Annotated in this window: 45 protein-coding genes and 3 tRNA genes (1 of these 48 only partly in view); 17 read left to right on the forward strand and 31 right to left on the reverse strand. The window is 44.1% G+C overall.

Going from position 1 to position 57,671, the window contains the following annotated elements:
- From ACXAFM_RS19105 to ACXAFM_RS19125, 5 genes are all read right to left on the reverse strand, one after another.
- On the reverse strand, positions 1 to 154 hold the 5' portion of the coding sequence (locus tag ACXAFM_RS19105; protein ID WP_474831988.1) for an ABC transporter permease. The gene continues 1,592 nt to the left of window position 1, outside the view; 154 of the gene's 1,746 nt are visible here — the first part of the coding sequence; the start codon lies at positions 152 to 154; its stop codon lies off the left edge, out of view.
- Positions 154 to 1,347: an ABC transporter substrate-binding protein gene (locus tag ACXAFM_RS19110; RefSeq protein WP_474832106.1), complete on the reverse strand. Its 1,194-nt coding sequence runs from the start codon at positions 1,345 to 1,347 to the stop codon at positions 154 to 156. The genes ACXAFM_RS19105 and ACXAFM_RS19110 overlap by 1 nt, the downstream gene beginning before the upstream one ends.
- A gap of 139 nt (positions 1,348 to 1,486) precedes the next feature.
- Positions 1,487 to 2,350: a DUF547 domain-containing protein gene (locus tag ACXAFM_RS19115; RefSeq protein WP_474835865.1), complete on the reverse strand. Its 864-nt coding sequence runs from the start codon at positions 2,348 to 2,350 to the stop codon at positions 1,487 to 1,489.
- Between the two features lie 29 nt (positions 2,351 to 2,379).
- Entirely contained in the window at positions 2,380 to 4,533 is a 2,154-nt protein-coding gene (locus tag ACXAFM_RS19120; RefSeq protein WP_474835804.1) for an FAD-dependent oxidoreductase, read from the reverse strand.
- A gap of 15 nt (positions 4,534 to 4,548) precedes the next feature.
- Positions 4,549 to 6,888 (reverse strand): TonB-dependent receptor, encoded by a 2,340-nt coding sequence (locus ACXAFM_RS19125; protein WP_474835805.1) that lies wholly within the window; start codon positions 6,886 to 6,888, stop codon positions 4,549 to 4,551.
- Positions 6,889 to 7,054: 166 nt separating this feature from the next.
- Here ACXAFM_RS19125 and ACXAFM_RS19130 point away from each other — a divergent pair, with 166 nt between their 5' ends.
- Positions 7,055 to 7,465: a hypothetical protein gene (locus tag ACXAFM_RS19130; protein ID WP_474807164.1), complete on the forward strand. Its 411-nt coding sequence runs from the start codon at positions 7,055 to 7,057 to the stop codon at positions 7,463 to 7,465.
- Between the two features lie 154 nt (positions 7,466 to 7,619).
- On the opposite strand, the gene ACXAFM_RS19135 is transcribed toward ACXAFM_RS19130, so the two are convergent.
- The gene (locus ACXAFM_RS19135; protein ID WP_474835806.1) at positions 7,620 to 8,084 is read right to left on the reverse strand and encodes an EVE domain-containing protein; all 465 of its coding nucleotides are present in this window, start codon (positions 8,082 to 8,084) and stop codon (positions 7,620 to 7,622) included.
- 228 nt (positions 8,085 to 8,312) lie between these two features.
- Between ACXAFM_RS19135 and ACXAFM_RS19140 the strand changes: the two genes are divergently transcribed.
- Positions 8,313 to 10,667: a YgiQ family radical SAM protein gene (locus tag ACXAFM_RS19140; protein ID WP_474835807.1), complete on the forward strand. Its 2,355-nt coding sequence runs from the start codon at positions 8,313 to 8,315 to the stop codon at positions 10,665 to 10,667.
- A 138-nt stretch (positions 10,668 to 10,805) separates the two neighbouring features.
- Here the strand turns inward: ACXAFM_RS19140 and ACXAFM_RS19145 are convergent, their stop codons facing one another.
- The 3 genes from ACXAFM_RS19145 to ACXAFM_RS19155 form a co-directional block, all read right to left on the reverse strand.
- Positions 10,806 to 11,222, reverse strand: a complete 417-nt coding sequence (locus ACXAFM_RS19145) for a hypothetical protein (RefSeq protein ID WP_474835808.1) — start codon at positions 11,220 to 11,222, stop codon at positions 10,806 to 10,808.
- A complete protein-coding gene (locus tag ACXAFM_RS19150; RefSeq protein ID WP_474835809.1) occupies positions 11,219 to 12,883 on the reverse strand; it encodes a S41 family peptidase in 1,665 nt (554 codons plus the stop codon). Before ACXAFM_RS19150 ends, ACXAFM_RS19145 begins: the two co-directional genes overlap by 4 nt.
- 301 nt (positions 12,884 to 13,184) lie before the next feature.
- Positions 13,185 to 14,252 (reverse strand): strictosidine synthase family protein, encoded by a 1,068-nt coding sequence (locus tag ACXAFM_RS19155; RefSeq protein ID WP_474835810.1) that lies wholly within the window; start codon positions 14,250 to 14,252, stop codon positions 13,185 to 13,187.
- 211 nt (positions 14,253 to 14,463) lie between these two features.
- Here ACXAFM_RS19155 and ACXAFM_RS19160 point away from each other — a divergent pair, with 211 nt between their 5' ends.
- Both ACXAFM_RS19160 and ACXAFM_RS19165 read left to right on the forward strand, forming a co-directional pair.
- Positions 14,464 to 15,042, forward strand: coding sequence for a demethoxyubiquinone hydroxylase family protein (locus ACXAFM_RS19160; protein WP_474835811.1), 579 nt, complete (start codon positions 14,464 to 14,466; stop codon positions 15,040 to 15,042).
- A gap of 82 nt (positions 15,043 to 15,124) precedes the next feature.
- A complete protein-coding gene (locus tag ACXAFM_RS19165; protein WP_474835812.1) occupies positions 15,125 to 15,316 on the forward strand; it encodes a hypothetical protein in 192 nt (63 codons plus the stop codon).
- Positions 15,317 to 15,436: 120 nt separating this feature from the next.
- On the opposite strand, the gene ACXAFM_RS19170 is transcribed toward ACXAFM_RS19165, so the two are convergent.
- The 4 genes from ACXAFM_RS19170 to ahpC form a co-directional block, all read right to left on the reverse strand.
- On the reverse strand, positions 15,437 to 16,891 hold the full coding sequence (locus ACXAFM_RS19170; protein ID WP_474835813.1) for a PepSY-associated TM helix domain-containing protein: 1,455 nt from the start codon (positions 16,889 to 16,891) through the stop codon (positions 15,437 to 15,439).
- Between the two features lie 10 nt (positions 16,892 to 16,901).
- Entirely contained in the window at positions 16,902 to 17,438 is a 537-nt protein-coding gene (locus tag ACXAFM_RS19175; protein WP_474835815.1) for a hypothetical protein, read from the reverse strand.
- Between the two features lie 313 nt (positions 17,439 to 17,751).
- The gene (ahpF, locus tag ACXAFM_RS19180; RefSeq protein ID WP_474835817.1) at positions 17,752 to 19,341 is read right to left on the reverse strand and encodes an alkyl hydroperoxide reductase subunit F; all 1,590 of its coding nucleotides are present in this window, start codon (positions 19,339 to 19,341) and stop codon (positions 17,752 to 17,754) included.
- Positions 19,342 to 19,514: 173 nt separating this feature from the next.
- Positions 19,515 to 20,072: an alkyl hydroperoxide reductase subunit C gene (ahpC, locus tag ACXAFM_RS19185; protein ID WP_425291745.1), complete on the reverse strand. Its 558-nt coding sequence runs from the start codon at positions 20,070 to 20,072 to the stop codon at positions 19,515 to 19,517.
- A 300-nt stretch (positions 20,073 to 20,372) separates the two neighbouring features.
- Here ahpC and ACXAFM_RS19190 point away from each other — a divergent pair, with 300 nt between their 5' ends.
- On the forward strand, positions 20,373 to 21,701 hold the full coding sequence (locus tag ACXAFM_RS19190) for a DUF2252 family protein (protein WP_474835818.1): 1,329 nt from the start codon (positions 20,373 to 20,375) through the stop codon (positions 21,699 to 21,701).
- 319 nt (positions 21,702 to 22,020) lie between these two features.
- On the forward strand, positions 22,021 to 24,603 hold the full coding sequence (locus ACXAFM_RS19195) for an ExeM/NucH family extracellular endonuclease (protein ID WP_474835819.1): 2,583 nt from the start codon (positions 22,021 to 22,023) through the stop codon (positions 24,601 to 24,603).
- A 169-nt stretch (positions 24,604 to 24,772) separates the two neighbouring features.
- Here the strand turns inward: ACXAFM_RS19195 and ACXAFM_RS19200 are convergent, their stop codons facing one another.
- Both ACXAFM_RS19200 and ACXAFM_RS19205 read right to left on the reverse strand, forming a co-directional pair.
- The gene (locus tag ACXAFM_RS19200) at positions 24,773 to 26,458 is read right to left on the reverse strand and encodes a response regulator (RefSeq protein ID WP_474835821.1); all 1,686 of its coding nucleotides are present in this window, start codon (positions 26,456 to 26,458) and stop codon (positions 24,773 to 24,775) included.
- A gap of 216 nt (positions 26,459 to 26,674) precedes the next feature.
- Positions 26,675 to 27,346 (reverse strand): 2OG-Fe(II) oxygenase, encoded by a 672-nt coding sequence (locus ACXAFM_RS19205; protein ID WP_474835823.1) that lies wholly within the window; start codon positions 27,344 to 27,346, stop codon positions 26,675 to 26,677.
- A 495-nt stretch (positions 27,347 to 27,841) separates the two neighbouring features.
- On the opposite strand from ACXAFM_RS19205, the gene ACXAFM_RS19210 reads away from it, so the two are divergent.
- The 3 genes from ACXAFM_RS19210 (at position 27,842) to rluF (ending at position 31,322) form a co-directional block, all read left to right on the forward strand.
- Complete coding sequence (locus tag ACXAFM_RS19210) at positions 27,842 to 29,398, forward strand: GNAT family N-acetyltransferase (protein WP_474807194.1); 1,557 nt, start codon at positions 27,842 to 27,844, stop codon at positions 29,396 to 29,398.
- Positions 29,399 to 29,609: 211 nt separating this feature from the next.
- Positions 29,610 to 30,416 carry a hypothetical protein gene (locus ACXAFM_RS19215; protein ID WP_474835825.1) on the forward strand — a complete coding sequence of 269 codons (807 nt, stop codon included), beginning with the start codon at positions 29,610 to 29,612 and terminating at the stop codon, positions 30,414 to 30,416.
- A 156-nt stretch (positions 30,417 to 30,572) separates the two neighbouring features.
- Positions 30,573 to 31,322, forward strand: a complete 750-nt coding sequence (gene rluF / locus ACXAFM_RS19220) for a 23S rRNA pseudouridine(2604) synthase RluF (protein ID WP_474832040.1) — start codon at positions 30,573 to 30,575, stop codon at positions 31,320 to 31,322.
- A gap of 89 nt (positions 31,323 to 31,411) precedes the next feature.
- Here rluF and rpsO read toward each other — a convergent pair whose 3' ends face one another.
- From rpsO to ACXAFM_RS19285, 13 genes are all read right to left on the reverse strand, one after another.
- On the reverse strand, positions 31,412 to 31,681 hold the full coding sequence (rpsO, locus tag ACXAFM_RS19225) for a 30S ribosomal protein S15 (protein WP_012518257.1): 270 nt from the start codon (positions 31,679 to 31,681) through the stop codon (positions 31,412 to 31,414).
- A 123-nt stretch (positions 31,682 to 31,804) separates the two neighbouring features.
- Positions 31,805 to 32,776, reverse strand: coding sequence for a tRNA pseudouridine(55) synthase TruB (gene truB, locus ACXAFM_RS19230; RefSeq protein ID WP_474835826.1), 972 nt, complete (start codon positions 32,774 to 32,776; stop codon positions 31,805 to 31,807).
- Positions 32,777 to 33,178: a 30S ribosome-binding factor RbfA gene (gene rbfA, locus ACXAFM_RS19235; protein WP_118495169.1), complete on the reverse strand. Its 402-nt coding sequence runs from the start codon at positions 33,176 to 33,178 to the stop codon at positions 32,777 to 32,779. It lies immediately after the preceding gene.
- Positions 33,179 to 33,291: 113 nt separating this feature from the next.
- Positions 33,292 to 35,898, reverse strand: coding sequence for a translation initiation factor IF-2 (gene infB / locus ACXAFM_RS19240; protein ID WP_474835828.1), 2,607 nt, complete (start codon positions 35,896 to 35,898; stop codon positions 33,292 to 33,294).
- Positions 35,899 to 35,922: 24 nt separating this feature from the next.
- A complete protein-coding gene (nusA, locus tag ACXAFM_RS19245) occupies positions 35,923 to 37,419 on the reverse strand; it encodes a transcription termination factor NusA (RefSeq protein WP_474807202.1) in 1,497 nt (498 codons plus the stop codon).
- A gap of 45 nt (positions 37,420 to 37,464) precedes the next feature.
- The gene (rimP, locus tag ACXAFM_RS19250; RefSeq protein WP_118495172.1) at positions 37,465 to 37,923 is read right to left on the reverse strand and encodes a ribosome maturation factor RimP; all 459 of its coding nucleotides are present in this window, start codon (positions 37,921 to 37,923) and stop codon (positions 37,465 to 37,467) included.
- Between the two features lie 301 nt (positions 37,924 to 38,224).
- Positions 38,225 to 39,226 carry a response regulator gene (locus ACXAFM_RS19255; protein ID WP_474832052.1) on the reverse strand — a complete coding sequence of 334 codons (1,002 nt, stop codon included), beginning with the start codon at positions 39,224 to 39,226 and terminating at the stop codon, positions 38,225 to 38,227.
- 14 nt (positions 39,227 to 39,240) lie between these two features.
- Positions 39,241 to 42,567 carry an MHYT domain-containing protein gene (locus tag ACXAFM_RS19260; RefSeq protein WP_474835829.1) on the reverse strand — a complete coding sequence of 1,109 codons (3,327 nt, stop codon included), beginning with the start codon at positions 42,565 to 42,567 and terminating at the stop codon, positions 39,241 to 39,243.
- A gap of 189 nt (positions 42,568 to 42,756) precedes the next feature.
- Positions 42,757 to 42,833 (reverse strand) — tRNA-Met (locus ACXAFM_RS19265).
- Positions 42,834 to 42,886: 53 nt separating this feature from the next.
- Positions 42,887 to 42,963 (reverse strand) — tRNA-Met (locus ACXAFM_RS19270).
- Between the two features lie 54 nt (positions 42,964 to 43,017).
- A tRNA-Met gene (locus ACXAFM_RS19275) sits at positions 43,018 to 43,094 on the reverse strand.
- Positions 43,095 to 43,297: 203 nt separating this feature from the next.
- Complete coding sequence (locus ACXAFM_RS19280) at positions 43,298 to 43,600, reverse strand: 4a-hydroxytetrahydrobiopterin dehydratase (RefSeq protein ID WP_474835831.1); 303 nt, start codon at positions 43,598 to 43,600, stop codon at positions 43,298 to 43,300.
- Positions 43,601 to 43,767: 167 nt separating this feature from the next.
- Positions 43,768 to 46,461 carry a TonB-dependent receptor plug domain-containing protein gene (locus ACXAFM_RS19285; RefSeq protein WP_474832063.1) on the reverse strand — a complete coding sequence of 898 codons (2,694 nt, stop codon included), beginning with the start codon at positions 46,459 to 46,461 and terminating at the stop codon, positions 43,768 to 43,770.
- A gap of 419 nt (positions 46,462 to 46,880) precedes the next feature.
- Here ACXAFM_RS19285 and ACXAFM_RS19290 point away from each other — a divergent pair, with 419 nt between their 5' ends.
- Both ACXAFM_RS19290 and ACXAFM_RS19295 read left to right on the forward strand, forming a co-directional pair.
- On the forward strand, positions 46,881 to 47,864 hold the full coding sequence (locus ACXAFM_RS19290) for a mechanosensitive ion channel family protein (protein ID WP_474835832.1): 984 nt from the start codon (positions 46,881 to 46,883) through the stop codon (positions 47,862 to 47,864).
- Positions 47,865 to 47,882: 18 nt separating this feature from the next.
- Positions 47,883 to 48,047 (forward strand): entericidin A/B family lipoprotein, encoded by a 165-nt coding sequence (locus ACXAFM_RS19295; protein WP_081765829.1) that lies wholly within the window; start codon positions 47,883 to 47,885, stop codon positions 48,045 to 48,047.
- Positions 48,048 to 48,205: 158 nt separating this feature from the next.
- Here ACXAFM_RS19295 and ACXAFM_RS19300 read toward each other — a convergent pair whose 3' ends face one another.
- On the reverse strand, positions 48,206 to 48,658 hold the full coding sequence (locus ACXAFM_RS19300; protein ID WP_474835833.1) for a MaoC/PaaZ C-terminal domain-containing protein: 453 nt from the start codon (positions 48,656 to 48,658) through the stop codon (positions 48,206 to 48,208).
- Positions 48,659 to 48,891: 233 nt separating this feature from the next.
- Between ACXAFM_RS19300 and ACXAFM_RS19305 the strand changes: the two genes are divergently transcribed.
- Positions 48,892 to 49,794, forward strand: coding sequence for a LysR family transcriptional regulator (locus ACXAFM_RS19305; RefSeq protein ID WP_474832071.1), 903 nt, complete (start codon positions 48,892 to 48,894; stop codon positions 49,792 to 49,794).
- Positions 49,795 to 50,017: 223 nt separating this feature from the next.
- Positions 50,018 to 50,410 (forward strand): DUF3718 domain-containing protein, encoded by a 393-nt coding sequence (locus tag ACXAFM_RS19310; protein ID WP_474832073.1) that lies wholly within the window; start codon positions 50,018 to 50,020, stop codon positions 50,408 to 50,410.
- Positions 50,411 to 50,559: 149 nt separating this feature from the next.
- Here ACXAFM_RS19310 and ACXAFM_RS19315 read toward each other — a convergent pair whose 3' ends face one another.
- Both ACXAFM_RS19315 and ACXAFM_RS19320 read right to left on the reverse strand, forming a co-directional pair.
- Complete coding sequence (locus tag ACXAFM_RS19315; protein ID WP_474835834.1) at positions 50,560 to 52,077, reverse strand: mannitol dehydrogenase family protein; 1,518 nt, start codon at positions 52,075 to 52,077, stop codon at positions 50,560 to 50,562.
- Between the two features lie 10 nt (positions 52,078 to 52,087).
- Positions 52,088 to 53,803 carry a purine-cytosine permease family protein gene (locus ACXAFM_RS19320; RefSeq protein ID WP_474835835.1) on the reverse strand — a complete coding sequence of 572 codons (1,716 nt, stop codon included), beginning with the start codon at positions 53,801 to 53,803 and terminating at the stop codon, positions 52,088 to 52,090.
- A gap of 458 nt (positions 53,804 to 54,261) precedes the next feature.
- On the opposite strand from ACXAFM_RS19320, the gene ACXAFM_RS19325 reads away from it, so the two are divergent.
- The 4 genes from ACXAFM_RS19325 (at position 54,262) to ACXAFM_RS19340 (ending at position 57,402) form a co-directional block, all read left to right on the forward strand.
- The gene (locus ACXAFM_RS19325) at positions 54,262 to 54,957 is read left to right on the forward strand and encodes an HAD family hydrolase (RefSeq protein WP_474835837.1); all 696 of its coding nucleotides are present in this window, start codon (positions 54,262 to 54,264) and stop codon (positions 54,955 to 54,957) included.
- Complete coding sequence (locus ACXAFM_RS19330) at positions 54,950 to 55,906, forward strand: sugar-binding transcriptional regulator (RefSeq protein ID WP_474835839.1); 957 nt, start codon at positions 54,950 to 54,952, stop codon at positions 55,904 to 55,906. Before ACXAFM_RS19325 ends, ACXAFM_RS19330 begins: the two co-directional genes overlap by 8 nt.
- 357 nt (positions 55,907 to 56,263) lie before the next feature.
- Positions 56,264 to 56,662 (forward strand): DUF3718 domain-containing protein, encoded by a 399-nt coding sequence (locus tag ACXAFM_RS19335; protein ID WP_039224045.1) that lies wholly within the window; start codon positions 56,264 to 56,266, stop codon positions 56,660 to 56,662.
- Between the two features lie 341 nt (positions 56,663 to 57,003).
- Entirely contained in the window at positions 57,004 to 57,402 is a 399-nt protein-coding gene (locus ACXAFM_RS19340; protein WP_118495189.1) for a DUF3718 domain-containing protein, read from the forward strand.
- The last annotated feature ends 269 nt before the right edge of the window (positions 57,403 to 57,671 follow it).

The following is a 57,671-nucleotide window of genomic DNA, read 5'->3' on the forward strand; positions in this document are numbered from 1 at the left end:
GCGTTCTAAAAACATCTAGTGAAAAGCTGTTGGCGCCTATGGCAGGAAAATAGCCTAACGCCGGAAATGCCACGCCAACTAGACCGGCTAAAACAGGAATGCACAGCAAAAGTATTAAGCACCAGCGGGCAATGCGCGTAAATTGAGCGAACATCAGTAGCGCGCTCCATAGCGTTCGTACCATGCCTCTCGCAACGCATCGGTCCAGCTTGAATGAGGCTCGGCCAACAGTATCATAGCTTGCGATTTATCTAGCGCTGACGGGTGAATATTATCTTCAGCAAAGAGCGCTTGGTCTGACGTAGAGAGGCTTTCAATATCAAGCACTGTGTCGTCTCCCCACACCTCTACCGCCTGTTTTTTAGCTTGCGCCTGCGGTGAAAGTAGAAAGTTAACCACCGTTTTGGCCGCCGCTTTGTTTTTTGAGTTATAAGTAAGGCCTACAAAGTGAACGTTTGCCAGGCTACCGTCTTGCATAACATAAGTACGAACATCGTCAGGTAAATCGAAACGCGTTACCGCCGAAGGAATTTCTGAAGCGGTAAAAGAAAAGGCCAATGAAAGCTCTCCTGTACCCACCAAACGTTGTAATTGGGAGGCTTGACGTAACATGTGCTCACCCTGTTGCCACATAGTAGGATGCAGCGCATCAAGGTACGCCCACAAACTCGGTAAAACCGTATCAAGCGATTTATCATTTGCTGGCTGATAGAAAAGGCTTAACTTATCCTTATTAAGTGCTAGCGCTGCATACTTAATAAAACTAATACCTAAATAATCGCTCGGTACTGGGTAGGTAAATCTACCTGGTGATTTTTGGCTAAATCGTAGAAGCTCTTCAATGGTTTTCGGCGCCATAAGCCCTAGCGTATTTAAGTGTGCGCTACGATAGTAAAAAACCATAGACGCTTTGCCCCAAGGCGCCTCCATTCCTAAAGTAGGCTCACCAAAGTCTGTCGTTACAGCGGGGTTTTGATCTGGATTGGTTAGACTAAAATTGTCAAGTTCACCTACCCACGAAGTACTTAGCAAATCGTGTTTTTTCATTGCCGCGAAGTTTTCGCCGTTTATCCATATGAGATCGACACTGCCGTTTTTGTGATTCCCTGCCGCCTTTTCGGCAAGCACTCGTGACACCGCATCACTAGTGTCGGCCAGCTTCACGTGTTGAAGTTCTATGTTAAAGCGAGTTTTAACTTGCTCGGCTACCCACTGAAGGTAGCCATTGACCTGGGCGCTCCCCCCCCAGGCATGAAATCGAACAAGAGGCGGTTTTTCGCTGGCTGCTTCATCGCTGGTTTTGCCCACCGCCGGCTGGGCCTCAACAAATACCGAAAAAATAACCATGCAGGTAAAAAAGAATACCTGCATGGGGGTAAACAAGGGTCTATTTGTACTTAACTGTGCCGCAGCTTGCCACCCTGAATTCATTTGGGAAGCATTCAGAGCTCTAGCATTAGCGTTAGCGTTAGCGTTAGCGTTAGCGCTACTGTGCCGCATTAAGCGCCCAGTCATAGTTTAGGTATTCAATATCTGCAGTGTCATTTTTTAACGCTGAAACTTGCGCTTCAGTTAATTGCATTGCGTCTTTATACAGCAAGATAAACTCGTCGAGCGTTGACGTGTCGCGCCACTCGCCGTTTTCACCTTCAAAATCCTTACTGTACCAATCAAATATTTTTGATAGATAGAGTGTGTTATCGCTCATTTTGTTGCGAGAGGTGTCAGCCAAAAACCGCTTAGTTTGTGCCTCTAACTGCGAATCCAGTTTGTCTGCTGTGTATGCTTCTTCACGAAGCGCTGGGCAACCTACACTGGCACAATTCACCGCAAAATGAATGCGAGGCTCGTTATAGTTTTTTGTGGTTTGGTTTGTACCGCGAATAAGTTCGTGTTCAATTTCATCCAATGTGCGAGTTTCACCAAGCAGCGGGGCTATCTCTTTTTTCCAAGGCGAAGAAAAGAAACTTCCTAAATCTCGGATAGAGTCAATAGCTGGGTACTCAGTTAAAATAAGTTCGATGGTGTAGGCGTTATAGGCGTTAATAAGAAAAGCGAGCTGTTTGTCCTTATTCCATGAATCAAATGTACTTTGCTCAACCTTAGATAAGCGCGCCAAATACTCGTTAAGCGTATTCCGCTCTTTTTTAAAGCCATCGTAATTAACCTGTGTACTTGCGCCGTTAGAAATCGGCGTGACGTACTTACCTAACAAATTATCAAACGTGCTATGTAGACCCGCTTCAGCACTAGCATAGAAACTTACGCTTGCAGCAAACAGCGCTACGCTGCCTGCTGCAATACCACGTAGCACTTTACTACTACGTGATAAACGGGCGACTTTACACATGAAAGACGATTGAGTAGTTTTCACTTCTATTACCCTCTGCGCCATGTGTGGAATTTCTCAACGTAGCTTAAAAGTTTTTCAGGAGCATTAGCGCGCTTCCAGTTCCCCGCTGCGTATTTCGCACCTTCTGCCCATGTTGGGTAGGCGTGAATAGTGCCTAGTATTTTGTTTAATCCTAGGTCGTGTTTCATGGCAATAACAAACTCAGCGAGCAAATCACCAGCGTGCTCAGAAACAATAGTAACGCCCAATATTTTGTCTTTACCCGGCGGCGTAAGCACCTTTATAAAACCCTTACGCGCACTTTCGGCAACCGCGCGATCGAGTTCGGCAAATTCGTATCGCGTTACTTCTACATCAATATCTTGTTCTGCAGCATCACGCTCACTAAGACCTACTCTCGCCACTTCAGGGTCAATAAAGGTTGTCCAAGGAATAACGCGATAATCCACTTTAAACTTTTTGAACGTGCCGAAAAGCGCATTTACCGCCGTATACCATGCCTGGTGAGCGGCTACGTGGGTAAACTGATAGGGCCCTACCACATCACCAGCAGCAAAGATGTTTGGCATAAGCGTTTTCAAGTATTCATCGGTTTCTATGGTTCTATCGAACTGAATACCCAATTCTTCAAGACCAAACCCATTTAGACGCGCCTTTCGACCAACCGCCACGATCACTTCGTCATAGGCGACAGTTGATTCAACACCTTCTTTAGCAACCACTAATACTTTTTCACCGTCTTTCGTTTCAAAGCGCAATGCGTCATGAGATGTCAAAACATTCACTCCGCTTTCACGAAGTACAGATTCAGAATATTCAGCTACATCAGCATCCTCGCGGCCCATTAAACGGGGTGCACGTTCTACTTGCGTAACCTCACTACCTAGGCGAGAAAAGGCTTGTGCCAGCTCACAACCGATTGGACCACCACCAAACACAATTAAACGCTTTGGCGCGTTTTCAAGGTCAGCAAACTTAGTCCATAAAGTATCAGATGTGACATAACCGCTTTGTTCAATACCAGGCAGGTCAGGAACAAAAGGCGCTGCCCCCGTGGCAACAACAATGTTCTTTGTTGTTAGCGTTTGGGTGCCGCCATCATTCTTTTTAATTTCCACCGTCCAGGGGTCGATGATCTTTGCATAGCCTTTCACTACATCCACACCTAAACTGGTGTAACGCTCTACGCTGTCATTAGGTGCAATTGCCGCAATGACTTCGTGAACACGGCCCATCACTTTTTTAAACGACATGGCTGGTGTTACCGGCTCTAAACCATAGTTATCGGCATGGCGCATTTGGTTTGCTACTTTAGCCGTTTTTATAATGGCTTTACTCGGTACGCAGCCATAGTTAAGGCAGTCGCCCCCCATTTCCCCTGCTTCTACCAGCGTTACTTTTGCTTTCACCGCTGCAGCGATATAACTGGTAACCAACCCACCAGCACCGGCGCCGATCACCACTAGATTTCGGTCAAATTTCTTTGGTTTGTTGTAGCCTTTGTAGACGCGGCGGCGATTCACTAGTGCCACAATGCCTTTAGCTATCCATGGAAATATACCTAGCAGAACAAATGAAAAGATAAGTCCAGGCGATACGATGCCTGACAGGCTGTCAATTTGCGCAAGCTGCGTACCAGCGTTTACATACACAGCAGTACCGGCAAGCATGCCTATTTGGCTTACCCAGTAAAATGTCCAGGTTTTGAGTGATGTCAGCCCCATTAACAGGTTGATTAAAAAGAACGGAAATACTGGCACTAAGCGCAAAGTAAATAAGTAGAACGCACCTTGTTTTTCAATGCCTTCATCAATTTTCTTAAGCTTTTCTTTAAACTTGTTTCGTACGGTATCACGCAAGATGAAGCGCGCGACTAAAAAAGCTAACGTTGCGCCCACGCTTGAAGCGAAAGACACAATAACTAAGCCCTGCGCCAGCCCAAAAAGTGCACCTGCAGCTAAGGTCAAAATTGCTGCACCTGGAAGCGACAGAGCGGTAACGGCCACATAAATAGCAAAGAACACCCCAATGCTTAATACAGGGTTTTCTTCTATTTGCGCTTGAAACGTATCGAGTGAGTCCTTCATCCCCTGAAGGGTTAAATAGCTATTCAAATCAAAGTAGAAAAAGCTAAATATAGCGGCGGCGATAACTCCTAAAAGCGCTATTTTCTTAAACATAAAAATCCTTAGCGCTTAAAACGCGTATTGCATGGTAACTTGAGCGTGACGGGGCACGTTTGGCATAACAAGCGTCGCGCCGAAATATCCACCTTCAAACAGTGGCTGCCAATTTTCTTCATCAGTCACGTTAATTACATCTAAGCGTACACGCAGATCGTCGCTAACTTGGTAATCAGCATTTAAGTCTATGGTGTACTGGTCGCGAATATGCACGGTTTGTAAAAAGTCTAATGGGAATGACTTGGTGTATAAAGCACTCGCACCAAGTTGAACATCATCAGTTACCTGCCAGCCAGCGTTAATAGATGCTATTTGCGGTGGAATACCTTGTACTCGGCTGTTCGATGCTGGGAACGCCGCAAATGACGGCGATCCCACTCCAGTCCCCTCAATAATATCCGGGCGACTGTTATCAAAGGCGTCGATAACCTGAGCCGTGCCTTGAAACGCTGCAGAGTCACCGAAGCGAGCGTCTAAATAACTGTAGGCAGCATTGACCCATACATCGTCGCCTTGGTAAAACATTTGCAACTCAAAACCTTTAGTTTTCACGCCACTGTTGCTGCCGTCGCGATTGCGTAAGCTACGGGTTTGTTCGAACACTGCCGCTTCAGCATACCATTTGCTGTTTGGCGCGTATTTTACCCCTGCTTCGTACAGGGTATTTTCGGTAGCAAAATTAAGCGGGTTAATTTCATTATTACCGCCCAATACTGTGCCACCCGCCATACTGTTTGACGTAGCATCGTTTTCGGAAAACGCAGCATATAAGTTGATGTCGCCAGTGAGCTTGTATACCGCGCTTAACTGGTAGCTAGTTAACGTATCGCTATAGCTATCAGACGCTGCCGTTACTCCCTCAGGCGCTAATGGGTCGCGGGCTTCAACATCGTAATAATCTACTCTAACGCCGGCAATGGTTGAGAACTTATCTGTCCATGTAGAGCGTTGCTGTAGTGCCACCCCTGTTTGCCACGATGTGGAATCAGTGGTGTCTGACAAGTTAAAATCGCCGTTGCCATCACCATCCAGGTCATATTGCGCGCCCGGAGATACGAATACACCCGGACGCAGCTCGACTAAACGTGCTTTTTGCGCGTCGGTAAGAGGTATCACACGGTTAGAGATAGGCCCGGTTAAATCAATCGGATTGTCGGCCTCAGTAGTAAACTGGCTATAGCCCAACACATCGTTATAGCGAAGCGCTAACCCTACGGTAGTAAGTTGGTTATCGTTCCACTGGTAATCCACTTCAGTGCGATTTTCAAACGTATCAGCGCCGTCAATAATTTCGACAAAGCTATTTTGGGCTATCTCTTCACGCTCTAAATACTGGTAATAGGTCATATTGCGAAGCGCCACGTTATCAACCACTTTGTATTCAACGTTGCTTCGAATAACCGTGGTTTCAGCACCGTTAATGTCGTCAGGATTAGTAAATACGCGGCTACGAGGAATAACCACTTCACCGGTAGGTGAAATAATGGCACCAGCCCCCGGTACTATACTGCCATTTGGTTGAGTGCCCTGCCCAGTAATATAAACACCGTTATCGATAAGGTCTTGGGTTGGGCGGTTGATACCTGCGTTGTCAGGATAGTCTGTATCATAATACTCTGCACTGATATCCCACGTCAGCACGGCGCTCGGTGTATAGCGATATGCAACAAATAGGTTTGTACTATCGCGCTCAGCAAAGTCATAGAAACTGCCATTGTCTAGGTACTCAGCACTAAAGCGAATACCGCTTTTCCCTTCGTCTATTGCAGTACCGTAATCGACTTGGGCTGAATACTGCTCCCAACGCCCGGCGCGAAGGGTAACTTTACCCTTGCTTTCTGTGGTAGGCGCGACCTTGGTTTGAAGGTTTACAAAGCCGCCATTGCGCTGCGTACTACCAAACAACACTGGCGACGGCCCTTTCACTACGTCAATTTGCTCAACGCTATTAAAAGACAATGGCAACCCAAAACCATTATTACCCGCCTGACGACGCACGCCGTCTTGAAAAAGTTCGCCTAACTGACCGCGAATACTTGGCAAGCTGGGTGTACCGAAGCCGCTTGAAGCGTAGGCATTAGGGGCTGCCTTTACGATATCGTGTAAATCATTAATGTTAAGCGCTTCTATCGCTGCTGCCGACAATGACGTTACTGCACGAGGGGTTTCTGCTGCACTTAAACCGCTACCAAATAACCCTTTAAGTGTATTGTCGCCTGGGTTTAGCGTGTTTAAGCTTTGTTGACTGCCTGTTACTTCTACGACTTCAATATCTGCAACTTGTTGGGCAGCTAACGACTGACTGATGGCAAGCGCAATTGTGCTAACGGCTAGGCCGATTATTCTTTTCATTAACGATTCCGTATTTTTATTTATTATTCGACTAGACCGATACGTGTCACAAAAAATTTCAGTACATTTAATTTTTAAAAAATTTTAGAAAACATAAAATTAGTTGAAATTTTTATTTTGAACGGTCGTTCTAGTATGCTTGCACTATTATACTTTTGGAGCATGTATGCAAAACAACACAGATATTCAAAACCGACTCGAGTGGTCACTACTTTCTCTTCGCGTAACTATTTTTATCGTTATGTTCGTTTGGACCTTAGATAAGTTTGTCAATCCAGCTCACGGCATGGCTATTTTCGAAAAATTTTACGGTATAGGCGGAGTACCTGAAATGGCCGTCTACATCATGGGCGCATTACAGCTAGCACTGGTTTTAGCATTTCTAGCAGGCCTTGCGAAAAAATACACCTACGGCCTTATCTTTATTCTTCACGGCGGCTCTACCCTTTCGTCTTTCCCGCAATATCTAGACGCCTTTAATCACCTGCTATTTTTTGCCGCATGGCCTATGTGGGGTGCGTGCTTTGCACTGTTCCTACTGCGCGAAGCTGACACTAAGTTTGCCTTTGGCAAGTAGTGACTATTCGTTGAATAAGTGCGCTAGATCGACTCGCAAGACGCAAGAACTAGATATACTCGCTAGATAGGCTGCCTGCTAAAAAATTAGCGCTCGAATGTTTCTCGTTATCGAATTTATAGGGCGCGAGGGCCACGCCGTTTTAGCATTAGGTTTATTTTCTGGCAGCAGCATACAGTTGCTGCCATTCGCCCTCTTGTACCGGCATTATTGATAACCTTCCGCCTTTCTTAACTAAAGGCAGCTCATCAATACCTTCCATACTTTTAATCACAGAAAGTGGTAGTACATTGGAAAACTTTTCTACAAACTTCACATCGACACGATACCATCGGGGGTTCTCTTCGCTGGATTTAGGGTCGTAGTATTTTGATTCAGGGTTAAACTGTGTGGTGTCTGGGTACCCATCTTTCACCACTTCTGCAACACCGGCAATACCCACTAGTTTGCAGCTTGAATGGTAAATAAACACCTTATCGCCTAGCTTTACGCCGTCACGTAAAAAGTTACGCGCCTGGTAATTTCTTACACCATCCCACGGTTCAGTTTGGTCAGGACGGTTTGCCAAGTCATCGATAGAAAATGCATCAGGTTCTGTTTTAAATAGCCAATACGCCATGTTTTTATTCATTCTCTTAATATTTGAGCACTTACTAAAGCGTTTATAAATAAAAATACGCCGTACGTGCTCTATTATCTTTTTAACTAACCCCAGTATACAAAGCGCTTTTATTTAATGACAGTGCTATACCTTAGCTTGGCTAAGACTGCTATAATTACGCACTTAATCTGAGCTCATCCCTATTTTGAGTTCAGCAATTCCCTGATTTATCTAGATGTGATTACTATGCAAGCCACCATTAAGGCCGACCGCGGTCTGTTTTCTTACCCTAAATATTGGCCACACTGCCTGGGTACTGCGCCTTTTCTTCCTATGTCAAAAGAGGAAATGGATGCCCTTGGCTGGGACAGCTGTGACGTTATTTTGGTAACCGGCGATGCGTATGTCGATCACCCTAGTTTCGGTATGGCGGTTATTGGTCGAGTACTGGAAGCCCATGGTTTTCGCGTTGGCATTATTTCTCAGCCAGATTGGAAGAGTAAAGACGACTTCATGAAGTTGGGTAAGCCCAACCTGTATTTCGGCGTAACAGCCGGAAACATGGACTCTATGATCAACCGCTATACGTCTGACAAAAAGCTTCGTCACGACGATGCCTATACGCCAGGCAATGTAGGTGGTAAGCGTCCTGACCGTGCCGTAACTGTTTATGCACAGCGCTGTCGCGAGGCATTTAAAGGCGTACCTGTGATTGCAGGCGGTATTGAAGCCAGCTTGCGTCGTATTGCGCACTACGATTACTGGAGCGAAAAAGTACGCCGCTCAGTACTGTTCGACTCTAAAGCCGACATGCTGTTTTTCGGTAACGCCGAGCGCCCGCTTGTTGAAGTAACCCATCGCTTGGCGGCAGGTGAAGATATTGCCGATTTACGCGACATTCGCGGTACCGCAATCATCGTTAAAGAAGCCTTGCCCGAATGGCAAGGTGTTGACTCTACCTCTCTAGATAGACCCGGTAAAATTGACGCCATTCCAAGCCCCTATCAAATGGAGCCCGAGTGCGACTCGCAGGATAAAGATACGAAAAGCAGTGAAGCACCAGAAGCATCGCCCATTGTTATTCAGCCTGCGCAGAAAGAAAAAGAAAAGCGTAAGCCTTGGGAAAACGTGTACGTTAAGCTACCTGCGTATGAAACAGTAAAAGACAACAAGGTTTTATACGCACATACATCGCGTATTTTGCACCAAGAGACCAACCCAGGTTGCGCTCGTGCACTGATGCAGCGCCATGGCGACAGACACATTTGGATTAACCCACCCGCCATGCCGCTTGAGACAGAAGAGATGGACGCGGTATTTGATTTGCCCTATCAGCGTGTGCCTCACCCTATATATGGCGATGCAAAAATTCCTGCATACGATATGATCCGCTTCAGTATCAACATTATGCGCGGATGCTATGGTGGCTGTACTTTCTGTTCTATTACCGAACACGAAGGGCGTATTATTCAAAGCCGTTCTGAAGACTCTATTATTCGCGAGATAGAGCAAATACGCGATACGGTACCGGGCTTCACTGGTGTTATTTCAGACCTAGGCGGCCCAACAGCGAACATGTATCGCCTGCGTTGTAAGAGTCCGAAAGCGGAAGCCACCTGTCGCCGCCCTTCTTGTGTGTACCCAAGCATATGTGCACATATGGATACCGACCATAAGCCAACTATCGACTTATACCGCCGTGCTCGCGAGTTGCCTGGAATTAAAAAGATTTTGATTGCTTCAGGCGTACGTTACGACCTAGCGGTAGAAGACCCTGAATACGTAAAAGAGTTAGCCCTTCACCACGTAGGCGGTTATTTGAAGATAGCACCAGAGCACACGGAAGACGGCCCGCTTTCGAAAATGATGAAACCGGGCATGGGCAGTTACTACCGTTTTAAAGAGCTATTCGATAAGTACTCACAAGAAGCGGGCAAAAAACAGTATTTAATACCTTACTTTATTGCGTCGCACCCGGGTACCACCGACGAAGACATGCTAAGCCTTGCGATATGGCTTAAAGAAAACAAATTTAAGCTGGATCAGGTACAAAACTTTTATCCGTCGCCAATGGCAACGGCCACCACTATGTACCACACAGAGGTGAATTCACTTCGCAAAGTGACGAAAGAAAGTGAAGAGGTGCCTTCTGCAAAAGGTGAAATTCATCGCAGACTGCATAAGGCAATGCTGCGCTATCACGACCCGAAAAACTTTGCGCAAATTCGCGAAGCCCTTACGCGTATGGGACGTGAAGACTTAATTGGCCGTGGTCCTCAGCACCTTGTGCCGCCAGAGACCGCTGACGAGAAACGTCAGAAAGCGCAAAAAGGCCGTCGTGGAGAACGCGCGCTTACTAAGCATACCGGGCTTCCACCCACGTTTCAGGGTAAAAACGGGAAAGGCAAAAGCCGAGACGGTAGCGCGGTTAATAAAAGCCGTCGTAATACAAACGGCAATAAGCAAGGTAGCGGTAATAGGCAAGATCAAGCCAACGGTAATACCGCCAATCGAAATTCCGGTAAAGCTTCTAAGGCGAATAATGGCGGCGGAAACAATCGTGGCCGCTCTCAAAAACAGCCAAGCATGCATAAACGTTAAGATAACAAACGCTAAAAATAAAAAAGCCCGATGCTTTTCAACATCGGGCTTTTTTGTGACTTTTAGCAATAGCACTGCGCTATTTCAGTTAACTATTTGTGTATCCAACCTATATGTATCCAAGCTATACGTTTACATTCAGTCGTGATTTGGGTAACACTCCACATTTTCAAGTTTAGCAAGCTCACCAGTTTGCTCATTTCGCAGCAAGCAGTGCTTGCCATCACTCAGTAACGTAAAGCTGTACACAGGGTTGTCATGCCTTCCTTCAACGGGTAACCCCCTGCTATCTACCTTCGCTTTCCGTTCAATTGTAATGTTTGAAGCTTTGCTAAACACATTATCAGCAACAGTGATGGGGATACCGCCGAACCAGTCGCTGATGGTATTTTCAATAGTTTGCTTTTGGCTTGCACTAGTGCTGTTAGTGATTGCTTTATGCAACTCAGCCTCCTTGTTTGCAGCACAACCAATGGCCGATGATAGCGCTATAGCAAGGGCCGCAGCTGGCAGCCCTTTGCTTTTAGCCTTGCCTTTACCGAATAGAACCATCATTCTTGTTCCTTGATAACAAGCTGATTGATCTTGTTTTGTAACACAAAGTTCGCTTTGCGCTTTTCGGGCGTGTCGATAGGAATAAGCTTTTCACCCACTAGCGCACTTTGATTACTGCGCAGTGCGTTTACATCAGCCGTGCCGTTACCCGATACCACTTCAGGGCATGCGCCCGTAGCTGCAAATTCTAGTGCTGCAGACAACATACCTTCATTCGGGTCGCCTAAACTAGCAGTAAAGTCATCTTCAACTTCACATCCTGGCAGTTCAAAATCAAAGTTTGGCGTGCTGGTTGGCATAAAGCCGTCGGCATAATCACCAAAGCCTTTATTGTTCACTCCTTGGAACTGAATAGTGAAGTAAGTTTCACCACAGTTGTCTGTAGGATAGAAACCATAAGGCTTACCGCACGTTGTAGAGCCGATTTGTACTACCTCAACGTCTATACCACGAAGGGCATTCATCACCGCTTCACTTGCTGAACAGGTTGCATCTGTTGAAATTACGTAAACACGAGTCAGCGAAAGGCTCGGTAGTAACGTATCGGTAAGCCGTCCGGCGTTGTAATCGATAACATTGCTGTAAAAAGGCGTAGAACTAATATTGTCGCCGGTTACAGGGTTAGTCGTTGGGTTCTTGTCGTTAAATTGCAAAGTTTCAAACGTAGCGTTGTTCGTTTGATTTGGACCCGCTACCATATAAGAAAGCTGAGAAGCTAACGCCAAACGTCCCCCACCGTTGTAACGTAAGTCCATAACTAACTCGGTTACATTCTGCTCAACAAATGTATCGAACGCGTCTATCAGCCCTTCTTGCGCAGTAACAATGAAGGTATTAAATTGGAAGTAACCTGTTTTACCGTTTTCGGTATCGAACACCTTAACGTTTTGAACCGGTGTTACGTTGATATCAGCTGAGGTTATATCAACTGACATATTCGTACCGTCAATCAGTTCAAACTCAAAGCTTGTAGTGGTTCCGGCATCATCAGGAAACAGTCCATCGTTTAAAGCGTTTACACCTTGTTGGGTATTGTCATTAACGAAATCAACGCCGTTAATACTCACAACCTTAGCGCCTCGCGGCACATTCGCTGCAGCAGCAGGTGAACCAGGCTCTGTGAACCGCACCGTTAGCTCTCTTGGTACCGTGTTTGAGCCAAATTCCCAATCAAAACCAAAACCTGACGATATGCCAGATTGAGATAGCTCGTTATATTCAGCCGTGTCTTGTGAAAAATGAAAATTGTCTTTAGGCGTACCGCTTGGCGTTAATTCATTGGTTTTTAACTGGTCGAAGTATGCCAATACTGAAAAGTTTTCTGGGTCGTTATCGTCTACTTCGTCGTACCACAAGTAGGTATCGTTAGTCCAAGAGCGCAGCCAGAGCTTTTCATCCATTGCGGTACCTTGGGTATCTGGATAAGCACTTCCCGTGAAAGGGTCTATGCCAGTTCTTGGCGTTTCACATCTGGCGATGAATTCAGATTGTGGCTCATAGACACCGGCTTCCCACTCAGGTTCAGACGTAACAGGAGTCGTTGGTGTAGTAGGTGTCGTTGCTACTGGCGTGTTACTGGATGAACCGCCACCTCCGCCACATCCTGTGAGAAGTGAAATCGTGACTGCAAGTGCAACTGAAGTATACGTATACGCTTTCATGATTAACTATATACCCTTTATGTATAGGTGCCGAATTTGAAAGTTCACCGGCCTTTATGCGCTCGAAAAGACTTTGTCCTACGTTAGCATAGTTTATAGTGCTATAGGTTTGTAAGAATAACTAGGTAACAAAAGTTTAAACATTGATTAAATGTAATTAAATTTTATTTATTTCTACGTTCTAGTCGTACCTATGTCGCCAGTTATTAGCACTATCTATCGCTTCTAGTTATTGCACTAATTATTTCCACTGTAAGTATGAGCTCCTATATAAGACACCTCTGTTAACGAACGCGTTTTATCAAGGGGGAAGAACACCCACGGTAGGCGCTATCAGGCTACTAATAAACAAACCATATTCAGTTTCTATAGCGCCAGTTACAAAAGGGTAAGCGCCGCTTGGGTCTTGGAGAGATTGAAGTACCTTCCCACTGTCGCTAATTTTTAAAAGGTGCCCGTATGGTTCACCCTGTGGTCGCAGGAACTGTGGTAAACGTTGAATTATTTTACGAACAGAGGGTTTGTCTGATAACCCGTCCACTGGTGCTGAACGGGGTGAAGCAAGACCCAGATAATACCCGCCACCGGCGGCCTGGCTGATGTTGTCAGGAAAACCGGGTAAGTTATCTACCACCACTTCCACGCTTCCCTGTTGTGGACCTTTTAACCAGTAGCGCAAAACACGGTATTTTCCTGTCTCGTTAAATAAAACAGAGTCTTGGTCATGACTCATTGTTACGCCATTTGCGAATACTAAACCGTCTATCAATACCTTGCTCGAAGCAGTTAATGGATCGTACTCAATTAGCCTGCCATTCCCTTTGTGCTCTAGAATTTCTAGCAGGCTTGCCGAAAGCGTTCCGCCGTGGTCTTTTGCGGCAAACTTGGTTGTCGCGTCGGTAAAATAAACCTTTCCATTTTTAGCTATATCAACATCATCGGCGTATACCACGGGGGTATTCTCTACCTGATTGACCAGCGTTTTCAGTTCGCCTTTTTCATTTGCAATAAGTAACCCTCGGTGAGCATCAGCGATTAATAGGTTTCCCTTGTTATCGTATTCAAGACCAAGTGGGCGGCCGTTGGTATTAATCCATGAAGTAAATGACGTTTGCCCCTGTTTCATCAACAACACTGCGCCAGAGTGCGTTGCGGTGGCAATGGTTCCCGCTTTGTTTATCGCAAAATCCTCCGGTCCCTCTTCTCCTTCTATGTCAATATGCGAAAGATCTGCCAACCGCGAATTTTCTGTAAACGCGTTTGTAAAGCCACCGTTTTTCGGTGCTTGCCAACTGACGGGATCGATAGGTACCGGCCATAATAATAAATAGGCAAGAATTAAAATAAGAGAACCCCATAGCATTTTCATTCACGCACTCCTTGTATATTTTTGCTTACCTTAGCAAGCGAAGTTAACCTACTCTGCTTTCATTTTTAAATAGAACACTATTCACCAAAGCTTTAAGCGTTCCAGAAAGCTAAGCTAAATTCGCGTATTAGTACGCGCATTACAAATACGTAAGGCGGCATCCATATAAGCATGTCGCGCGTTTTTTAGTAAAACGCTGTTGGAGTACGTCATGACATTTTACGCAAAGCTACTGGGGGCTAAATATATTAAGCAGGTAGATAAGGAACTACGTGCAAGTCATGCTGGCGAAACTGGCGCCGTCTGGATATACCGAGGGGCCATGGTTGCTGAATTTATCTCTAGCCTATTTCGCATTAGTAAAAGCAAAGACGGTACAAAACGCTTTATAAGAGAGCACCTTGAAACGGAGCGTGCGCACCTTGCTATTTTTGAAAGTGAAATGCCACTGTTTAGGGGTAGCTTCATACTGCCACTATGGATAGCCGCGGGCTTTATAACCGGCTTTTTACCGCGCCTTTTTGGTCAGAACTGGTTTTTCTATACCATTTATTGCGTAGAGGAATTTGTTGATTTGCATTATGACGAGCAGTGTAAAAACATGTCGGCATTATCTATCCCCCCATCAAACGTGATAGAAAGGTTTAAACGCTGTCAGGAAGAAGAGCAGCACCATAGAGATGAAGCGTTAGCAATGATGACACGGCAACCATCTTTACTAATGAAGTTGTGGGGGCGCGCAGTAGAAAAAGGCTCGGCGTTTGCAGTTGCTGTCGCCAAATTGATTTAGGTTGATATTTGATGTTCAGGGAATGACCTGAGAAAACAACAAAAACAGCCACGCGGATAAAATCAGGACAGAACGCTACAACATGGGAAAGAAAATCAGGTTAAAACCATCAAAGCCATGTGACAACTGCGGTGTGGAAGCTGACACGCAATTTCGTATTCGCCAAAGTGAGACAGACGAATGGCGTATAGTGTGTAAGGCTTGCCAAACACTGGCAAAAAATAATGATGACTACATGTATGGCGGAACGTGGAAAAGAAAAAAGCGTAACTAAGGTGAATACATCAAGGGCCGAGTTAGCTGTACGTTCGCCCCTTGATAATTATTTTAAGGTTTATGCGTTAACACTCGTTCCTTGAACTTCTTCATTTGGGTCGTCGTTACTTCTGTCGCCTCAATTTACTTCGCTAAGGCCACCAACGACATTATAGCCGCTAACTTTCTCCGCACGTTTAAATAGCACAGTAGCGCGGTATAAGCTCCAGATCACGTACACAGCCATTGGAATATTTAGCTGAAGTGATGCAATAGAAAACGCAGCACCTTGATGTACGGCAGCATAAGTGGCTAGAAGTACAAGTACACTTAACCCAGATACCATCAGCCACACTGGCTTTGTCAGCGATTTAACTGCCACGGTCACAGCCGTATTGAATAACATTAGGCACCAGAATACTGCAATGAGTGAACCTGCAAAGAACATATCAACCACCGCGGTTAAGGCTAACGCACTGACACTTCCCCAGACTATGCTATACCAAAGCCGACTTGCCAAAGGTGGGTGTGCTTTTTTAGACAGCCAAATTTCCATTCCAGAAACGCAAAGCATAGTTAGCATTACGCCAAGAATAAAAAACAACCATTTGCTGGTCATGCCGGCAAAGTCGCCGAAATGTAAACGATACATGGCCCAGAATATTTGCTTACCCCATTCTCCATCTTCGTAACCAGCGTCACCAATGTAATTGCCCGCTGTATCGAAACGGTAGCCTTCAGCGTAAATCATCCTGTTAGGCGCTTTCGCATATATCTCAATAAACTGCTCTGGCTCGCCGACCTCGTGTACGGTTAAAAAAATTGGCGACTTTTCAGGCGCGAGCGTTTCCATTTGCGCGAAGGCTTTTCCAATAGCAGGTTTACCTTCTTGTGGGGCGATGACCGGGTCTGGCGTGAAAATTTGGTTTATTACCGCATCTCTATCGCCGCCATAGTTCACAGTGGCAACTAACACTAAAATAATACCGGCCAAACCAAAGTAAGTTCCTGTTATGCCAATCACTAAATGAAAGGGTGCAGCCCACAGACCAAAGCGGTTGTGCAAGTCAATCTGGGCTTGCTGGCCATTGCCGCCTCTTCTCAGTTTGAATGCATCTTTGCCAATTCGTTTATGGGCAATAATCCCCGTAATAACTAAGGTGCAAATGATAGCGCCTAAGGCACTGACTAAAATCATTCCCCAGCTATGTGGCAGGTTCAAATATAAATGCAGATCCACTAGCATTTGCGTAAAAGAAACACTTTCTTCTTCCAATAAATTACCATCGCTATCAGCAAAATAGGCTACATGGTCGTTTTCAACCACCAACCGTGGAATATCGGATGTAGGGAACACAACAAAAAGATGGTGAGACTCTTCGGTATGTTTAGCTAGGAAGCTATCCATCGCCTTTTCAATCGCCTGCGGAGAAACATTCTCCATCTCTTCAATATGTGGCTGCTCCCACCTTTCAAACTCTAGGTGGAATACGGCAACCGTTCCTGAAAGGCATACTAAGAAAAGCAGTACACTTAAAAAAACACCAACCCAAGTATGTGCATTTAATGCATTTTGTTTAGTAACTTTATCCATTGATATTCACCTACATGGGTAAGAAGATAAGTATTGGTACACAAGCCGCAGACAAGGCTGCATAAGCACCAATGACTTTAAATTTGTGAGCGGTAGCAAGGTAGTGATAAACGAAAAGCCCCCACAAAATTGGCAGTAGAACCGTACCCGTAGCTAACTGCCCTGCGATAGAAAATGGAAGCAGCGCACATACACCTAGCGTTATTAGAACGCTGACCACCAATAGAACAACCAGTACCATGAAATAGTTTGCAACATTCGCCAATACAGTACCTCTTGCAAAGTCAAAGCTTCTCGGCTGAGGTACGTTTCTGGGCTGTGGTAAAAACGTTTGATTTAATGCGATGAAAGGCCAGACAAGGATTGCAGGAATACATAACGCATATAACACGCCAAACTCCCAACCCTGTGCTATAGACCAGCATACCGCTGATGCTAGCCATACGACTAAGCCTAAATAAAGATAAGTTGACGCTTGCTCACGCCAACTTCTATAAACAACCCCTAAGGCCGCGAGTGTTAAACCACCAGCTGCAACTGAAAGCATGATCATTCCTTAAATGAATAAATAAGCGATGCGCTTCCTTCCCTTTTTTGGGTAGAACAAGGATAGTCACCACTTTATGTATAATTTAACAAAATTACACACAAATGATAACTAGTATCATTATTATTTCTTTTAATTTAAATGCAGCTTCTTATTAATGGTGAAAATTGGAATGAACTAGCGCAATAGAAGCAACTTCAATTAAAAAATAGCCCCCAGATATAAGGTAAAGTTAGCGCACAAAAAAAGCCGAACTAACTCAGTTAGTTCGGCTTTCTTTCATATTTAATTTAGACGCTACGTTCTCAGTGTATTATGCAGCTTCACTCTCGTCTTCAGTTTCAACCACTTCATGGCTAAGCAGATATTCAAAGGCTGCTAGTGATGCTTTAGCCCCCTCGCCCATTGAAATAACAATTTGCTTATAAGGTACAGTTGTTACGTCACCCGCAGCAAAGATACCAGGCTCGGAAGTATGACATTTGGTATCAACGATGATTTCACCATATTGCGTCATGTCTACCGTGCCTTTCATGAACTGGCTGTTAGGCACAAGTCCAATTTGAACGAATACACCAGCGAGTTCACGACTGTGTACTTCGTTAGTTGAACGGTCTTGATATTCAATCGCGTTCACTTTGCCATTCTCGGCCGTGATTTGGCGTGTAGCCGCATTTTTAATAATGGTAATGTTATCGCGCTTTTCTGCTTGGTCGATAAGTACCTGGTCCGCTTTAAGCTCTGGCATAAATTCAAATACCGTTACTGATTTTACGATACCAGCCAAATCTAGTGCTGCTTCAATACCCGAGTTACCACCACCAATAACTGCAACATCTTTACCTTTAAAGAAAGGGCCGTCACAGTGTGGGCAGTATGCTACGCCATTACCGATGTTCTCTTTTTCGCCTGGCACGCCAAGTTCTCTCCAGCGCGCACCTGTCGCTACAATAACAGTGCGAGTGCGGATCTGTTCGCCAGAGGAAAGCGTAATAGTTTTAATATTGCCTTTATCAATGCTATCAACACGTACGTGCTCTTTAAGCGTAATATCGTAATCGCGCACGTGCTCCATCAGGTTACCTACAAGCTCAGGGCCCGTTGTTTTAGGTACAGAGATTAAGTTCTCAATACCCATAGTATCTTTAACTTGGCCGCCAAAAGTTTCTGCAACAATGGCAACTTTAAGACCTTTACGCGCACTGTAAATCGCCGAAGCAACACCTGCTGGACCACCACCGATAACGGTTACGTCTTGAAGCGGTAATGCGTCGCCTTTGTTCGCTTCTTTAAGGCTAGGGTCACGCTCAATAAGTTTGTTGATAAGTACTGAACCATCAACTTTACCGTTCGCGAATAGCTCGCCATTAAGGTAAACGCTTGGTACGCCTTGAATGTCGCGCTCTTGGATTAGGTTTTGATACAGCCCGCCGTCGATCATTTCGGTCTTGATGTTTGGATTAATCAAAGCGAATTGATTAAGTGCCTGTACGACTTCTGGGCAGTTGTGACAGCTTAAGCTGATAAATACTTCAAAGTTAAGCGGCTCTTTAACTGCTTTAACCAATGTTTGAACACTATCATCTAGCTTAAGTTCAGTGCCTGCTGCATGCAGCATAGCAAGTACAAGAGAGTTAAACTCGTGACCACCTGGGATACCAGAAAAACGAATTCCCGTATCTTCACCGTCAGCTTCTAATAGGAAGCTAATAGCGCTGCGTAGTTCACCATTAGTTTCACGCTCTTCTACGTTTATTTTTTCGCTTACTGAAGCAATGTCGGACAGAAACTTCACAAGCTCTTCGCGCTTGCTATGTTCACCGGTCTGTACGACAAAGGTTACGTTTTTTTGCATTGTCTCAGCATATGATTTCAATGCTTGTAAAATTTCTTTAGTTAACACGGTTATTCTGCCTTATTTTCGACACGCCGATCCCCGCCAACCTTTTAAGGCTAACAACATAAGCGGAAATAGGAAATTAACATCAGGGAGTGGAGACCCACTCCCTACAAACTATCTGCCTAACACTTTTACTTACAGTTTATCCTGCTGTGCTAGGCACTAAGCGGTGCTGCTTAGATTTTGCCTACTAGGTCAAGAGAAGGTGCAAGTGTTGCTTCGCCTTCTTTCCATTTAGCTGGGCAAACTTCACCTGGGTTGTTAGCTACGTATTGAGCAGCTTTAACCTTACGTACTAAGTCATCTGCGTCACGGCCGATACCTTCAGAAGTGATTTCCATCGCTTGGATGATACCTTCTGGGTCTACAACGAATGTAGCGCGGTCAGCAAGGCCCATAGTTTCACGCATACAATCGAAGTTACGCGTGATTTCGCCAGTAGGGTCGCCAATCATTGCAAACTTGATCTTGTTGATCGTGTCTGAAGAATCGTGCCATGCTTTGTGAGTGAAGTGAGTGTCAGTAGATACTGAGAATACTTCTACGCCACGAGACTGAAGTTCTTCGTACTTATCAGCGATGTCGCCAAGCTCAGTTGGGCAAACAAATGTGAAGTCAGCTGGGTAAAATACGAAAACTGCCCATTTACCTTTAATGTCTTCGCTGCTTACGTCTACGAACTCGCCGTCTTTAAATGCAGTTGCTTTAAAAGGTTTGATAGCAGTATTAATCAATGCCATGTTTAATTCTCCATTTGGTTTAAATTTTCCGAACGCTAAATGCATGCGGATACAAACTTTACGTTTAATGTGTCGACATGGTTTTGCAGTTTTGTGAAGATATTCACTTATTGCGAAATCCATGTCTCTTGAAACTGGTGATAAGAATAGCGCGCATCACTTAAAAAAACTAATTGGTAAAAATGAATCGCTTAATCAGGTTATTGAATTGAACGATGAAAATAGAATCAACTAGCCGATATTTACGCGATACACCCCTGTTTTTAGCCTTAATATGAGCAGCGTGAGGAACATATGACGAATACCCGAATTCACCTTATTTCAAAAGAAATTAAGCGTACTGATAATCACGAACCATCGCGAAGCTTACCAAAACATATAAAAATGGCTACCAGCCCCTTTGTATTTTATCGAGGTAGCGCTCAGTTATTCTACGCAGATATCAAAGCGGGCCTGATTAATTTTCCCAAAGAATGCGACTCTATACCACTTACCAGCGTAATGGGCGACTGTCATACTTCTAATTTTGGTTTTCTTACAGAAGAAGGCTCTCACGGAGATACAGTCATTTTTTCTCCCAATGATTTTGATGATGCATGTGTGGGCAAAGCACAGTGGGACATACTTCGCTACCTCACCTCATTGCGACTAGCTCAGCTACACTGTAGCGGTATAGTGGAAGGTAAGTATTCTGGGCAAGACATAGATACCATTAAACCCGTAGTCACTCATCAGCAAGTTATTAGCGCGCAACACGTTTTTATTGAGCACTATGTGGAAACCTGCGACCGTGTAGTAAAGAATGCCAAAGTGCTAAACGAGGCGATAGACTACAGTCCCGCTAATGTGCCAAGTAAGCTAACAAAACTTTATAAAAAAGCAAAAGCCCGTAGTGCGGGCGGCGAGGACTTTACAATTAAAAGTGCGCTTGCTAAAGCGGTGAGTTTTAACGGCACGACGCTGGGCTTTAAACCCAACAGTGAAAAGTTCGCCCCTCTAAGCGAAGACGAGTATAAAACATTACACGACGCGTTTGCTCCTTACATGGACGATTCTATCGTTGATATCGTTAAACGATTGAACGCAGGAACTGGATCCGTGAATATGGCGCGCTATTACTTTTTAGTCGGGCCGTCTAAACCGCACAATGAAAAGAGTTTCGCGCATTGCCATATTGTAGAAGTTAAACAACAGCGTGTTGCTGCACCTATTCATTATTTCCCTACCGTTAACCCTGTCAATCGTCTAAACCCCGCCCACCTCACCGCACGTTGCCAACGTCGAATGCAAAGAAAACCAGATCTTGTTCTGGATGAGGTCAAATTCGAAGGCGCTCACTATCTCATTCGCTCCAGACACCACGCTAAGGTAGGTATCGATCCTCAAGATATAGCAATGGGCAATAAGGCCCTTAACGGGGGCTTTGAATATTTTGCACAACTATGCGGTTATAGCTTGGCATTGGCGCATTGCCGTGGAGACAGAAGAAGCACAAGGTTTGCCCAATCAGCCTCTACCGCATTTTCTCAATCAAAAGACCTGCTTGTGAAAATAGCAAATCTTTATGCAGATCAAGTCGTTGACGATCATGCTCTATTCTCCCGCCATATAGAATCAAACTAAAACAAAGCTTGATTGTAATAAAGCGTAATAAGCGCCCACAAAATGGCTATAGCGTTATTTAAAGGTTAGGTAAGGCTAAAAAAGTGATTTAACAGTATAAGTAAGTTTACTTAAACTTCCTATGCTGTTGATTTACTTAAGCTATTTTAAAAACAGCTTGAATAAGATTAAGTTATTTCTATTAATCATAAACTTCCCTACGGTAGAACAAGCAATACGAAAATTGCTCGTCACAGGGTGCGCTGCTCAAGCAGACTTTACAACAAAAATACTAGTACCTGTGATTTAAAAAATAATGAAACTACAAAGGGAAAATGACGTGAGAACATCATTAACTTTACTATCTGCAGGAATAATCTCTGCACTTTCTTCTACCGCTATTCAAGCCAACGATTTAGTTATTAGTGGTGTTATTGACGGGCCATTAAGTGGCGGTGTTCCAAAAGCTGTAGAACTTTTCGTTGTTAACGATATTGCAGACTTATCTACCTATGGTATTGGTGCAGCGAACAACGGTGGTGGAACAGATGGAGAAGAGTTCACCTTCCCAGCTGGCACGTCTGCAAGCGCTGGCTCTTACATCTACGTAGCATCAGAAATTGATGGGTTTACCGCGTTTTTCGGTTCTGCACCAGACTACGATACATCTGAATTAGGAATTAATGGTGACGATGCTATTGAGCTTTTCAAAGATGGCAGCGTTATTGATACGTTTGGTGATATCAACACCGACGGCAGCGGCACCGCATGGGAATACTTAGATGGTTGGGCATACCGTATGTCGGGCCAAACGGCTAATGGCGGCAGTTTCGAAGCGTCTAACTGGACTTACAGTGGTGTTGACGCGCTTGACGGTTCAACCACAAATGCAGATGCAGCCAGCCCCTTCCCTACTGGCACCTTCACCACTGAAGGCGGTGGTGAAGTTATTGAAGAACCAGAAGAGCCTGCCATTGAGCTAGGAATGTGCGGCGATGATGCAACACTAATAAGTGCAATTCAAGGCAGCGAAAGTAGCTCTGCTGAAGTTGGCAATAGCCATATTGTCGAAGCTATCGTTACTGGCACCCGTGCTGATGGTTTCTTTATACAAGAAGAAGCAGCGGATCACGACGGTGATGAAAACACATCTGAAGGTTTGTTCGTAGACGGCAGCGTCGATGTTGCCACCGGTAACGTCGTTCGCCTTTATGGTGAAGTAGAAGAAAACTACGGCATGACGACCCTTACCTTGGATAGCGATGTTGCTGCACTTGATTGCGGCACCGCAGATGCTGTTGCGGCGGTAGAGATCGCTATGCCGTACGAACTTGACCTTGAATCGGTTGAAGGTATGGTTGTTAGCGTGACTGACGCGACAGTAACAAGCACGAACAACCTATGGCGCTTTGGTGAGATCGTTGTTAGTGACACAATTAAACGCCAACCAAGCGATGTGGCAGCGCCATTGTCAGATGCTTACACAGCCGCTGTTGAAGCAAGCGAAACAAGTCTGCTTACAATTGAAGATAACAGCAGTTCTCAGTACCCAGATGCTTTGAGTTTCTTCCCTACTTTCAGCTACGCTAATGCTATTCGCATTGGTGATTCGGTTTCTGCTGCAGGTCCACTAAACTACAGCTTTGGTACTTACAGAATTAACCCTAGCGACATTATTGAAGTCACTTCAACCCGTGAAGCGAACCCTGTTGTAACAGAAGGCAACTTATCAATTGCAACTTTCAACGTGCTTAACTACTTCAACGGTGAAGTGGACGCTAACGGCGATGTAACCTTCGATTATGACGAAAACCGTGGTGCAGATGACGCAGTAGCGTTCGAATTGCAACAAGGTCGTATCGTAGAAGCTATTGTTAACCTTAATGCTGACGTTGTTGGCCTAATGGAAATTGAAAACGATGGTTTCGGTGAAGATAGCGCTATTCAGGCACTAGTTAATGCTATTAATGCTGAGCTAGGTGAAACTGAACAGTACTCATTTATTGCCACTAGCGATGGTAGCGAAGTTGGTACAGATGCTATCACTGTAGGCCTGCTATACAAAGCTTCTGTAGTAACACCAGAAGGCGACGCTATTATTGTTGATATGCCAGTACAACAAATTGACGAAGATAGTCTTGCACAAATGCGCCCTAGCCTTCTTCAATCTTTTGTACACACTGAAAGTGAACAGTCGTTCCTAGTTTCAGTGAACCACTTTAAGTCTAAGGGTTCGCAGTGCGCTGAAGACATAGCCGAAGAGCCGTCTGAGATTACTACAATTCAGGGCAGCTGTAACGCATTTCGCGTATCGGCAGCCGTTACATTAGGTAATGCTTTGAGCGATGAAAATCTGCCAGAGCGTAAGATAATCTTAGGCGACTTGAACGCGTACAGTGCTGAAGATCCTGTGGCAGTGCTTACCGACTATACACCTGAAGCACGTGGCTACACCATAGCTACTGCGGTAAATACAGAAATGGACGAGGGCGCTTCTGTTGAAGTTGAATCTAGCTTCGGCTATCACAATTTAGCTGAAGAATTTGATGCAGAAGGCTTCTCGTATTGGTTCTATGGTACTGAACAAGTAGGTAGTTTAGACCACGTACTAGCAAGTGAAGCCATGCTTGAAGACGCTATTGATGGCGCTCACTGGAATATCAATTCAGTTGAAGCCTACCAGCTACAGTACGACCAAGCGCTTCGCTATTATGCTGATGAAGACGGCTATGCGTTCACTGACGTGGGTCCATTCAGAAGTTCAGACCATGACCCGTTTGTTGCAACTTTCGATCTTCAAGCAGAGGTTGTTGATAATGAAGAAGACGATAACGACAGCTCAGGTGGCTCAATGGGAGGAATTCTTGCTCTGTTAGCCGCAGCAATTGGCTTTCGCCGTCGTGCTACTGTTGCTAAAAAATAACAGAAGAAAGAATTAAATCCTTCTTAAAGTAAAAAAGCTGCCTTGAAATTCAAGGCAGCTTTTTTTTAGGTTTTCATTATGCCGTTGTGTATATGATTGGCGGCGTTTAAACTTTTATCTGACCCTTTATATTAGCTTCTCAAGCTTTAAAAACGGGCAACATTCCAAATTACGCTTTAGCGACAACCACGCCAACTAAATCAGCGGCATTAGTATCATCAACCTCAATACCAATTCGAGCGATATACTGGTCCCGTTTTTCCGCTTGGGTCGCCGATAACTCTTCAGCACAGAGTAATTTAGCAGCACGCTGCGCAGAGTTCATTTGTTCTTCACTAAGACCACTGTCTAAATGCATTTGAGTAATGACTTTAAGCAGGCTTAACGCGATTTGTTTGTCTTTTGGTGACAAGGTCAACGCCTGCTGCAAGTTGTTATATGCAGGGATAAGGCGGTTTTCTTTGTAGTTCACAGCCGCCATTTGTTTAAGTTCTTTTGTGGTAAACTGAATTTCGGTACGTTCTATTGATTCTTGGTTAAGGTACTCATTTACTACTTGTGAAGTAAAAGTATCACCCTCTATCTGCTTTCTCAGTTTATCTAAAATGCTGACACAGTGTTCACGCATGCCCAGCTCATGGAAGGCTTTCATCTTATCTAAACTATCTTCCATTGACAGTCCATCCGTAGACGCTGAGCGATCCTTCATTAACTTTTCAGCCTCACGTTTCTCATCTCTAAGACATAGTACTCGGGACTTAACCACATCCATTTGCTCAGCAAGCTGATTCTGCATGCCTTTCTGCTGCCTAAGCTCATCAAGCTCACTTTCGGCGCGTTTAAGGTACTTGTCACCTTCAGCATTACCTAGGCTTGTGGCCAAATCAATGGTTGAGCGAATAACATTAAGTGTCAGTTGCGGCGAATCGTGAATTGAATTTTTAGCAAACTTTGCCATATTCTGCACGGCAGAAAGCTGACCGGCTTTGTCGTGATTAAGTCTGGCGAGATCCCATAAACGCTTGTTGCGTTCAATATTTCGGGGAGCTAGTCGACTTGCCTCTTTCATCTGCTCGTAAGCAATATCAAACTGCTCTTTTTCAATGAAGTATTGTGCAAGCAAATCGAAGGTCAAGAAGCGTGTATCGGGCCGCTGGAGTAGATCATCAACCAATAACTGTGCTTCTTCTAGTTCATCTTGGCGCAATAACGAACGCGTGAGACCAATGTGAACCCACGCGTGGTCCATACTCTGAAGTAGCGTTCTAAAGTAGTCTTCTGCAGTTTCATAATCCCGTAACTGTAGTAGACAGTCACCAATAAGGCGTTTTATTCTGGTGTGGTACTCTGAAAGCGAGGGATCTTTTAGCTGTCGCTCAGCATAATACATCGCGGTTGAATAGTCGCCAGCATGCATGCAATGCAGCATTTTGTGAAGCTTTAATCGAACCTGTATAAGATACTCTAAACGCGCCTCTATCTTATTGCGCTGTAAAGGCTTAACCCAGAAGTCATCAGGCTGCAATTCTACAATACAATTAACGAGTTCAGGTGATGTCTCTGCACTGAGAAAAATAACTGTGGTAGTGTCGTTGATGTAATTGAGGTGCTTCAGTTCTTCAAAAAGGTGAAAACCATCTTTGTCATGACTAACGTTAAAGGCAAGCAATACAAAGTCATATTGTCTTGTTTCACATAATCTTTTTGCGTGGAATGCATTAAATGCACTACTTACATTTTTAATTCCAATTTCATGTAATGCTGATGCAACGACTTCGTGAACTAGCCCTTGGTTATCGATAACCAGCACATGTAGTTCTTCTCTTGGGGTGGGGGCAGGTATTTTTTCCAGCATTGACCAATCACTTCTTACATCTTTTCCCTAAGCGGCACAATGGCGTCAGGACGAGCTATTGTGGACAACACTATACTATCGTTGTGAAGTTACCATCAAAAACAAAGCTTGTTTACTTACCACTAAGCTTAACGGTCTACTCGTATTTCAGGTATGACTTTATCACAACAGATATATAGCAAATTCATATTATACATAAGTATGAGTTTTTGGATACTAGCGCGGTGGGTCGATGCTGTCATTAACACTACCGTTTACTCTATACCACCCTGCAACGGAATGGCGTGTTCTTACTGCTGGCAAAACTTCATGAGGGAATGCTTCACTAAGAAATACAACAAATGTTCCTTTTGCTGGTAGGACTTTTGTTCCTATTTGATCATTGTCATCCGAATACAGCACTAATTCACCGCCATCCGTCTCCTGCCAGCTTTCGTTTAGATAAGCAACAAGTGATAGCACCCTATTGCCCTGGCCTTTAAACGCATCTACATGGCGCTTGTAAAATTTACCCGGTTCATAACAAGCAAAATGACTTTCAAACGAAAAAAGCCCCATAAAAAGCGAACGGTTTATATATTGCTGCATAGCTTCACACCATGACAGCCACAAAGCGCCTTCCTTAGAGGAACCGGTAATCCAGCAAATTTCGTCTCCTCTTACTTTTTCAGCCTTCTGATAATTCTCTGCGCGACCAACGCCCGCTTTTCTATATTCAGCTTCAGAAATTTTATGCTGGCATGTCAAAAGTGCTTGTGTAATAAAATCAGGTAAACCATTCTTTTGAATAGAAAAGCCTGAAGTGATTAAGTCGTCGACGATGTTTTCAAATATGGCTTCATCAAAAACGTGTAGAGGCTGATACGACGCAAGTTGTTCTCTATTCATCAAACTCTTTTTACCTATGGGCAGTTAACTAATCGTAAAATTATTAGGAAGGTGTGGACGTAAAAAAAAGTAGCGAACTTATACGCGGCGTTGAGCCTTGTGGCAATCGCATAACCACACATTTTTCGCGCTATTTTTTTATCGATAAAAGAAAAATTATTTATCGTTTTGACGACTAAAGAATTCGCACGTTTCTTGCTAACCATTCTTTAATCAGTGCGTGAGCAAGCTGCGCTAAACAGAGGCTAAAACAATTACTAAAGAGCAATTAAATAAGCTCAATTTTAAATAACCTCAATTAGTAAGCCATGGTATGTATTTTAATGGTGCTGCTTAAAGCGAGCCCCCTTAGTACTTGTTATCTTCGCCTTTAGGGTAAGAACACGAGGGCTACATTTAACAGTTGAAAAAAACATTACTAGGCGTTTAAGTAGAAATATACATACAGTACGTATTAGAAGTATTTATCAAAAGCATTAGCAAAAAGAGTAACCCATGAGTCAAGACCAGACACAAATAGAAGAAACGGAACATCATCTAGACTTAAGAAATTTAAGACTAGATGACTATAACGACGTAAAAGCGTTAATGGATAACGTATACGCTAACGTTGGAGGCGCTTGGCCTTATTCTAACTACAAAGCGCAAGTCACTACCTTTCCTGAAGGACAAATATGCATTGAAGATAAAGGCAAAGTGGTTGCCTTCGCCATTTCAGTCATTGTCGATTACGACCAGTTTGGTGATAAGCATAGTTACGATGAAATAACCGGGGATGCCTATCTCACAACTCACGATCCAAACGGTGATGTGCTTTATGGCGTAGAAGTTATTGTTTGCCCAGAATACCGCGGCCTTCGTTTAGGTAGGCGGCTATACGAAGCTCGAAAAGAGTTATGTAGAAACTTAAACCTAAAATCGATTATGGCAGGGGGGCGCATCCCCAACTATAGAAACTATGCACATGAACTGTCGCCTTATGAATACATTGAGCAAGTAAAGCTTAAGGATATTTACGATCCAATATTAACGTTTCAGCTATCCAATGGCTTCGAGGTAAAGCAAGTAATGACTGCGTACCTCCCTGAGGATGAAGCATCGAAGGGTTATGCCACGTTACTTCAATGGCATAACATTTACTACGAGCCGGGCACGCCTTCTTTAATCGCCAGCAGGAAATCGAGTGCGCGTATAGGATGTATTCAGTGGCAGATGCGCTACTTCAACAATGTAGAAGAACTGCTTCAGCAAGTAGAATACTTTGTCGACGCTCTATCTGACTATTCATGCGATGTGGCCTTGTTCCCTGAATTTTTTAATGCCCCGCTTATGGGTCTTAGCCCATCCGATTCGTCCATCGACGCTATTTGGCATTTGGCTACCTATACTGATGAAATTTTAACTGCCGTATCGCACTTAGCCGTGTCGTACAATATTACGATTATTGCCGGATCTATGCCTGTGGTAGAAGAGGAGCTGCTGTATAACGTAAGCTATATATGTAAACGAGACGGAACGATTGAAAGCCAGTACAAACTTCATCCAACCCCTCATGAAAAAGAGGACTGGATAATGAAGGGCGGAAATAGCCTTAAGACCTTTGATACCGACTTCGGGAAAATCGGCGTTCTAATTTGTTATGACGTGGAATTTCCAGAGCTAGCACGCATTCTTTCCGACCAAGAGATGCAGATTTTATTCGTGCCATTTTGGACAGACACAAAAAATGGTTATTTACGCGTTCGCCGCTGTGCACAAGCAAGGGCTATCGAAAATGAATGTTATGTGGCTATTGCAGGCAGTGTTGGTAATCTACCTAAGGTGGATAACGTGGATATCCAATATGGGCAGACAGCCGTGTTTTCACCCAGTGATTTTGCGTTCCCTCACGATGCTATCGTGTCAGAGACTACACCAAATACCGAAATGACGCTGATTGTTGATTTAGACCTCGACAAACTCACCAAACTGCAAAATGAAGGCTCGGTACGAAACTACCTTGACCGACGCCGTGATCTTTATCGGGTTGAGTGGATTGGCGATAAAAACTAACTAGGTTTTTATTAGTGAAAAGTGCTGGGGTTGGTCACATTCCAGCGTCTTTGGCTTCTGGGAAGTTAGCATTCTACATAAGCCATAGAATTTCCTTCGATTTAGCGATAACATGAAACTGCGCGCAAAAAATAATGGGCTCTCTTCTCTTTAAGAGAAGACATTTTGACGTCATGAAGAGAGCGCTACATAAAGAGATTATAAATTTACTATGGCAAATAATTCGAAAAACGATGAATTTCCAACCATTAGATTGGATGAAGAAGACCGTCGGGACTATCAGACTAAAAGGCAAGCCGCTCCATCAAAGACGACATCACCTTCGCCTTCCCCATCGGTAAACCGCCAATCGGCAAATAGCGGAAGCGGCAATGGAGTCTGGGTTGTTTTAGTTGCCTTGATTGCTCTAGCCGCGTGCGGAGGATGTTACTATTTGTATACCATGCTTGAGCAACAGAAGGCTGTGGCTGAGCAGGCCGAAAAGCGGATTATGCAGCTAGAGAACAAGCTTTCTGCAACAGGCGAAGAAATCGGCGAATCTACCGTTGCCCTACAAGTAAAAGTTACTGAATTATCGAATAAGACTAATGAGCTTTGGGAGCAAATGGACAAGCTTTGGGCTTCTGCTTGGCGTCGTAATCAAAAAGAAATTGCTGACCTTGGTGATCGCGTTGGCAACGTTCAGACTGCGCTGAACAAGAATGTCAGTGCCGTTGCTGATGATGTAAAAACCCAAGCTGCTGCAATCGGTTCTGTTAAAAATCAATTGGCATCACTAGCCGATGAACTACTTGCTGTGAACGTTCAACTAGAACAAGCCACAAGCGATAAACAAAGCGCTCAGCAGCGTGTGCGTAACATTACCGATAAACTATCAGTATTGGAGCAGCGCAACACAACTTTATCTGGACGCATTACCAGTTTAGAGAACGAGATCCGCGACATCGCCACAAAAGTAGTATCAAGCGGCAATGCTAGCGGCGGCGCGGGCTCACCTCCCTCACCTGCTGGCAGTTAAATTACCCACCATTGTTTGGCGTGTTGTTTTCAAGACAAACAGTACGACATAGCAATACCAGATAAATACAGAAAAAAGAAAGGGGTTAATCGCCCCTTTTTTTTTGTCGTGATACCATTACCGCCTTCCCAAAACTAAGACAGGACATACTGCGCAATGAGTGACCAAGCGCCTAAACGGTTAAACAAATATATTAGTGACACTGGCCTATGTTCACGCCGAGAAGCCGATAAACTCATTGAGCAAAAGCGCGTTACGGTAAATAACAAACCACCAGAGCTTGGCACTAAAATTGGTGCCGGCGATATTGTCAAAGTTGATGGAAAAGTCGTAGGTGCGGTAGCGAAGGACAAATCAGATAGGGTCTATATTGTATACAACAAACCGATAGGCATAACCTGTACTACCGAGCGCCATGTTAAAGGAAATATTATTGACGCTATCGGTCATAAAGCACGTATATTTCCTGTAGGTAGGCTTGATAAGCCTTCTGAAGGGCTCATCATACTCACCAGCGATGGTGATATCGTCAATAAAATATTGCGCGCTGAAAATGCGCACGACAAAGAGTATGAAGTAACGGTTAACCAGCCTATTAGTGAACGGTTTGTAAAGCGTATGGCGCGCGGCGTGCCCATATTAGGCACAGTCACAAAGCCTTGTGTTGTCAAACCAACCGGCAAAAACAAATTCACTATTATTCTTACCCAGGGACTCAATCGCCAAATACGCAGAATGTGCGAGTTTTTAGGCTACGAGGTCACCAAGCTTAAGCGAACGCGTATTATGCATTTGGAACTTAGCAATTTAAGGCCAGGTCAGTGGCGAAACTTAACTGAGCGTGAGCTGAAAATAATGCAAAATGCAGTTCGTTCTTCCACTAAAACTGCAGAAAAAGGCGATTAGAGTCATCACACTTCTTGCGCAATGAATCACCAAGGCCAAAAACAGACGAAAAAAAAGCGCCCATTGGGCGCTTTTCTTGAAACCTAGTCTTATCGACGTAGACCTAGACGCTTGATAAGGTCAAGGTAACGCTCAGCGTTCTTGCCTTTAAGGTAGTCTAGAAGCTTACGACGTTGGCTAACCATACGTAGAAGACCACGACGAGAGTGGTGATCTTTCTTATGATCAGCAAAGTGACCTTGAAGCTTGTTGATGTTGTGAGTAAGCAAAGCTACTTGAACTTCTGGTGAACCAGTGTCGCCTTCTTTAACGCCGTACTCAGCAATAATTTTCGCGGTTTCTGCTTTAGTTAGTGACATATCATTCTCCTAATATTAATGCTTCGCCGATCACTAATTCAGCAAAGCGGAATGAGCGCAGTATTATAATGACGTTTACATACTTAGCAAGCCATAAACCATCTTTATTTACAGACGCAGTTTCTATTGATAAACAACCCGGCGCTTCGGGTTAACAAACACTTCTTGTTTAGGGATACCTTGGTCTTTCGGGTCAAGAACCCCTTCCCCTACGCCTAAGAAAATACCACTGGTATCAGCACCGTGATAGACGCGATAAGATGTTCCCTCTTCAAGCGCTTCACTGCACATGCCTTTAACCGATTGGCCATTGTCAAAACGATTTCTTTCGGCTTCGTTAATGGTCACAAACGGTAGACGACTTACAGCGGTATCCATAGGAATAAGCAAGTCATCAAGCGCTTTGAAGTCATCGTCTTCTAGCGACTCCTGAATTTCAATTAACTTATCCAGTGACACCATTTTATCGGTAGGATAGTCAGCAACTTCAGTTCGATGTAAGCGGGTCACATAAGCACCACAGCCAAGGTTCTGACCTAAATCATCTACGATAGAGCGAATATAAGTGCCCTTGCTACATTTAATGCGCATTTCTACAAACGGCAGTTCAATACGCAGTACATCTAATTCATACACTTCAATATCACGTGGTTCACGCTCAATCTCTATGCCTTGACGCGCATAGTGATAAAGTGGCTTACCTTGATGTTTAAGCGCAGAGAACATAGACGGAATCTGTTTACTTTTACCCAAAAAAGCTAAACACGCTTTACGTACTTGCTCTTCAGTGACTTCAACGGGCTTCTCTTCTACCACTTCACCGTCGGCGTCAGACGTGGTGGTACGAACACCTAATTGAGCCGTAACTTCATAGGTCTTTTCGGCATCCAGAAGAAACTGGGAAAACTTGGTCGCTTCACCCAAACACAGCGGCAGCATACCGCTAGCTAGCGGATCAAGCGCGCCTGTGTGGCCCGCTTTGGCCGCTTTATACAGCCAGCGTACTTTCTGTAATAGTTGGTTAGATGAACCACCCAGTGGTTTATCAAGTAATACTATGCCGTTAATATCACGGCCCTTACGACGTCTTGCCATCTACTCCTGCTCTTGTGAATCGTCTTCATCGCGCTTCGACTCATCTTTAGCGATGGTCTGTGACACAAGATTAGAAATGCGCATGCCTTCAACAATTGATTTATCTTCAAAGAAGTGAAGATCAGGTACTGAACGCATGCGAATGCGTTTAGCAAGAATACTGCGAATAAACTTTTTGTATTCAGCTAGCTGCTTGATTTGGGCTTTGCCTTCTTCTTCAGTGCTGTTGTATATAGTCACAAAGATTTTCGCGTGAGCTAGGTCGCGCGATACATCTACATCAGAAACCGTAATTAAAGGCATATCGCCTACTCGGTGTTTGTATTCGTTTTGCAGAATGCTCGCTACTTCTTTATGAACTTGCTGAGCCACTCTGTCGGTACGTGAAAATTCACGAGCCATTGTACTCTCCTTTCCTTATTTAACGTAGGGCATGCTTGAGTCTGTTTACTTTATACAGACAAAAACGGGAGCACTCGGCCCCCGTTTTTCACATGCCGAATTAACTAAGGCAATTAAATTTCGCGTTTAACCTCAACGATTTCGAAGACCTCAATTTGGTCACCTACTTTCACATCGTTATAGTTCTTAACGCCGATACCACATTCCATACCGTTACGTACTTCTTGTACGTCGTCTTTAAAGCGGCGTAGTGATTCTAATTCACCTTCGTAAATTACTACGTTTTCACGAAGTACACGGATTGGGTTGCTACGCTTAACGTTACCTTCTGTAACCATACAGCCTGCAATTGCGCCCAGTTTCGGTGACTTAAATACGTCACGTACTTCGGCAAGACCAATGATTTCCTGCTTGAACTCTGGAGCAAGCATACCGCTCATGGCCGCTTTCACTTCGTCAATTAGGTGGTAGATAACGCTGTAGTAACGTAGGTCAATTTCTTCAGCTTCTAGTACGCGACGTGCTGTTGCATCGGCACGAACGTTAAAGCCTAGTACGATAGCGCCTGATGCAGCCGCAAGGGTTGCGTCAGTTTCGGTGATTCCACCTACACCACTACCTACAATATTAACTTTAACTTCAGAAGTTGAAAGCTTAACCAGTGACTCAGAAATCGCTTCTACAGAGCCCTGTACGTCAGCCTTAAGTACGATGTTAAGTTCGCTAACATCACCTGATTCCATGTTCGCAAACATGTTTTCAAGTTTCGCTTTTTGCTGACGAGCAAGTTTAAGTTCGCGTTTCTTCTGATGACGCTTCGCTGCTACTTCACGAGCTTTACGTTCGTCTTTAACAACTGCGGCATCTTCACCCGCTACAGGAACACCTGAAAGACCAAGTACTTCTACCGGCGTTGAAGGTCCTGCAACCTTAATTTCTTTGCCGTTTTCGTCGCGCATTGCACGAACACGGCCGTACTCTTCACCACAAAGTAGAATGTCACCCGCAAGTAATTGACCTTCCTGAACGAGTACTGACGCTACCGGACCACGACCTTTATCAAGACGAGATTCGATAACAATACCGCGACCAGAACCTTCAGCTACCGCTTTAAGGTCAAGTAGTTCTGCCTGAAGAACGATAGCATCAAGAAGCTCATCGACGCCCATACCCGTTTTCGCAGAAACGTTACAGAACTGGTGTTCACCGCCCCACTCTTCTGAGATAACTTCTAGTTGCGATAGCTCAGTTTTAACGCGGTCAGGATCAGCTGTTTCTTTATCCATCTTATTCACTGCAACGATAAGAGGTACACCCGCAGCACGGGCATGCTGTACCGCTTCTTTCGTTTGCGGCATTACGCCGTCATCTGCAGCAACAACAAGAATAACGATATCCGTCGCCGTAGCACCACGAGCACGCATTGCAGTAAACGCAGCGTGTCCAGGTGTATCTAGGAAGGTGATTTCACCGTTATCAGTTTGTACTTTGTAAGCACCGATATGCTGGGTAATACCACCCGCTTCACCATCTGCTACTTTCGCACGGCGAATGTAATCAAGCAGTGATGTTTTACCGTGGTCAACGTGACCCATGATGGTAACAACAGGAGCACGTGTCGATTTCTCGCCATCTGTGCCCTCTGCCAGCAACTCATCTTCAAGCGCATTGTCGTTTACAAGCTCGTACTTATGACCCATCTCTTCGATAACAAGTACCGCAGTGTCTTGGTCTAATACTTGATTGATGGTTGCCATCTCGCCCATCTTCATCATCGTTTTGATAACTTCGTTAGACTTAATAGCAAGTTTACTTGCCAGCTCACCAACTGTGATGGTTGCGCCAAGCTTAACAATACGCTCTACAGGAGCAGCTGGCTTGTTAAAGCCTTGCTTAAGGTGCTCACCGGCGTTTTTCTTAGACTTGCGACGACGGCGTGAAGAACGCTCAACTTGCATGTCTTCTTCGTCTTCTGCTTCTTGAGCATAGCGATTAGAGTGCAAGTGAACTTCTTCGGCTTCCGCTTTCTTACGACGCTCTTCTTCTTCTTTCCAGCGACGCTCGTTTTCTTCAGCAAGTTTACGCGCTTCTTCCGCCGCCTTTTTCGCGTCTTCTTCAAGTTTCTTTTGCGCTTCTTCTTCCTGTGCTTTACGCAGGCGCTCTTCTTCCTGACGTGCAGCTTCTGCTTCCGCTTTCTCAGCTTCAGTTAGCTCAGGCTCGTCTGCTTTACGGGCTTCAGCTTCTTTCTTAGCTTGCTCCGCACGACGTGCACGCTCTTCATCAGCAGCTTTCTTAGCTTCTTCTGCTTTACGCGCTTTTTCTTCAGCGGCTTTCTTCGCTTCAGCAGCTGCTTTCTCTTCTGCTTCGCGCTTCAAACGCGCCTCTTCTTCAAGACGCTTCGCTTCTTCTTCCGCTTGACGCTGCTGTTCTTCAACGTCGCTGCGCTTAACGTATGTGCGCTTCTTGCGTACTTCCACTTTCACTTCTTTAGACTTACCAACACTTAATGTGCTAGTTGTCTTACGCTTAAGTGTCATACGCGTTGGTTCAGCTGCGCTGCCGTGTTGCTTACTTAAATGATCCAATAGTTTCTGTTTCTCGTCTTCGTTTACCTGATCGCCGGCACTCTTAGAGATACCCGCGTCTTTAAACTGGCCAACCAATCGGTCAACGGTCGTACCAATGTCGCTGGCGAGCTTTTCAATAGATACATCTGCCATTACGTAATTTTCCCCCTGTTGACCTTACTCTTCTTCACTGAACCATACGATATTACGAGCCGCCATGATTAACGCACCGGCTTTCTCTTCGTCTAGTTCATCGATATCACTGATATCATCGGTACCTTGTTCTGCTAATTCTTCCAGGTCAGTAACACCGCGGCTGGCCAACACATAAGCCACGTGTTTACTCATACCTTCAAGATTTAATAAGGCTTCTGTAGGCTCTGCACCTTCAAGCGATTCTTCGTTCGCCAGTGCACGCGTGGTTAAGAAAGCACGCGCTCTGTTGCGCAGCTCTTCAACCATTTCTTCATCTAACCCTTCAACCGCTAGAAGTTCACTTGCTGGCACGTATGCCACCTCTTCTAGCGTTGTAAAGCCTTCATCTACCAAGACAGACGCAAACTCTTCGTCAATGTCCAAACCAGCAGTAAATAGATCAAGTACCTTCGCGTTTTCTTCTTCGTGTTTCTTGTTGAGGTCTTCAACCGTCATCACGTTAAGTTCCCAGCCTGTAAGCTGGCTAGCTAGGCGAACGTTTTGACCACTACGGCCAATTGCCTGAGCTAGGTTGTCTGCTTCAACCGCTACGTCCATGCTGTTGCTGTCTTCGTCAACAACAATTGACGCAACTTCAGCGGGAGCCATTGCGTTAATAACGAATTGCGCTGGGTTCTCGTCCCATAGCACGATATCAACACGTTCACCGCCAAGTTCACCAGATACGGCTTGTACACGTGAACCACGCATACCCACGCACGCACCTACTGGATCTAAGCGTTTGTCGTTAGTTTTAACCGCTATTTTTGCACGAGAACCTGGGTCGCGAGCAGCAGATTTAATTTCTAGCGTCTCTTCCGCAATTTCTGGAACTTCTAAGCGGAACAGTTCAACTAGCATGTCTGGGTGCGTACGGCTGATAAACAACTGTGCTCCACGCGCTTCTGGACGGATAACGTAAAGAAGTCCACGTACACGGTCGCCCGGGCGGAAAGTTTCACGAGGAAGCATATCATCGCGGTAAATAACGCCTTCAGCGTTATTACCCAAATCGATGATGATATTGTCGCGGTTTACTTTTTTAACCGTACCCGTAACAAGCTCACCCACTTTGTCTTCGTATTCAGCAATCATTTGCTGACGCTCAGCTTCACGTACTTTTTGTACGATCACTTGCTTTGCGGTTTGCGTAGTTATGCGGTCGAATTTGATAGATTCAATTTGTTCTTCCACATAATCGCCAAGTTGTATCTCTGGCTCGTCGATTTGCGCCGCAGAAAACGTAATTTCAGCAAATGGATTTTCTTGCTCTTGGTCATCTGGGATAACCAACCAGCGACGGAATGTATCAAAGTCACCAGACGTTCTGTCGATGCTTACACGAACTTCAATTTCGCCTTCGTTTTTCTTTTTGGTTGCGCTAGCAATTGCAAACTCTAGCGCTTCAAAAATTTTCTCTCTAGGCACTTGTTTTTCATTTGAAACGGCTTCCGCCACTAACAAAATTTCTTTATTCATTTTCGCCTCTCTTATGCTTTCGTCGATGAAAGCAGAGCTGTTCCGTTAATCGAACGTGGGAACAACGTTACCTTTTTCGATATTCGCCACAGCTAACTGGAACTGCTGGCCATCCACTTCAATACTTACGATGCCGTTTTCACACGCAAGTACTTTGCCTTTAAAATTACGTCTGTCGTCCATTGGCATAGACAAACGAACTTGAACCACTTCACCCACAGCCTCAATGTAATGCTTTTCTTTGAAAAGCGGTCTGTCCATACCTGGTGATGACACTTCAAGGTTATATTCAGTGCTAATCGGATCTTCAACGTCCAAAATTGCGCTAACCTGATGACTTACATCTGCACAATCATCTACGGTAATACCGTTTTCATGATCAATAAAAACGCGAAGAATTGAATGCTTCCCCGCTCGTACAAACTCGATACCAACCAATTCAAAGCCCAGTGCTTCTACACCTGGCTCTAGCATTTCGGTTAGTTTCTCTTCAAGTTTTGCCAATGCAAACCTCCAAAAACGAAAAAAGGGCCTAAAGCCCACCTGTCATCACCCGGCTCAGCGAGGCTGACTCCAGGTTTTAATACAACAAAAAGCCCCGGACTAGCGGGGCTTTTATTAAAATTCTGAACCCATACCTGCCAATGTAGGCAGTTGCAAACTTATGGGTAAAACCACCGATAGGTGATAGCTTGCTAATGATAAGTGCGTTACTTTCCTTTAATGAGGGAGCCCGCTCTCATCACTCAATGCGCACATTATACGTATAGGCGGCGCATTAAGCAACAGCGAAAAGACTTAGCGGTTAGTCCTCATCTTTAAACTTGGCTTTTATGTCGAGTATTTTAGGCATAATTTCTATCATTAATTCGACCAGTCTTGGCTCAAAGTGATTACCCTTCTGACTTTCCATAAAATCGATGGTTTTTTCAATACTCCACGCGTCTTTATATGGGCGTTTGCTTGTGAGCGCATCGAATACATCAGCGATTGCACAGATACGGCCTTCAATTGGAATATCTTCGCCTGCCAGTCCTTTGGGATAGCCAGAACCATCCCACTTTTCATGGTGTGTCAGTGACACTGATTTCGCTACCTGCAACAACAGAGAATTGCCGCAATCACCAATGATTTCGGCACCAATTTCTGGGTGATGCTTCATGGTGGCAAATTCTTCGTCAGTTAACTTGCCCGGCTTTAGCATTATGCTATCGGCAATACCTATTTTGCCGATATCGTGCATCGGCGCCGCGTGAAGTAAAATTTCCGCCTGTTTGTCAGTGAGTCCATAAGCAAGCGCTAACTCTTTAGCATAATGGCTCATGCGCATAACATGCATGCCCGTCTCATTGTCTTTGTATTCTGCCGCCTTTCCCAAACGCTGGACAACTTGCAAGCGGCTGTCCAACAGTTCGTCTGCTTGTACCAAACTAAGGTGAGTTTTAACCCGAGCTTTTACAATGGCCGGAGATATTGGCTTTGTGATGTAGTCCACTGCCCCCGCCTCGAAGCCTTCCGTTTCTTCGTGTTCATCGTTTAAGGCGGTTACGAATATAACAGGGATGTGCCTTGTATCTGCTTGCTGTTTAAGCTGGCGGCATACTTCAAACCCCGTTAACCCTGGCATCATAACGTCTAGAAGTATTAAATTAGGCTGTCTTGTTTGTGCTAGCTTCAGTGCTTCCTCACCATTTCTGGCAAAAATTAATTGGTAATCACTGGCAAGAAGTTGCTTTAAAACCCGCAGGTTTACAGGCTCATCGTCAACGAGGAGTAAAGTAGGTTTTGTTATTTCAATTTCTAACATGCCATATCTCTGGGCTATTCTAATTCTTGTATTAATGAAGAAATGTGCTCGTGCGCCAATTCAAACTCAAAGTCATCTATATCTAAGAGAATTTGACCAATTTGCTCGTTGTGATTAGAGCACCCTATTTCTTTTAAAAATGACAGCTCCGCTTCATCTACCATATTCTGCTCTACACTATTGAGCATAGCTTTCAGGTGACTAAGGAGCAAAGCATTGTCTATACTTTCATTAATTGCATTTTCTGCATATAAAGGCGATTCGCTTAGCATCAACTCTATCTTCTCTAAAGCGCCGCGAAGCTGATTAACTTGTTCAATATCAATGATCGATTTCAGCGCCTGCGCTTCTATCTCTTTAGTGATACGGAAGAAAGTAGTTAGACATAGGTTACCCGACGTTCCTTTTAAGCCATGAGAAAGCGATGCTACCGCTTTATAGTCTTCTCTAATAGCTGCGTTCATCAACTCATCGACCTTTTCTCTACTTGTTGAAGTGAATTTGTCTACTTCCTGCAATACCGTCTCTACGCTTCCCCACAGACCAACAGCTTTCTTTAAATCTAAGGTAGCTTTATCGGCTTTAAACGCTGATTCTGAGTCATTTTCTATAGGTGTTTCGGCGGCATCAAAGGTATCGAGTTTAAGAACCCGCGCCACTTCTTCCATAAGTAAGCCAAAATCCACAGGCTTGTTAGCGAACCCTTCCATGCCGGCTTGTTGCGCCGCATGCTTGTCCTGCACTAAAACACTTGCAGTTAACGCAATAATAGGTGTTGGAAGTAACTGGTGTTCTCTCTCAAACTTACGGCGTTGCTTTGCGGCCTCTAATCCGTCTAAATTAGGCATTTGCAAGTCCATTAAAACAACGTCAAATGAAGCTGACTCCATTTTTTCTAACGCCTGAACACCGTCAGTAGCAGTATCTATCTGATGCCCTGCTCGAGTAAGGAGCAATGACAAAAGCTCTACATTTTGTTGTACATCATCAACCACTAATACATTTAACGTTGATTGAAGTTGGGTTGAAGTCGATTCTAAAGTATCAGGTGCATAGTCACTGACTTCAACCGCTTCTAGCGGCAACCTAAAAGTAAAGGTACTTCCTTTGCCTTTTTCACTGGTAACACAGATGTTTCCGCCCATAAGTTCAACAAGCTGTTTAGAAATAGTGGTTCCCAGGCCAGTACCGCCATATTTCCTACTCATTGACGCGTCCGCTTGCGAGAACGGGTCGAAAACGCGCTCCACTTGTTCTTGCGTCATACCAATACCGGTATCTGACACGCTAAAATAGACGAACTTATCGTCACCTCTTACGTTAATCGACACTTCACCTTCATGAGTGAATTTAACGGCATTGCCAATAAGGTTATTAAGGACTTGGCGCATTCGCTCTGGCACACCTCTGTAACCAGCGGCCACCGAAGAATCAACATTTAGGACTAGCCCAACCTTTTTACGCTTAGCTTCTAACCAAAATGTAGAAACGACCAAATCTAATTCTTCCCGAATAAGAAAGTCGCGGTAATCTAAGTCAAGCTTCCCCTTATCTAACTTTGCGCTATCCAGTATGTCGTTGAGAAGGTGCAGCAGTGAACGGGCAGAACGGTTTATCGTGGTTAGATGGGATTTCTGCTCTTCACGCAAGGACTCCCCTAACATTAAGTCGCTAAAACCAATAATCGCGTTCATAGGCGTACGAATTTCGTGACTCATATTAGCAAGGAATGCAGTACGTGCGGCAGCCGCTTGTTCAGCTTTGTCTTTCGCAGCCTTTAACTCATCTTCCATTACCCGCCTTTGGGTTATATCTGATATAAAACCGTCGACATACAGGATATTGCCATTATCGTCTTTTACGTGAGTACCATGCTCTGTTACCCACTTTACTTCCCCTGATTTAGCTATAATGCGATATTCATAAGAAAATACATCTTGTTCAGTATTGATTTTAGAGAGTCGTTCAACGTCATCAGGGTGATAAAGGTCTATAAACGAACGTTTCGGCTCTGGTAAAACAAAGTCGCTCGCCGGATAACCGGTAACTTCTAGCACAGCATCACTTACGAAAACCATCGGCCAGCCTGGCATATTCAAACATCGATAGGCCATACCCGGGATATTCGAGATTAAACTTCTAAACTTAGCCTCACTTTCACGTAGCGCATCTTCCATTTCTCTTCGTTTTCGAAGGTCTGAAGCAAAAAAAACAAATACGGGCTTACCTTCTATTTTTGTGTAGCCAACGCCTAGACGTGCCGGAATTCGTTCCCCGCCCTTACGGATTATCTCAACTTCCCTTCCGGTACCGATAATTTGTTCAGTTGGCACAACGCGTTGGCTAAAAAAGTCATCGCTATATACATGCCGTCTTTCAGGCGGAACCATATCAATGGCTTTCATTCCTACAATTTCTTGCTGGGTATAACCATAAATTTGCTCTACAGCAGGGTTCGCTGTTTTAACAATTCCTTTATCATCTACGGTCAGGATGGCATCGACAGCATTATCAGTGATGGCGCTTTGAATTCGTTCACTTTCTATTGCGCGCAACATTACATCGCGATATTTAAATAAAAGGCTAATCCCCAATACCATGGTAATAAGCACCAGTGTTACGATAGCAATAGAAATAGCTAGATAGACGGCGATATTTGACGACTGGCCGGACGTTTCCATACCCGGTGGTAAAACAAATCTTGCCGCAGCCATACCAGTATAGTGCATACCCGCAATAGCCAACCCCATAACAGTGCTTGCGAGCACAGCGTGCTTACCCAATAACTTTCTACTTTTGGTTGCGGCAGTAATCCCAAACTTAATCCATAGCGACAGCATAGCTAAACAAACAGCAACTACGATAGAAAGCACAAATACACCAAGGTCATAGCGAAGAAGCGGCGCCATCTCCATTGCAGCCATACCACTATAATGCATGGTTCCTATCCCAGCTCCCATCAATACGCCACCTAAAATTACTTCAGCAACGCTTATACGGGTTTTGATCAAAAGATTCAGCGCTACCCAAGCTGCAGCTACGCCTGGAATTGCCGAAAGTGCAGTTATCAAGGGGTCGTAATCGATAGGTAAACACAAGTCAAAGGCGGTCATGCCTAAAAAGTGCATTGACCAAATACCGCCCCCTAGGGCTATGCTACCTGTACTAAGTAAAATATTACGTCTTAGCTTGTCATCAGTGACGGCTGCTTGCCCTGCAACGTTAAACGCCATGAATGAAGCAAAAATAGCGACTAATAAAGACAGGACAACAAGGGGAAAGTGATAAGCGCCTTCAATTAACGCGGCGTGTTCATCAAACGTAAAAAAGCGAGCAATCATGGCGCGGCCAAACTACCTATAAGTTTAATTATTCAATGGTGGCATAACTTTAACTTAGCATACATAGGCTATGTTGTGCGGAAATTATTTCTTTGAAACTACCTTAATTACCGCCAGTTAAATCGAGGGAATGTTTACGGACTGCACAATCAGAAAAGAAAAAACCCAGCAAAAGCTGGGTTCTAAAAGTGGTTGCGGGAGCAGGATTTGAACCTACGACCTTCGGGTTATGAGCCCGACGAGCTACCAGACTGCTCCATCCCGCGACTGTACGGTACATATTGCTTGCGCAATATTATTTAGTTCTGGTTTTACAAATTGGTTGCGGGAGCAGGATTTGAACCTACGACCTTCGGGTTATGAGCCCGACGAGCTACCAGACTGCTCCATCCCGCGATTGTACGGTTAAAGCCTGCATTTGCAGTGCTTTGAAATCCTGGTTATTTTCTGTGGTTGCGGGAGCAGGATTTGAACCTACGACCTTCGGGTTATGAGCCCGACGAGCTACCAGACTGCTCCATCCCGCGCCAGAAAATTAACGTTGTAACCGCTGCGTTTTGTGCCTCGCTTCAACGTGGGGCGTATTATACATAGAGACTTAATCAACACAAGTGCTTAGCATCGAAATATTTCATTTTTCTGACTGTTAGCGGCTTAATTAACCAACATGCTCAAAGTTAATACAAATTAACGGTAAAACAAGCTCATTTAAAACAGTCAACTACCCAAACTATTTAAATTTTTCCATTTTTTCAGCAAGTGAAAAATCGAGATCCGTTAGCCCATCAGCATCATGAGTGGTCAGGGTAACTTCTACTTTGTTGTATACGTTAAACCATTCAGGATGATGCTTCAGTTTTTCCGCCCAAATCGCGATTTGCGACATCCACCCAAATGCACGGATAAAACTTTTAAATGTAAATGTTTTTTTGATGCAATCACCGCTTCGCTCCCAATGCGTGCCGTCTGTAACTAAATCATTAAGTGCAGCCAGTTTAGTCGTAATAGTATCTTCCGATAGCTTTGTCGGCATTATTATCTCCCAGTAGGTTTCTATAAGTCTTTTACTTACTCTAAATAATGAGAGTTAGATTAGAAAAGAGATATGCATAAAACTTGAAAAAATGTGTGGAGTTTTTAGTTTACAAAAAGCCGGCTTTGGAAGCCGGCTCTAACTTTCTGCAATCTTCAGCAATAACCTTAAAACTCTATTGCTAGCCTCGCGTAAATTTGTCGACCACGAGGATCATGTACTTTCGAGTCGAAACCGCTGTTTGTGAATACCTGTGGTGGTTCTTCGTCAAATAGATTGACTCCACCTAAGGTTAATACATAACTTTGATCAGTGTCGAAAACGCTACCTAAGTCAATGTTGTACTGAGCGTCAACCGTTAACATGCTGTCGATTTCATAAAAACCATTTGCACATCCAGCGGTATTACTTGTTCCATCTGCACAGTTTTGATCATCGTCATATGATGATATGTATCTTAGGAACAGGTTTGCTGCGTGTACATCATGTTGCCAATTAAGGCCAATATTCATACGTAACTCTGGCGATGACACACCTATGTTATTGAAGTTACGTCGACCAGCACCATCTATATTCCCTGCTTGCGGGTCGCTCAAGTCATACTTAGTAATATAAGTTGCTTGTATTGTAGGTGTAAAGTTGCCAAGCTCAGTCTCTATTTTATAGCTGGAAACAAAGTCTATCCCCGATGTTTCCAGTGAACTTGCATTAACATAAGTATTGTTAATCTGTAAGACTGGCCCCGTTAAAGGGTCACCTGCTCGTACGATCCGCGATGTGTCAGTAGGGTCTGCGTTCAAAAGCGCCTGCGCATTCTCTTGAATGATCAAATCTTCAAATTCAAAGTTCCAATAATCTACCTCAATTGATAGGTCTCTGAACGGCTCGTAAGAAAAGCCTATGTTGTACGCTGTAGATTCCTCAGGTTTTAAGTCCTCATTACCCGATGTACGCACAGCGACAAAAGCTTGCGCACCCTGCACAGGGTCGACAACTTGTTGTAGTGAAGTAGCTCCCCCCTGAGCAAGGAAAACGGTTGGCGCCCTAAATGACGTCGAGATCGAGCCTCGTAACGAAAACTCGTCTGTCGCGCGCCATGATATAGCCAGCTTAGGATCAACGGTACTACCAATGCTACCGCCGTAATCTTCATAACGAAGAGCTAACTGCACGTCAAGTTCGTCACTAACAGGTAATGCTAATTCCCCAAAAGCCGCCCAAACATCTTGGCTTCCATCTAAATCAGGATTACCGATAACAAAAGTGAAGCTGTCTTGATTAGATAATTCATCGTAGTCCTGTCTCAGGCTGTTTTCACGATACTGAACCCCGAGTGCAAGCGCCGCGTAACCGCCACCCATTTCGAAGGTATCAAAAGAGGTAAACGCTTCGAACACTTCTAAATCAGCTTTCGAGTCGATGACCTGCTTACCTGTAAATGAACTAAGTACATAGTCTGAGTTAGGCGCACTTGTATATGACGTTGCGAATGGATTGAAAAATTCGCAGCTACCTTCTCCTGGCGTTCCCAAAACTGGATTACAATTTGAACCGCCGAAACCCAACAGTGCGAGTTGAAATTCAGTATTCAGTACATCAGGTACTGAAAATACAAAGTCATTTACTGCCCTTGTATAACTTATTTCCCAAAAACCACTATCAGTAACACCTTGTAAATTTGTGCTAAAGCGGAAAGTATCTGACTCTGTATTTGCAGCATCACCGGGCTGCCCATTGCCTTCAGCACGACCAAAAAACGAAACCGCACGCCCAAATGGATTTTGTGGGTGATAGTCTGGAACCACTGGTGCAGTCAGGATAGGAAAGCTTGGTGCACCACCACGTTCGGCTCGGTTCCGTGCCATGCCAATTTCAGTTGTCCAAGTGATGTCGTCTGTAAATTCGTACTCGGCACGTGTATATGCATTAATGCGGCTTTCATCCGGTACATAAGAATAGTAGGGCCCGAAATCGAAACCGCAAAGGCCAACATCTAGCCCAGGCACTGTGCCCTCCGGCGCTAATATCTGTGGAAAACCGCCGAATTCTTCACACCCAAACGGGTCGATAACTGGAACACCTGGCGCAATGAAAAAACTCGCTGGATTCCCCAAGGCACTAGTATCGTCTTGTGGGCGACTCAATCGTCTGTCGTTGATAAAAAGCGGAGAGCGATTTGTATAACTAATAGCGGCAATAACATTACCTTTATCGCCCGTCGCTCCCCAAAGGCCCTGAAGGACATATTCTTTGTTATCGCCATGTGCACCGTCTTGATAATCGACGCTCACCATCGCACCATCGTAATTACGCTTTGTAATAAAGTTAACTACACCCGCCACGGCGTCTGAACCGTATAAGGCAGAAGCACCGTCTTTTACCACTTCCATTCTATCGATGGCTATCATGGGTACAAGTGAGCTAGTGTCGACGAAATTCAAGCCCTCGTTGGTAGGCTGCGCAGTAACAACTTGACGTTTGTTATTAAGAAGAACCAAGGTTGATGCCACGCCTAAACCACGTAGGTTGATATTAGAGGTTCCCGCGGTTGCATTTTGCGTGAAGGCATCGGGGTTGTTTTCTGCACCTGTATTAATTGTTAACGTTTGTGTGATGTCCGCGATATTTTTAGCGCCGATCGAATCAATTGCAACGCTGTCTACTACCGCTAGCGGCGACGGAGATTCAAAGTTTTCGCTTCTGCGAACAAAACTTCCGGTAACGAGAATAAGTTCAACGTCTTTCTTGGCATCTTGCTCAGATTCAACGTCAGACTCTTGGGCTGATGCGATGTAAGAAGAGCAAAATAACGCAGTACCGACCATAGCGGCAACTGCTGTCTTACGCGTTTTTAATTTCATAGTGTGATTCCAAATCTGGGCTTATCACTACCGGCACTACTACCCACACTTTCCGCTAGCAACAGGCTATTCGATTTTGTTTTGTTATTGTTTGAGATCAACAGAATATTGACCTACACCACTGATACTATGCCTGAATTTTATTTTTGTAAATTTATTGTGAATAATATGTTTACATTAATTTTACACATGGTCTAACCACTTAATCTAAAGGCTAGTTGCCAGGAATCATTTGATAGCGAAAGTGAAAGATTAATGAGAAGAACTTGCGCTAAGTGCGTAATTTATTCACTAATTTATTTTTGTTAGAAAGACAGAAAACTCATTTTTGAATAAATTTCATAGAGTTACAAAAAATTAGTAACAGGAACAGTTCTTGAATCACTGTAGAGCATGATTCGAAAACGGTAACGGGATTTATGGAGTTTCCTGAGATAGATGAAATATATAAGCTTCTAACTGAAAAGCTTGAAAGCTGGGTAGAAGGTGCAATTACTTTATTGCCTAACATTGTCGTTGCATTTGTCATCGCGATTGTTTTTGGTCTTATCGCTAAAATGGTAGGAAACGTTGCAGGCAAACTGATGCGACGTACCTTCGAGTCTCGTCAGATCGCCGGTCTTCTCACATCTATAATTAAGGCTCTAGTTCTTGTCGCTGGTATATTTATCGCGCTAGATTTTGTTGGCCTGAAAGGTACAGTCACATCCCTTCTTGCTGGTGCAGGTATTGTTGGCCTTGCTATCGGTTTTGCTTTCCAAGATATGACTGAAAATTTCATCGCTGGCATAGCAATGGGTATTAGAAAACCCTTTGAAATAGGCGATGTTATAGAAGCAGAAGGGGTTTTTGGAAATGTTAAAGAAATAAATCTTCGAAATACTCTTGTTGAGACCTTCTATGGCCAACTTGAAGTCATCCCTAACAAGATTTTATTCCGCAATATACTGACAAATTACTCTAGCTTAGGATATCGAAGAATAGAAATCCCTGTTGGAATTTCTTATGCCGACGATATCGAAACAGCCGCCAACCTTATAACTGATGCAATGAACGATAAAGACTACGTAATCAAAAAAGATGAAACGGCTGTTTACGCGGAATCATTTGGCGACTCGAGTATAAATTTATTGCTGTGGTTTTGGATCCGTTATCCCGGAGAGCCAGGGTTCATGGTAGTGCGTCATGACGCCATTAATACAGTCAAAACCGTGCTTGAAGACAATGATATTCTCATCCCATTCCCAATCAGAACATTAGATTTTAATGCAAAAGGTGGTGATAAGCTTAACGCCATGCTTAAGCAGCTCGATGAGCGAAGTCCATCGAATGATGATTCATCGTCACAAACAAACGGTGACGAAAACGCGGCTGATAATTCAAATCATGCCGATGATGAGTAAAACCTAAGGAGAAACAAAATGGAAATGTTAAATTCAACAACACGTAAACATACGTTTCTAGCACTGATTTTTGCAGCGAGTATTGGAAGCTTGGGCGGTTGCGCGACTATAGAGGGCGCTGGTGAAGATATTCAAAGTGCAGGCGAAGCTGTTGAAGAAGGTGCACAAGAAGCGTCAAATTAAGCCGGTTATCGTGCTACCTGATAAGGTCAGACAAGGCCGTTCCTTATCTGACCTTTTTTGATCACTAACTGTTAATTAGCTGAGCGTAAGATATGTAACACCCTTTTCCTTCGATTTTAAGCGCTAGAATCTCGCGGCTCATCACCATGGCTCGGTTACTATTGTGGTTTCATGACCGCTAACATTAAAAAGCTTCCTACGAGTGCAGGGTTACCGCTCGACTTCAATACACAGCTAGCCTCTACCTTATAGAGCTTACCCTGGGGCTTATCGCTTACATCAACAAGTTTAAATTGGTATTTTAACCCGTCATTGCATTTGACTGGTTCAAGGAATCGAAGTTTATCTATGCCATAATTTATCATTGAGGCAATTTTGTCGCATGGAGCGAGTACCTCACCAAAAGCTTTGGGCATAAGACTGGCACTTAAAAAACCGTGCGCAATGGTTGTTTTAAATGGGCTCTCTTTTTCGCAGCGATCTGTGTCTAGATGAATCCATTGATGATCACCTGTGGCATCAGCAAATTGATTAATCATGTCTTGAGTTACAGTTAAAAAATCAGCTTGTTCAAGCACATCCCCAACCGATAAATCTAAAAGTGTCTTCATAACTAAGTCCAATCTCCATTTATTAACGATGAAACTACTATTATTCAGTTGAATGTTTCAATTAACTTTTAATAATAGGTATTTATAAATATTCTTGTTACACTAACGTAAATTATTCGTAGACGCTATGTAGCAACAGTCTCTATAGTTGCTCGTTTTTCGCTGTGAAAACAACAGCGGTTCTTCATTTGTTGGCTTTTTTTATTAGGGTAGTCGCCCGTAAAGGACTAGTTATGAATCTCAATAGAATTGATTTAAACCTGTTTGCCGTATTCGACGCTATTTATACGGCTGGTAGTTTAACCAAGGCTGCTGATGTCTTGTGTATCACCCAACCAGCGGTTAGTAACTCGTTAGCCAGATTAAGAGAAATGTTGAACGATCCACTTTTCGTGCGCACAGGTCACAGTATGACGCCGACACCCGTAGCACAGAACATTATTGTGCCAGCCCGGCAGGCGCTTGCATTGTTACGCAAGAGCGTCCAAGAAAGCCACACGTTTGACCCACTCACTGCCGAGAAGTCATTTAACTTTGCCAGCCGAGATTTGTTAGAGGCCAGTATCATGCCTCGCCTAGTGTCTCGTTTACAGAATTTAGCGCCTAATATCGCCTTAACGAATTATGAGATCCCTCGAAGCCAAGTAGTATCAGCAATGGCTGCAGGTACGCTAGATTTCTTCGCCGATGCGTCTACGTTTACTGACCCACACCTATGTAAAGAGAAAATAGCGCAAGACCGATTTGTGGTACTCGCTCGCAAAAACCACCCTGCTCTTAAAAACGGTTTGGATTTAGATACATTCTTGCGTTTGGGGCATATCAACGTATCTCAGCGTAAATCTGGTGCGGGTCCTATTGATATTGCACTCGACAAAATGGGCAAACGAAGAAAAGAAGTTATGCGTGGGCAGCACTTCTTAACCGTGCCTAGTACTATCGTAAAAACGGACTTAATAGCCTGTTTACCGTTTCATTTAGCCAAACACTACGACCTTGCCATCTATGAAATGCCGTTCGATCTTCCAGCAGTAGAATATTATTTATATTGGCACGTCAGTGCAGACCACGACTATGCGCATATGTGGATGCGTGAGCAAATTATGGAAGTTGCAAGCAACTTTAAGCCTCACTAATTTTAAACGCTTTTGACACGCATTGAAAAACGCCCTGCTCCCGCGGGGCGTTTTATTATTCGACTCAAGCGCGCAGAACGAGTTTGCATTACAGATAAAACTTTCCCCCCATTTGATATAAAGATATATACCCAAGTATTGGCTAGGGTATTTTTATTCATTCAGCTTTGTCGTTTAATTCTCTCAACAAGACAACGACTAAGATTTACTTGAGGAATTAGCCATGTTGAAAATAGTTAAAGCTTCTCTAGTTATTGCTGGAACTTTCGGTGTGTCATCTATAGCACACGCAGACGTAAGCGAAGCGTTAGCAAACATATGCACCATCGTTCAGGCGGACGACAAAGGCGAACTAAGAAAGAAGATGCGCGCCGTTCAGTCTGACTATCGAATGAAACTAAAAGATTACTATTCGGGTGTTAGCTGCAGTGGTAATAGCCTAATTCGTACTGCGATGCTTAATAATGCTGTGGAAGCCGGGGAGTTGTTGGTTAAAAAGATGCCAAAAAGCGACTTGCAAGCCCCCGAAGCAGACGGCAAAACCTTACAAGCTTGGGTTGCGGAAAACGGCTTACAAGATAGCCCTATCGCTGCGGTGCTCAACGAGCGACTGTAGAACAATTTCACGCCATGTGAACCAGTTCAACATGGTTGCAGAGAAATCTGCACTTTAAGAAGCGACCTCCGGGTCGCTTTTTTCTTTTCAACATAAAAAAGGAGAGTTAATGTTTACTCTCCTTTTGTTTATTTACGAGTAACTAATACCTAACTGGCTTTAGCCACCGCTAGCTTTTCTTCAGAAATTGCTTCGCTTATCGAAAGTACAGGCTCATTTTGATAGACACGCTCAAGGAATACCTTGTAGACATCAGCAAATTTTTCTTGCTGAGCAAGCTCACCAAACACTTCTTCTACCTTCAAGAAACTTAAGCTGTCCGTTTCGTTTTGTTGAGCAGCTTGATGAAGTGTATCAGACAATACATCGTTAATTTCTAGCGGCTTTCCATCTTGAGACGCGTGTTTATCTGAATAATACGACCAACACGCAACGACGAAGGCACTAATACTTATATCGCGACCTGCTACTAAATTGTCGCGTACCGTAGGCAGCAAGAATACTGGCAGTTTGGCTGAACTTTCTAAGCAAATACGCGCCAGGGTATCCTTAATAAACGGATTTGAAAAACGAGAGATTAACGTGTCGCGATAATCAAATACATCAATGCCTTCAACTTGGTCTAAAGTTGGCACCACCTCTTTTTCCATAAAGATAGACAATAGCTGCTTTAACTGCTCAGCTTCTACACTCTCATGGATAGTATCAAGACCGGCAACTGAACCCACTAGCCCTAGTACTGAATGCCCGGCGTTTAGCATGCGTAGCTTCAACTTTTCATAAGGGGCTACATCGCTAACAAACTGTGCGCCCACTTCGTCAAACTGTGGCTTAGTGTTGCAAAAATCATCTTCAATAACCCACTGATCGAAAGGCTCACATACTACCGGCCAGCTATCTTCAATACCCTGCGCTTTTAACGAAACAATATCTTCGTTTGTCGTAGCAGGGGTAATTCTGTCTACCATAGAGTTAGGGAAGCTAACATTTTCGTTAACCCATTGGGCTAACGCTTGGTCAAATAACTCGATGTAAGCGAGCAACATTTTTTTCAGCACATGACCATTGTGCTGAATGTTGTCGCACGACATAACAGTAAATGGCTTAACATTGTTTTCTTTACGCTTTTTAATAGCAGCAACCAAATAACCAAACACTAGTTTTGGATTTTTGGGGTTTTCAATGTCATGAATAACGTCTGGGTTAGTGGTAATAAACTCCCCTGTAGACGCATCAAAGTTATAACCACCTTCTGTGATAGTTAAAGAAACAATGCGCACTTCAGGCTCAGACATTTTATCAATGACAGCTTGCGGGTTATCCGTTGCCATCATAAATCCTGTCATTGCACCTATAACAGACGCAACCCGTGAGCCGTCATTGTGTTTTTCAACTAAGGTGTACAGGTTATCTTGCTCATCGAACACTTTTTTCATTGCACGATCGTTCTCGCGAAGACCCACGCCACAAATGCCCCAAGACAAATCGCCGGTTTTTGCCATCAGCCTGTCTACGTACATAGCTTCATGTGCACGATGAAAGCCGCCTACCCCAATGTGAACGATACCTGTTTGAACATTCTCCACATCGTAGGCTGGGCGCTGAATACCTGCCGGCAACGACGGTAAATTAGCTTTGTTTAATAAAATAGACGTTTGAGATTGCATAAAAACCTTATTAGCTTTGAAGCGCTTTTTGGCGACGCATCGCCCAATACGCAGTAACGAAATAGATAACGGTGCACGCGAACCCAATATTGAAAAATAGATCTCGGTTCGATTCGTACACGGCAAGCGTGTCACTAAGAGAAAAAGTTTTAATTGCTAGCGCGATGGACACAAGTAGGCTAGCTACAGAAGTAAAGCGCAATAGCTTGGTTACAGCGCTAATATCTTCAACGTGGTCGTTTTCTAACGCAGCTTCTTGTTGTTGATGCGCTTCAACGCGTGCATCGAAAGCCTCTACCTGCGCTTCCTGCTCTGGGTATGACTGTTTTGCGCCGTACTTGGCTGCAAGCGCAGTATATACTGCAATAGTAAAGAACCAGGTTGGTATAAACAGGTAATAGAATGAAATTACATCTAAAGCATTTAAACCGAAGCCGAAAACAAGTCCTAAGCCCCAGCTTGCAACCGCTGGCGTGCTATGAGTAAGACTTTGATAATGTGCCCAGTAGCGTGTATACCCAATTCGAGGGAAAATCATGTGCTCAGCGAATACTATTGCACCCACTGGAACAACAAGTAGCCCAGCATAAGTTAGCAGCGGAAGTAACTTGGTAAATACAAATGGGAAGCAAGCAATGGCCACCGTAACCATACCAACAACGGCAGTGGTTTTGGTACGTGACTTATCTTTGAAAATGGCTTGTGCAGCAAGCCCGGCACGATAAAGGTTAGCATTTGCGGTAGTCCAACCTGCAACGATAACAATAACAAGACCTGATAGACCTAGCGCGTGGAAAGCAACATCGCCTGGATCGAGTTCAACAATAGATTTTTGAACGATAACCGCGGTTCCAGCGCCCATAATACCCGCTGAAATCCATGCGATATAATGACCGAACAACATACCTGCTGATGTGCAAAGGCCGTAGCGCTTACGCTTTGCAAATCGAAGTAGCGCCATATCAATAAGACCAAAATGCGTAATGGTATTCGCTGCCCAAGAGAAGCCAATAACTTCTAATAAACCAATCCCTGGCTCACCGCTTTGTGTTAATCCCGTCCACACCGACGTACTGCCAATGTGCATAAAGTCGTTCCACGATGTTAAAAACGTTTGCCCTATTACAGATTCTGCCAGTGCAGGCATAAGAATAAGTGGACCACAGATGAACATAGTGAACAGCCAAGGTGCACAAATGCGGGAGAAGTCAGATACGGCGTTAAACCCGTACATGGCGACAAACACAACGATAACCCCTACTGCTAGAACTACAGCAACAAAGGCTAAGTTAGTCGGGTACCAGTTCAACTGTGCAGGAATATTTAATGCAAAGCGCACGGCCGTTGCCGATACTGTGATCATCGCAGCAGATATTACAGTGAATATGATCACATTCGCCCAGTTATAGAGCTTTGTCATCGAATCGCCCGCTATCTTCTGAAGATAGGAGTACAAGCTTAGACGGGTTTCAACAGCGATAGGTGTAGTGATTAGTGTCCAGCTTAAAACCGCCAGTAGGTTACCAATAAGTAAGCCTAACAAGATGTCGGTCATGGTGGCGCCTAGGGCGACAAACGTTGCACCGAAAACAAATTCTGTTGCGGCAACATGTTCACCGGCATACAAGCCCATGAAATGCTTCCATCCCTTTAATCTATGTTTAGCGACAGGGAGTTGCTCATCGCTTACCTGTGAAATATCAATATCGCTCGACGTTGACTTCATCTTCAAATCTCTTGTTGTAGGTGGCCGTCCCTTATTAAAAATCATTTTTGAGCATTCGCTCACCATGTGGGACATATCTCATTTCGGTAGATATTTGCACATGGAAATGGAATTGTAAATACCTATTAACAAAACAAAGTGCGATGTAAGTACAAATTTAACACAATATTATTTGCTATTTTTTCGCCAATAAAGCGCTATTAAAACGCTAATCCTTTGAACTTAAGGGATATTGGCGAAGCAACAATTGTTAATGAATTGAATATTAAAGATGCGCTTGCGACATGCTTATTACTAAAGTGTTTTAAATGGTAGAAAGCAAAGCACCAATTACTTTACACTTAGGCAAATGTACACGCTGTTTTATTATGTCATTACCAAGTTGATGGTATGTTCTTTTCCTTTTGGTAGTGAAATCTTCGTATAACTGGTGTTTTTGATATGAGGAAAGGTAACCTTTGCAAACAACTACCGTAAAGTTAGTGATCTTTGATTGTGACGGTGTACTCATTGATAGCGAAGTGCTGTCTATGGAAGCTTGGCAGGAAATTCTAGCGGACTATAACATTTCTTTATCGAAGCAGTTCTTTATCGCTCACTTTCTTGGTAAAAGCGTAGAACACGTAGAAAAGATACTAAAAACCGACTTCAGCTTTGAGTTGACTGAGGTGGTTAAAGAGGACTTTCACGCTTTGCTCTATGAAAAGTTTGAGCACTCGTTGCGAAGGACACCAGGCATCAATAACGTATTAACAAACCTTGATGCCCGCCACATTCCCTATTGTGTTGCCACAAGCAGTTCTCCCGAAAGAACGACTAAAGCGTTAAAAAGCACCGGCCTTTTCGCTTATTTTGAGGGACGTATTTTCACGCGCTCTATGGTAAAGAATGGTAAACCAGCACCCGACCTGTTTTTACATGCTGCGGCAACCATGGGTATAAAACCTGAAAACTGCTTAGTTATTGAAGACTCTCAGCCCGGTTTAGCCGCAGCAGTAGCCGCCAATATGCCCTGCCTTCATTTTACCGGTGGTGCACATTTACATAACGATATAAAAGCTGATATTCCAAATAACAGTAAATCACTCAATTCATGGGACGAATTTCATTCTCTTCTCCCTGACATTTTCGACGCGAGAAAAATAAATGAGTAAGAAAGCACAAAACGAACTCAACAAACTAGACGAAGCCGCAAGAGCAGGATGGATGTATTACGTTGGGGGCAAAACACAAGACGAAATTGCAAAGACCCTCAATACATCACGTCAGAGCGCTCAGCGTCTTGTGGCATTATCTATGTCAGAAGGCTTGGTTAAGGTGCGTTTGGAGCATCCCATAGCCAGATGCATGGAGTTGGCGCAAGGGATTAAAGAAAAATTCGGGCTTACATTTTGCGAAGTGGTACCCAACGTTGACGACGATCCTAACTCCACACAGGGACTCGGCCAAGCAGGCGCTGCCGCCATAGAGCGTGCCCTCAAGTTTGATACGCCACAAACCATTGCTTTTGGCACAGGGCGCGTTCTTCGAGCGTGTGCAGATGAACTATCTATTCTTCATTGTCCCCAGCATAAAATAGTGTCGCTAGTAGGCAATATTGCAGATAACGGCGAAGCTACACGATATGATGTTGCCGTTCACGTTGCTGATAGGGTAAAAGCGCAGCATTACCCCATGCCGACACCAGTTATAGCCTCAAGTAAGTCAGAACGCGAAGTGTGGCAGCAACAACAGCATATTTCACGCATTCACGCGCTTGCTGAGCAGGCGGATATTAGTTTTGTCGGTATCGGCAATTTAGGTAGCGTGTCACCGCTTTACAAAGACGGCTTTATCGGCGATGACGAATTAGGCGTATTGTCTGACTCTGGCGCATGTGGCGAAATCATAAGTTGGATCTTTAATGAAGAAGGTGCACTCATAAAATGCGATATAAATGAAAGAGTAACGAGCTTTAAATTGAAAGCTACGCCAGAAAAGCCTGTTATTGGCGTGGCGGCGGGCGATAGTAAATTTAAAGCGATAAGGGGCGCACTTCGCTCTAAGTTTTTAAATGGCCTTATCACAACGGAGCGAACAGCATCAGCATTACTCGAAATTTAACACAATCTTTCACCGAGTAAACAAAGGACTTTGATGTGCTTTTAGTGGCAACCCACTAAGACTGACTGGGCGCTAATTCGCTTTTCGACATAGTTAAAATGCAAAAAAACGGCATCAAACGCTGTTTTTTTGCACTTTATTTGGTGCTTTAACAATAAATTCTAAACCGCCGTCTATCTCACCAATGCCTTATATACTAAAGGCTATAGCGCTCCCTCAACCACTTACACCTTTAGTATAAGGTATTAGTCGACATACTCTGTTATTCGAGTGAGTATTTTTTAATCGCCTTGTTTGTTTTTTAATTAATCCCGAACAGACAAACCGATTAATAATACAAACTAAGGAAATTTAACCATGTTGAAAATCGTTAAAACTTCACTAGTAATTGCAGCATCATCTTTGGCTTTCTCTAACACAGCACAAGCTGATGATATAAACCAAGCGCTAGCTAACATCTGCACTATCGTTCAAGCAGATGATAAGGGTGAATTGCGCAAAAAAATGCGTAGTGTGCAATCAGACTATAAACTTAAACTTCGCGATTACTACTCAGGCATATCTTGTGGCGGTCAAAGCTTAATCAGAACTGCACTTTCAAACAATGCGGTTGAAGTTGGTACGCTGCTAGTCAAGAAAATGCCAAGTAAAGATCTACAAGCACCAGAAGCTGACGGTAAAACACTGCAAGCGTGGATTGCTGAGCAAGGTCTGCAAAGCTCACCGATTTCAGCTGAGCTAAACGACAGAATTTAGTACATCTTTCACATTGCCATGTGAATCGATTCAACATGGTAGCAGCTAATGCTGCACTGAGAGGCCCCACTGCTACGGGGCCTTTTTTTATTGTCTGTGACCCATGCTACTACCAAACCACATAGATAGCTGCCAGCCCTCCCCCCACGTTTGATTTATCGGCAGTGAACCAAGTAGAAAAAGTAATTTGATTTACCTTCTAGAATCGGAATTCACGGCAATAAGTATACTTTGGTATACCTTGTTATTTTACGATATGTTTTTCAGCCACTTAGATTAAGGTCTAATACATCTCAACGAACAAACACAATCTTAATAACAACAATCGAAGGAATTTAACCATGTTGAAAATCGTTAAAACTTCTCTAGTAATTGCAGCATCTACTTTAGCTTTCTCTAACGCAGCTCAGGCTAATGACATTAACGAAGCACTAGCAAATATTTGCACTATTGTTCAAGCAGATGACAAAGGCGAACTTCGCAAGAAAATGCGTAGCGTTCAGTCAGACTACAAACTAAAGCTTCGCGATTACTACTCTGGCATTTCTTGTAACGGCCAAAGCCTTATTCGCACGGCGATTACAAACAATGCCGTTGAAGTGGGTACTCTGCTAGTTAAGAAAATGCCAAGTAAAGATTTGGCTCAGCCAGAGTCAGACGGCAAAACTTTACAAGCTTGGATTGCTGAGCAAGGTCTTCAAAGTTCACCTATTTCAGCTGAGCTTGACGGCAGAATTTAATACAAAAAATTAGTCACACCATGTGATACATCGGTTCAACATGGTAGCGGCAGGACGCCGCACTGGAGGCCCCTTTTTAGGGGCCTCACCCTTTTTTAGGCCCCAATAAAATAATTCACTTCTTTTTACACCCACTCTGGCATTTCTCTGTGTAACCAATGTGGCGCCCCTCGGATTGAAAAGCTTTGTTATTAAGGGAACCTTGTGTTCAATTTTATCTTGTGCTCTTAATTCAACCGCATCATCCTAGTCTCTCCACAATAATAGCG

This window comes from Alteromonas sp. ABD4_190, assembly GCF_056160105.1.

Bases quoted from the DNA above. Each gene is read 5' to 3' on its own strand.
- ACXAFM_RS19110 (WP_474832106.1), bottom strand. From the start codon at position 1,347: ATGGTTATTTTTTCGGTATTTGTTGAGGCCCAGCCGGCGGTGGGCAAA.
- ACXAFM_RS19115 (WP_474835865.1), bottom strand. From the start codon at position 2,350: ATGTGTAAAGTCGCCCGTTTATCACGTAGTAGTAAAGTGCTACGTGGT.
- ACXAFM_RS19120 (WP_474835804.1), bottom strand. From the start codon at position 4,533: ATGTTTAAGAAAATAGCGCTTTTAGGAGTTATCGCCGCCGCTATATTT.
- ACXAFM_RS19125 (WP_474835805.1), bottom strand. From the start codon at position 6,888: ATGAAAAGAATAATCGGCCTAGCCGTTAGCACAATTGCGCTTGCCATC.
- ACXAFM_RS19130 (WP_474807164.1), top strand. From the start codon at position 7,055: ATGCAAAACAACACAGATATTCAAAACCGACTCGAGTGGTCACTACTT.
- ACXAFM_RS19135 (WP_474835806.1), bottom strand. From the start codon at position 8,084: ATGGCGTATTGGCTATTTAAAACAGAACCTGATGCATTTTCTATCGAT.
- ACXAFM_RS19140 (WP_474835807.1), top strand. From the start codon at position 8,313: ATGCAAGCCACCATTAAGGCCGACCGCGGTCTGTTTTCTTACCCTAAA.
- ACXAFM_RS19145 (WP_474835808.1), bottom strand. From the start codon at position 11,222: ATGATGGTTCTATTCGGTAAAGGCAAGGCTAAAAGCAAAGGGCTGCCA.
- ACXAFM_RS19150 (WP_474835809.1), bottom strand. From the start codon at position 12,883: ATGAAAGCGTATACGTATACTTCAGTTGCACTTGCAGTCACGATTTCA.
- ACXAFM_RS19155 (WP_474835810.1), bottom strand. From the start codon at position 14,252: ATGAAAATGCTATGGGGTTCTCTTATTTTAATTCTTGCCTATTTATTA.
- ACXAFM_RS19160 (WP_474835811.1), top strand. From the start codon at position 14,464: ATGACATTTTACGCAAAGCTACTGGGGGCTAAATATATTAAGCAGGTA.
- ACXAFM_RS19165 (WP_474835812.1), top strand. From the start codon at position 15,125: ATGGGAAAGAAAATCAGGTTAAAACCATCAAAGCCATGTGACAACTGC.
- ACXAFM_RS19170 (WP_474835813.1), bottom strand. From the start codon at position 16,891: ATGGATAAAGTTACTAAACAAAATGCATTAAATGCACATACTTGGGTT.
- ACXAFM_RS19175 (WP_474835815.1), bottom strand. From the start codon at position 17,438: ATGCTTTCAGTTGCAGCTGGTGGTTTAACACTCGCGGCCTTAGGGGTT.
- ACXAFM_RS19190 (WP_474835818.1), top strand. From the start codon at position 20,373: ATGACGAATACCCGAATTCACCTTATTTCAAAAGAAATTAAGCGTACT.
- ACXAFM_RS19200 (WP_474835821.1), bottom strand. From the start codon at position 26,458: ATGCTGGAAAAAATACCTGCCCCCACCCCAAGAGAAGAACTACATGTG.
- ACXAFM_RS19205 (WP_474835823.1), bottom strand. From the start codon at position 27,346: ATGAATAGAGAACAACTTGCGTCGTATCAGCCTCTACACGTTTTTGAT.
- ACXAFM_RS19210 (WP_474807194.1), top strand. From the start codon at position 27,842: ATGAGTCAAGACCAGACACAAATAGAAGAAACGGAACATCATCTAGAC.
- ACXAFM_RS19215 (WP_474835825.1), top strand. From the start codon at position 29,610: ATGGCAAATAATTCGAAAAACGATGAATTTCCAACCATTAGATTGGAT.
- rluF (WP_474832040.1), top strand. From the start codon at position 30,573: ATGAGTGACCAAGCGCCTAAACGGTTAAACAAATATATTAGTGACACT.
- rpsO (WP_012518257.1), bottom strand. From the start codon at position 31,681: ATGTCACTAACTAAAGCAGAAACCGCGAAAATTATTGCTGAGTACGGC.
- truB (WP_474835826.1), bottom strand. From the start codon at position 32,776: ATGGCAAGACGTCGTAAGGGCCGTGATATTAACGGCATAGTATTACTT.
- rbfA (WP_118495169.1), bottom strand. From the start codon at position 33,178: ATGGCTCGTGAATTTTCACGTACCGACAGAGTGGCTCAGCAAGTTCAT.
- infB (WP_474835828.1), bottom strand. From the start codon at position 35,898: ATGGCAGATGTATCTATTGAAAAGCTCGCCAGCGACATTGGTACGACC.
- nusA (WP_474807202.1), bottom strand. From the start codon at position 37,419: ATGAATAAAGAAATTTTGTTAGTGGCGGAAGCCGTTTCAAATGAAAAA.
- ACXAFM_RS19255 (WP_474832052.1), bottom strand. From the start codon at position 39,226: ATGTTAGAAATTGAAATAACAAAACCTACTTTACTCCTCGTTGACGAT.
- ACXAFM_RS19260 (WP_474835829.1), bottom strand. From the start codon at position 42,567: ATGATTGCTCGCTTTTTTACGTTTGATGAACACGCCGCGTTAATTGAA.
- ACXAFM_RS19280 (WP_474835831.1), bottom strand. From the start codon at position 43,600: ATGCCGACAAAGCTATCGGAAGATACTATTACGACTAAACTGGCTGCA.
- ACXAFM_RS19285 (WP_474832063.1), bottom strand. From the start codon at position 46,461: ATGAAATTAAAAACGCGTAAGACAGCAGTTGCCGCTATGGTCGGTACT.
- ACXAFM_RS19290 (WP_474835832.1), top strand. From the start codon at position 46,881: ATGGAGTTTCCTGAGATAGATGAAATATATAAGCTTCTAACTGAAAAG.
- ACXAFM_RS19295 (WP_081765829.1), top strand. From the start codon at position 47,883: ATGGAAATGTTAAATTCAACAACACGTAAACATACGTTTCTAGCACTG.
- ACXAFM_RS19300 (WP_474835833.1), bottom strand. From the start codon at position 48,658: ATGAAGACACTTTTAGATTTATCGGTTGGGGATGTGCTTGAACAAGCT.
- ACXAFM_RS19305 (WP_474832071.1), top strand. From the start codon at position 48,892: ATGAATCTCAATAGAATTGATTTAAACCTGTTTGCCGTATTCGACGCT.
- ACXAFM_RS19310 (WP_474832073.1), top strand. From the start codon at position 50,018: ATGTTGAAAATAGTTAAAGCTTCTCTAGTTATTGCTGGAACTTTCGGT.
- ACXAFM_RS19315 (WP_474835834.1), bottom strand. From the start codon at position 52,077: ATGCAATCTCAAACGTCTATTTTATTAAACAAAGCTAATTTACCGTCG.
- ACXAFM_RS19320 (WP_474835835.1), bottom strand. From the start codon at position 53,803: ATGAAGTCAACGTCGAGCGATATTGATATTTCACAGGTAAGCGATGAG.
- ACXAFM_RS19330 (WP_474835839.1), top strand. From the start codon at position 54,950: ATGAGTAAGAAAGCACAAAACGAACTCAACAAACTAGACGAAGCCGCA.
- ACXAFM_RS19335 (WP_039224045.1), top strand. From the start codon at position 56,264: ATGTTGAAAATCGTTAAAACTTCACTAGTAATTGCAGCATCATCTTTG.
- ACXAFM_RS19340 (WP_118495189.1), top strand. From the start codon at position 57,004: ATGTTGAAAATCGTTAAAACTTCTCTAGTAATTGCAGCATCTACTTTA.